At 47.5% G+C, this 57671-nt stretch carries 54 protein-coding genes and 4 tRNA genes (1 of these 58 running past the window's edge); 37 read left to right on the forward strand and 21 right to left on the reverse strand.

Annotation, left to right across the window (positions count from 1 at the left end; all coding sequences use genetic code 11):
- From QNJ26_11620 to QNJ26_11640, 5 genes are all read right to left on the reverse strand, one after another.
- Positions 1-117: GTP-binding protein (locus QNJ26_11620; GenBank protein MDJ0986185.1), on the reverse strand; the 117-nt coding region annotated here is incomplete at its 3' end.
- A 114-nt stretch (positions 118-231) separates the two neighbouring features.
- Positions 232-308, reverse strand: a tRNA-Thr gene (locus QNJ26_11625).
- A 43-nt stretch (positions 309-351) separates the two neighbouring features.
- Positions 352-427: transfer RNA gene (locus QNJ26_11630), tRNA-Gly, on the reverse strand.
- Positions 428-670: 243 nt separating this feature from the next.
- Positions 671-755, reverse strand: a tRNA-Tyr gene (locus QNJ26_11635).
- Positions 756-825: 70 nt separating this feature from the next.
- Positions 826-901 (reverse strand) — tRNA-Thr (locus tag QNJ26_11640).
- 693 nt (positions 902-1594) lie between these two features.
- Between QNJ26_11640 and QNJ26_11645 the strand changes: the two genes are divergently transcribed.
- Together QNJ26_11645 and QNJ26_11650 are read left to right on the forward strand one after the other, a co-directional pair.
- A complete protein-coding gene (locus QNJ26_11645; GenBank protein MDJ0986186.1) occupies positions 1595-3391 on the forward strand; it encodes a LysM peptidoglycan-binding domain-containing protein in 1797 nt (598 codons plus the stop codon).
- Between the two features lie 133 nt (positions 3392-3524).
- The gene (locus QNJ26_11650; protein ID MDJ0986187.1) at positions 3525-4061 is read left to right on the forward strand and encodes an ATP-binding protein; all 537 of its coding nucleotides are present in this window, start codon (positions 3525-3527) and stop codon (positions 4059-4061) included.
- On the opposite strand, the gene QNJ26_11655 is transcribed toward QNJ26_11650, so the two are convergent.
- Both QNJ26_11655 and argJ read right to left on the reverse strand, forming a co-directional pair.
- Positions 4047-4748: a pseudouridine synthase gene (locus QNJ26_11655; protein ID MDJ0986188.1), complete on the reverse strand. Its 702-nt coding sequence runs from the start codon at positions 4746-4748 to the stop codon at positions 4047-4049. The two genes, QNJ26_11650 and QNJ26_11655, sit on opposite strands and share 15 nt — an antisense overlap.
- Positions 4749-5303: 555 nt before the next feature.
- The gene (argJ, locus tag QNJ26_11660) at positions 5304-6476 is read right to left on the reverse strand and encodes a bifunctional glutamate N-acetyltransferase/amino-acid acetyltransferase ArgJ (GenBank protein ID MDJ0986189.1); all 1173 of its coding nucleotides are present in this window, start codon (positions 6474-6476) and stop codon (positions 5304-5306) included.
- A gap of 424 nt (positions 6477-6900) precedes the next feature.
- On the opposite strand from argJ, the gene QNJ26_11665 reads away from it, so the two are divergent.
- The 3 genes from QNJ26_11665 to QNJ26_11675 all read left to right on the forward strand — a co-directional run bounded on the left by QNJ26_11665 (position 6901) and on the right by QNJ26_11675 (position 10138).
- Entirely contained in the window at positions 6901-7812 is a 912-nt protein-coding gene (locus QNJ26_11665) for an AEC family transporter (GenBank protein ID MDJ0986190.1), read from the forward strand.
- Positions 7813-7842: 30 nt separating this feature from the next.
- Positions 7843-8583, forward strand: coding sequence for a tRNA pseudouridine(38-40) synthase TruA (gene truA, locus QNJ26_11670; GenBank protein ID MDJ0986191.1), 741 nt, complete (start codon positions 7843-7845; stop codon positions 8581-8583).
- Between the two features lie 277 nt (positions 8584-8860).
- The gene (locus tag QNJ26_11675; protein ID MDJ0986192.1) at positions 8861-10138 is read left to right on the forward strand and encodes an aminotransferase class I/II-fold pyridoxal phosphate-dependent enzyme; all 1278 of its coding nucleotides are present in this window, start codon (positions 8861-8863) and stop codon (positions 10136-10138) included.
- Between the two features lie 178 nt (positions 10139-10316).
- On the opposite strand, the gene QNJ26_11680 is transcribed toward QNJ26_11675, so the two are convergent.
- Positions 10317-10595, reverse strand: a complete 279-nt coding sequence (locus tag QNJ26_11680; GenBank protein MDJ0986193.1) for a PxxKW family cysteine-rich protein — start codon at positions 10593-10595, stop codon at positions 10317-10319.
- A gap of 491 nt (positions 10596-11086) precedes the next feature.
- On the opposite strand from QNJ26_11680, the gene QNJ26_11685 reads away from it, so the two are divergent.
- Positions 11087-12418, forward strand: coding sequence for an ATP-dependent 6-phosphofructokinase (locus tag QNJ26_11685; GenBank protein ID MDJ0986194.1), 1332 nt, complete (start codon positions 11087-11089; stop codon positions 12416-12418).
- 323 nt (positions 12419-12741) lie between these two features.
- Here QNJ26_11685 and QNJ26_11690 read toward each other — a convergent pair whose 3' ends face one another.
- Together QNJ26_11690 and QNJ26_11695 are read right to left on the reverse strand one after the other, a co-directional pair.
- Positions 12742-14724 carry a penicillin-binding protein activator gene (locus QNJ26_11690; protein MDJ0986195.1) on the reverse strand — a complete coding sequence of 661 codons (1983 nt, stop codon included), beginning with the start codon at positions 14722-14724 and terminating at the stop codon, positions 12742-12744.
- Positions 14725-14907: 183 nt separating this feature from the next.
- Complete coding sequence (locus QNJ26_11695) at positions 14908-16140, reverse strand: HD domain-containing protein (protein MDJ0986196.1); 1233 nt, start codon at positions 16138-16140, stop codon at positions 14908-14910.
- 283 nt (positions 16141-16423) lie between these two features.
- Between QNJ26_11695 and QNJ26_11700 the strand changes: the two genes are divergently transcribed.
- The 6 genes from QNJ26_11700 (at position 16424) to QNJ26_11725 (ending at position 20389) form a co-directional block, all read left to right on the forward strand.
- The gene (locus QNJ26_11700; protein ID MDJ0986197.1) at positions 16424-16972 is read left to right on the forward strand and encodes a DUF4124 domain-containing protein; all 549 of its coding nucleotides are present in this window, start codon (positions 16424-16426) and stop codon (positions 16970-16972) included.
- Between the two features lie 341 nt (positions 16973-17313).
- Positions 17314-17601 (forward strand): antibiotic biosynthesis monooxygenase, encoded by a 288-nt coding sequence (locus QNJ26_11705; protein MDJ0986198.1) that lies wholly within the window; start codon positions 17314-17316, stop codon positions 17599-17601.
- Between the two features lie 34 nt (positions 17602-17635).
- Complete coding sequence (locus tag QNJ26_11710) at positions 17636-17881, forward strand: hypothetical protein (protein ID MDJ0986199.1); 246 nt, start codon at positions 17636-17638, stop codon at positions 17879-17881.
- A 209-nt stretch (positions 17882-18090) separates the two neighbouring features.
- Positions 18091-19368 carry a class II fructose-bisphosphate aldolase gene (locus QNJ26_11715; protein MDJ0986200.1) on the forward strand — a complete coding sequence of 426 codons (1278 nt, stop codon included), beginning with the start codon at positions 18091-18093 and terminating at the stop codon, positions 19366-19368.
- A gap of 247 nt (positions 19369-19615) precedes the next feature.
- Positions 19616-20038 carry a hypothetical protein gene (locus QNJ26_11720; GenBank protein MDJ0986201.1) on the forward strand — a complete coding sequence of 141 codons (423 nt, stop codon included), beginning with the start codon at positions 19616-19618 and terminating at the stop codon, positions 20036-20038.
- 57 nt (positions 20039-20095) lie between these two features.
- The gene (locus QNJ26_11725) at positions 20096-20389 is read left to right on the forward strand and encodes a hypothetical protein (GenBank protein ID MDJ0986202.1); all 294 of its coding nucleotides are present in this window, start codon (positions 20096-20098) and stop codon (positions 20387-20389) included.
- A 153-nt stretch (positions 20390-20542) separates the two neighbouring features.
- Here the strand turns inward: QNJ26_11725 and hisF are convergent, their stop codons facing one another.
- The 4 genes from hisF to QNJ26_11745 form a co-directional block, all read right to left on the reverse strand.
- Complete coding sequence (hisF, locus tag QNJ26_11730; protein MDJ0986203.1) at positions 20543-21322, reverse strand: imidazole glycerol phosphate synthase subunit HisF; 780 nt, start codon at positions 21320-21322, stop codon at positions 20543-20545.
- A gap of 267 nt (positions 21323-21589) precedes the next feature.
- Positions 21590-22216: an imidazole glycerol phosphate synthase subunit HisH gene (hisH, locus tag QNJ26_11735; GenBank protein MDJ0986204.1), complete on the reverse strand. Its 627-nt coding sequence runs from the start codon at positions 22214-22216 to the stop codon at positions 21590-21592.
- A 1-nt stretch (position 22217) separates the two neighbouring features.
- Positions 22218-22949, reverse strand: a complete 732-nt coding sequence (mazG, locus tag QNJ26_11740) for a nucleoside triphosphate pyrophosphohydrolase (protein MDJ0986205.1) — start codon at positions 22947-22949, stop codon at positions 22218-22220.
- Positions 22931-23458, reverse strand: a complete 528-nt coding sequence (locus QNJ26_11745) for a CvpA family protein (protein MDJ0986206.1) — start codon at positions 23456-23458, stop codon at positions 22931-22933. The genes mazG and QNJ26_11745 overlap by 19 nt, the downstream gene beginning before the upstream one ends.
- Before the next feature lie 319 nt (positions 23459-23777).
- Between QNJ26_11745 and QNJ26_11750 the strand changes: the two genes are divergently transcribed.
- From QNJ26_11750 to QNJ26_11785, 8 genes are all read left to right on the forward strand, one after another.
- Positions 23778-24794, forward strand: coding sequence for a PhoH family protein (locus tag QNJ26_11750; protein ID MDJ0986207.1), 1017 nt, complete (start codon positions 23778-23780; stop codon positions 24792-24794).
- Positions 24795-24907: 113 nt separating this feature from the next.
- Positions 24908-27331 carry an HDIG domain-containing protein gene (locus tag QNJ26_11755; GenBank protein ID MDJ0986208.1) on the forward strand — a complete coding sequence of 808 codons (2424 nt, stop codon included), beginning with the start codon at positions 24908-24910 and terminating at the stop codon, positions 27329-27331.
- Positions 27306-27680: an rRNA maturation RNase YbeY gene (gene ybeY, locus QNJ26_11760; GenBank protein ID MDJ0986209.1), complete on the forward strand. Its 375-nt coding sequence runs from the start codon at positions 27306-27308 to the stop codon at positions 27678-27680. Before QNJ26_11755 ends, ybeY begins: the two co-directional genes overlap by 26 nt.
- A gap of 62 nt (positions 27681-27742) precedes the next feature.
- On the forward strand, positions 27743-28462 hold the full coding sequence (locus tag QNJ26_11765; GenBank protein ID MDJ0986210.1) for a pyridoxine 5'-phosphate synthase: 720 nt from the start codon (positions 27743-27745) through the stop codon (positions 28460-28462).
- 87 nt (positions 28463-28549) lie between these two features.
- A complete protein-coding gene (locus tag QNJ26_11770) occupies positions 28550-30100 on the forward strand; it encodes an NAD(P)H-hydrate dehydratase (GenBank protein MDJ0986211.1) in 1551 nt (516 codons plus the stop codon).
- 98 nt (positions 30101-30198) lie between these two features.
- The gene (gene tsaE / locus QNJ26_11775; GenBank protein MDJ0986212.1) at positions 30199-30672 is read left to right on the forward strand and encodes a tRNA (adenosine(37)-N6)-threonylcarbamoyltransferase complex ATPase subunit type 1 TsaE; all 474 of its coding nucleotides are present in this window, start codon (positions 30199-30201) and stop codon (positions 30670-30672) included.
- 169 nt (positions 30673-30841) lie between these two features.
- Positions 30842-32068, forward strand: a complete 1227-nt coding sequence (locus QNJ26_11780; protein MDJ0986213.1) for an aspartate kinase — start codon at positions 30842-30844, stop codon at positions 32066-32068.
- Positions 32069-32774: 706 nt separating this feature from the next.
- Positions 32775-33455 (forward strand): OmpA family protein, encoded by a 681-nt coding sequence (locus tag QNJ26_11785; protein MDJ0986214.1) that lies wholly within the window; start codon positions 32775-32777, stop codon positions 33453-33455.
- Positions 33456-33818: 363 nt separating this feature from the next.
- On the opposite strand, the gene pyrF is transcribed toward QNJ26_11785, so the two are convergent.
- Both pyrF and rfbB read right to left on the reverse strand, forming a co-directional pair.
- Complete coding sequence (gene pyrF, locus QNJ26_11790; protein MDJ0986215.1) at positions 33819-34538, reverse strand: orotidine-5'-phosphate decarboxylase; 720 nt, start codon at positions 34536-34538, stop codon at positions 33819-33821.
- A gap of 150 nt (positions 34539-34688) precedes the next feature.
- Positions 34689-35747 carry a dTDP-glucose 4,6-dehydratase gene (rfbB, locus tag QNJ26_11795; protein MDJ0986216.1) on the reverse strand — a complete coding sequence of 353 codons (1059 nt, stop codon included), beginning with the start codon at positions 35745-35747 and terminating at the stop codon, positions 34689-34691.
- 392 nt (positions 35748-36139) lie between these two features.
- On the opposite strand from rfbB, the gene QNJ26_11800 reads away from it, so the two are divergent.
- The 11 genes from QNJ26_11800 (at position 36140) to QNJ26_11850 (ending at position 47085) form a co-directional block, all read left to right on the forward strand.
- Positions 36140-37501: an HDOD domain-containing protein gene (locus QNJ26_11800; GenBank protein MDJ0986217.1), complete on the forward strand. Its 1362-nt coding sequence runs from the start codon at positions 36140-36142 to the stop codon at positions 37499-37501.
- Positions 37502-37535: 34 nt separating this feature from the next.
- Complete coding sequence (selA, locus tag QNJ26_11805) at positions 37536-38990, forward strand: L-seryl-tRNA(Sec) selenium transferase (GenBank protein ID MDJ0986218.1); 1455 nt, start codon at positions 37536-37538, stop codon at positions 38988-38990.
- A 1-nt stretch (position 38991) separates the two neighbouring features.
- Positions 38992-40353, forward strand: coding sequence for a tetratricopeptide repeat protein (locus tag QNJ26_11810; protein ID MDJ0986219.1), 1362 nt, complete (start codon positions 38992-38994; stop codon positions 40351-40353).
- A gap of 13 nt (positions 40354-40366) precedes the next feature.
- On the forward strand, positions 40367-40939 hold the full coding sequence (locus tag QNJ26_11815; protein ID MDJ0986220.1) for a D-sedoheptulose 7-phosphate isomerase: 573 nt from the start codon (positions 40367-40369) through the stop codon (positions 40937-40939).
- 45 nt (positions 40940-40984) lie between these two features.
- Positions 40985-41935 carry a deoxyhypusine synthase family protein gene (locus QNJ26_11820; GenBank protein MDJ0986221.1) on the forward strand — a complete coding sequence of 317 codons (951 nt, stop codon included), beginning with the start codon at positions 40985-40987 and terminating at the stop codon, positions 41933-41935.
- Between the two features lie 131 nt (positions 41936-42066).
- Positions 42067-42297, forward strand: coding sequence for a zinc ribbon domain-containing protein (locus QNJ26_11825; protein MDJ0986222.1), 231 nt, complete (start codon positions 42067-42069; stop codon positions 42295-42297).
- Between the two features lie 5 nt (positions 42298-42302).
- Positions 42303-43250 (forward strand): hydroxymethylbilane synthase, encoded by a 948-nt coding sequence (gene hemC / locus QNJ26_11830; protein ID MDJ0986223.1) that lies wholly within the window; start codon positions 42303-42305, stop codon positions 43248-43250.
- Positions 43240-44760 (forward strand): uroporphyrinogen-III C-methyltransferase, encoded by a 1521-nt coding sequence (gene cobA / locus QNJ26_11835; protein ID MDJ0986224.1) that lies wholly within the window; start codon positions 43240-43242, stop codon positions 44758-44760. The genes hemC and cobA overlap by 11 nt, the downstream gene beginning before the upstream one ends.
- A 121-nt stretch (positions 44761-44881) precedes the next feature.
- On the forward strand, positions 44882-45943 hold the full coding sequence (locus tag QNJ26_11840; GenBank protein ID MDJ0986225.1) for an NAD(P)H-dependent oxidoreductase: 1062 nt from the start codon (positions 44882-44884) through the stop codon (positions 45941-45943).
- A 50-nt stretch (positions 45944-45993) separates the two neighbouring features.
- Positions 45994-46728 (forward strand): class I SAM-dependent methyltransferase, encoded by a 735-nt coding sequence (locus QNJ26_11845; GenBank protein ID MDJ0986226.1) that lies wholly within the window; start codon positions 45994-45996, stop codon positions 46726-46728.
- Between the two features lie 21 nt (positions 46729-46749).
- Complete coding sequence (locus tag QNJ26_11850; GenBank protein MDJ0986227.1) at positions 46750-47085, forward strand: hypothetical protein; 336 nt, start codon at positions 46750-46752, stop codon at positions 47083-47085.
- A gap of 215 nt (positions 47086-47300) precedes the next feature.
- Here QNJ26_11850 and trxB read toward each other — a convergent pair whose 3' ends face one another.
- Entirely contained in the window at positions 47301-48248 is a 948-nt protein-coding gene (gene trxB / locus QNJ26_11855) for a thioredoxin-disulfide reductase (protein MDJ0986228.1), read from the reverse strand.
- A 458-nt stretch (positions 48249-48706) separates the two neighbouring features.
- On the opposite strand from trxB, the gene QNJ26_11860 reads away from it, so the two are divergent.
- The 6 genes from QNJ26_11860 (at position 48707) to QNJ26_11885 (ending at position 53803) form a co-directional block, all read left to right on the forward strand.
- Complete coding sequence (locus QNJ26_11860; GenBank protein ID MDJ0986229.1) at positions 48707-49867, forward strand: M20/M25/M40 family metallo-hydrolase; 1161 nt, start codon at positions 48707-48709, stop codon at positions 49865-49867.
- Entirely contained in the window at positions 49857-50861 is a 1005-nt protein-coding gene (locus QNJ26_11865) for a glucosyl-3-phosphoglycerate synthase (GenBank protein MDJ0986230.1), read from the forward strand. Before QNJ26_11860 ends, QNJ26_11865 begins: the two co-directional genes overlap by 11 nt.
- Positions 50862-51881: a GTP 3',8-cyclase MoaA gene (moaA, locus tag QNJ26_11870; GenBank protein ID MDJ0986231.1), complete on the forward strand. Its 1020-nt coding sequence runs from the start codon at positions 50862-50864 to the stop codon at positions 51879-51881.
- A gap of 248 nt (positions 51882-52129) precedes the next feature.
- Positions 52130-52612 (forward strand): adenosine-specific kinase, encoded by a 483-nt coding sequence (locus QNJ26_11875; GenBank protein ID MDJ0986232.1) that lies wholly within the window; start codon positions 52130-52132, stop codon positions 52610-52612.
- Between the two features lie 198 nt (positions 52613-52810).
- Positions 52811-53119 (forward strand): PilZ domain-containing protein, encoded by a 309-nt coding sequence (locus QNJ26_11880; GenBank protein MDJ0986233.1) that lies wholly within the window; start codon positions 52811-52813, stop codon positions 53117-53119.
- 381 nt (positions 53120-53500) lie between these two features.
- Complete coding sequence (locus QNJ26_11885) at positions 53501-53803, forward strand: hypothetical protein (protein ID MDJ0986234.1); 303 nt, start codon at positions 53501-53503, stop codon at positions 53801-53803.
- Between the two features lie 128 nt (positions 53804-53931).
- On the opposite strand, the gene QNJ26_11890 is transcribed toward QNJ26_11885, so the two are convergent.
- From QNJ26_11890 to QNJ26_11905, 4 genes are all read right to left on the reverse strand, one after another.
- Positions 53932-55650 (reverse strand): FAD/NAD(P)-binding protein, encoded by a 1719-nt coding sequence (locus tag QNJ26_11890; protein ID MDJ0986235.1) that lies wholly within the window; start codon positions 55648-55650, stop codon positions 53932-53934.
- A gap of 33 nt (positions 55651-55683) precedes the next feature.
- Positions 55684-56472 carry a PhzF family phenazine biosynthesis protein gene (locus tag QNJ26_11895; protein ID MDJ0986236.1) on the reverse strand — a complete coding sequence of 263 codons (789 nt, stop codon included), beginning with the start codon at positions 56470-56472 and terminating at the stop codon, positions 55684-55686.
- Positions 56473-56685: 213 nt separating this feature from the next.
- Complete coding sequence (locus QNJ26_11900; protein ID MDJ0986237.1) at positions 56686-57156, reverse strand: ATPase P; 471 nt, start codon at positions 57154-57156, stop codon at positions 56686-56688.
- Positions 57157-57213: 57 nt separating this feature from the next.
- A protein-coding gene (locus QNJ26_11905) for a PatB family C-S lyase (protein MDJ0986238.1) crosses the window boundary here: on the reverse strand, positions 57214-57671 show its 3' portion. It continues 703 nt past the right edge of the window; the window shows 458 of its 1161 coding nt (coding positions 704-1161); its start codon lies beyond the right edge, outside the window; it ends in the stop codon at positions 57214-57216.

The raw sequence follows: 57671 nt of genomic DNA on the forward strand, positions 1-57671 counted from the left end.
TTTTTGGCCCAAATGCTTGGTGATCGCCGCTGTCAGGGTTGTCTTACCATGATCAATGTGCCCGATGGTCCCCACATTTACATGCGGCTTGGTTCGCTCAAACTTCTCCTTCGACATCTTCTCATCCTCCCATGGTGTTTTGAAACAGTTAAGTTATAAGACATTAAGATATATTCAGACCCATTAAAGGCCGCCCCAAGCAAACACGCCCCAGAATGGCATATGCATTTGTGGAGCCCACGACCGGAATCGAACCGGTGAACCTCTTCCTTACCAAGGAAGCGCTCTACCGACTGAGCTACGTGGGCAACAACTTAACGCTAAATGCTTAGAAACAACCGAATCTTCGTCTGGAGCGGGAGACGAGATTCGAACTCGCGACATCCAGCTTGGAAGGCTGAAGCTCTACCAACTGAGCTACTCCCGCTTACGCACTTGTGCCGCTTATCACACACATGTTCAAAATGGCGGAACTGCGGCATACGGGATTGTCAAAAAAGGCGTGCTTACCCGAATGCTTTTCTTGGCAATCCCCCACAACGAACTGAATTACAAATAGGGAGACTAAACCTGTTCCCACAAGAGAAACCAAATTCATGCAGGAAGTCATGTAGTTCGAATCGATCCCTAAAGTTAAACCGAAATCTCCTACAAACGACTCAGCTAAGGTTGGTGGTGGGGGGAGGATTCGAACCTCCGAAGGCTTCGCCGACAGATTTACAGTCTGTTCCCTTTGACCACTCGGGAACCCCACCCAGAATAATCACATTTTAAACGGTCATGGTTACAGTGTTGCAGAAAAATTTCGAAGTCCATGGTCGTGCCTGGAGCCAGCGAAGGGATTCGAACCCCCGGCCTACTGATTACAAATCAGTTGCTCTACCAGCTGAGCTACGCTGGCCTAACAACTTAACCATCGAGAATAATATAGAAATGAAAATAATCCGACGAGAAGATTTCCTGCAACTAAAACTGTTATTTTTAGTGATTTATGATAAAAATAGCAAACGTGTTTATATTCAATAATAATCTGTTAATAGAAAATATTAGCTAATATAATTATAATTTTCCCATTTTTCTTTTAATTTCTTTTATTTTTGGTATAATTTGTCTTTTTTTACTTGCTTTAAATCACGGATTTTTGATCAGCGAACTTAAGCCATACATATAGGACGAAGCCCTTGATTCGATTTAATCTCCCAATGGCTTAAGGTGGAGGTGAGGGGATCCAGTCTGAAAAATCGCATTTTAGGGTGTTCATTTCGATAAAAATTTGGTAACATCTTAATATATCATAAAAATTACAAAAGGTCGTCTATAGGCGACCTTTTAAGATAGCATTCTACGATGTATTCTAGGGTCTTTCAAGCTTTTTTCCGCTCCGTTTTTAAAAAGGCTGAGTCTGATGTTGGTTGTCTAATTTCCCCGGTTGCATCCGGCATCTATTTCCCAGAGTCCCGTGCCTAGGAGTTAAGTTTTTATAAAAATTGACGATATTGAATATCAATCAATCGATTCGTTTTCCGCATTTCGTTTTACTAACTTAGGAAATGATGGTATAACCCAAAAAAAACTAACAATAGGAATTGAACTGATGAAGAACGGCTTTCGTTTTGTTGCATGCTGGTTATGGATATTCGCTTTAGGCTGCGGTCATTTAATGCAAAACCCATCTTTGTCCCCGGATAGCCAGGATCAAAAAACAGCATCCAGTGCCATCCCGTCCGATAGAAGCGCGCGGTTCAATCAAAACGTCAGCGCATTAAGAACCAACGGTTCAGTTTTAGACGAGCAAGAGCTGGGATCCTACGAGGACGAAGACAAAACTTCGGCTATGGCTAAAAAGAGCGTGGCTGTTTTGGACGAAGCGCTTGAACTGTGTCAGCTTTCGCAGGAGTTCTGGCAAAACGGCGAACTGGAAAATGCGCTTGACGCGCTGGACCAGGCGTACGCTCTGATTCTTACAGCCAATCCGTCCGACCAGACCAAACTCATCCAGCAAAAAGAAGACCTGCGTTTTATGATATCAAAACGCATTCTGGAGATATATGCCTCCCGCAATATTGTTGTAAACGGCAGCTACAATGCCATTCCCCGCATCATGAACAAACACGTCCAGGCCGAAATTGATCGTTTTACAATCGGCCATGAAAGGCAATATTTTATTCAATCTTATCAGCGTTCCGGTCTTTACCGCCAGCACATCTTAGCCGAATTGAAAGAAGCCGGGCTGCCGGAAGAGCTGTCCTGGCTGCCGCTTATTGAAAGCGGTTTTAAAGTAAAAGCGCTTTCACGATCCCGGGCATTAGGTCTGTGGCAATTTATTCCATCTACCGGTTATAAGTTCGGTCTTAAAAGAGACAAATTAATCGATGAGCGCATGGATCCGGAAAAATCGACTCGGGCTGCCATCGATTATCTTAAGGAGCTCCACGCCATTTTCGGTGATTGGACCACCGTTTTGGCTGCATATAACTGCGGTGAAGGAAGGGTTTTAAACGTCATTCGCCGCCAAAATCTCAACTATCTGGACAATTTCTGGGATCTTTATGAAAGACTGCCGCGAGAAACCGCACGCTATGTGCCCCGCTTTTTGGCCACCCTTCATATTCTGGATCAACCGGAAAAGTATGGTATGAATCTGCCGGATCCGGACATGCCGCCCCAGTATGAAACGGTTACGATTTCAAAACAGGTACACCTCAAGGATGTTGCTCGTTCGATCGGTGTGGCCGAAAACGAACTCTATCAGTTGAATCCAGAATTGCGCTATAAAATCTGTCCAGAGGATCAGTACCCCCTTAAAGTGCCTACCTATAAAGGTGAATTTCTATTGGCGAAACTGGATACCATACCGGTCTCTCGCCCCCCACAGCGTGCCTACGTCTATCATCGTGTTCGACCGGGCCAAACGCTTTCGCTTATCGCCAAGCGATACCGCACCAGCGTTAGAAAAATTATGCGAGCCAATAATTTACGAAAGTCCAACTATATCGTTGCCGGCCGATTGCTCAAAATACCGCGCAGCGGTTATCACTATCGTCCGCCCAAAAAGATGGCGTCGATGAGGGGCCGTCGTGTGGTTCATGTGGTTAAAAAGGGCGACTCACTGTGGACCATCGCCAAAAGATATGGTACCACCACTAAGAAGATTCAACAGCTCAATCAACTGACGTCCACCAGCCTGCACAAAGGTCAAAGGTTAACTATATTTGATGGCAAAAAGAAACTGACCAAGACTGAGGGCCTGGAGGTCTATCAAGTTAAATCGGGTGACAGCCCATTTTTAATTGCCAAACGGCATAATATGGCCTTAAACCGGTTTCTTTCTATAAATGAGCTTTGGCCAAGTTCCAAAATTTATCCTGGACAAAAGGTTTACGTCGAATAATCAACAACCGCGACAACCTATCCTGTAAATCATCAACACTAGACTGCCCATTTAGCCTTGTTTTTGTGCGCAGGTGAATTGTTTTTTATGAGGGGTCAAGCCTGCAGTTAAACGGTGATGTGAACGCCTTCTGATGAAGCCTCCCATCCAAACCACCCAATGGTATGTCATCACTGGTGCGCCTTGTTCAGGTAAAACTTCAGTCATCAAGCGCCTGGCGCAATCGGGCTACCCGGTTGTGCACGAAGTTGCGCGGGCCTATATTGATGCGCAATTGTCAGAAGGCAAAACACTGGAGCAGATAAAGGCTGATGAATGGGCCTTTGAACGCCAGATTCTGATGACAAAGGTCAAACTTGAAAGCAAACTGGCGCCCGATGACATCATATTTTTTGATCGCGCGATTCCCGACAGTATTGCCTATTACCAATTGTTGGGACTGGACCCCACAGAACCCTGGCAGAGGAGCCAAGCCGTTCGATACCAAAAAATTTTTCTTTTTGAACGACTCAGCTTCCTGACCGATCCAGTCCGTTCTGAGGATGAAAAGACCGCCGGCCGCTTGAGTGATCTGATTGCCGAGTGTTATCGCGCACTGGGATACGATCTCATCCATGTGCCGCTGCTCAGCATTGAGGAGCGAACTGAATTTGTTCTACAGCACCTTTAACAGGTCATCTCTTTCGGTTTTGTTCAGATGTCGCCATTTACCGGGCGGCAAATTGCCCAGCTCAATGTTCGCGACACGGATACGCTTTAAATTGACGACCTGATTTCCCACTTTTCGCACCATGCGTCGAATCTGTCTATTTTTGCCTTCCTGCAAAATAATAGCGAAGCGTCTGGCCGAAAAACGCTTAACACGGGCCGGAAGTGTGCGGGTGCCCATCATCGGCAACCCACTTTCCAGCTTACGCAGCGCACCGTCAGGCAGCGGCCGGGCGACCGTCACAATATACTCCTTTTCGTGCTTAAAAGACGGATGCGATAAACGGTGATGCAGCTGACCGTCATTGGTCAGCAGTAACAACCCGGTTGAATCTTTGTCCAGCCTTCCGATGGGGTAAACTCTCTCAGATATGTCCAATAAGTCCATTACGATTTTTTCGTCAGGTTGATCGCAGCTAGAGACATAACCTTTGGGTTTATTCAGTGCGATATAGATTGAGGCCGCATCAGCGCGAATGGCCTCGCTATCGACCTCAATCCGGTCTCGGGCCGGGTCAACTTTTACGCCTAGTTCGGTGACGATGTTGCCGTTGACCTTTACCCAGCCGGCCTGAATATACGCCTCTCCCTTGCGCCGCGAGCAGATGCCCGCTTGGGAAAGAAATTTTTGCAATCGTATCTCAGCCATGGTTCACATTATATCCCATTTTTTTCTGCAGAGCTTACAGATATTGAAATTGCAGCATATCAGTCAGCATGGTGAAAATAGCAAGACGCAAAAAAAAAGAAAACGCAGTGATATATATTAGGTAAAAATTTCTTTAAACCGTTAGATTTCGTCTGAGAGTACCGCCAACCAATTAAATTTCAAGCTTAATCAATAACTTAAGGCGAATGAAAATATTTGAATCAGACGAAAATTTTTGGTTTCCATTTAGAAATGAGATAGTTTCTCGCTGAGCAAGGCCGCACAAGCCCGCCCGGCTCGCCTGAGTCCGCCTCAGGCGGACGATGGCAGGCGTGGAATTCCTAAAACTTTTGATTGGCAGCACACACTTTGAAAAATATCAAATTTTTGAACTTTAGGCATTATCGAAGTTAAAATTGTTTTTAAACGGTTAGATTTCGCCTGAGGGCAAGGCGCAATTGAATTCGAATGCGGAGCGTACATTTAGTACGTGACAATTTCGAATTCAATTGTAACACCGCCCTCGGGCGAAAGATGAGGGTTTAAAAGCAATTTTTAGCTGCGGTAGTCAGCGTTGATTTTGACATAGTCGATGGAAAAATCGCAGGTAAACACCGACGCCTTGCCGTTGCCGGCCTTTAAATCAATGGTAATTGTAAACTCCGGTCTTTTGAGGACTTCGCTGGCTTGAGCCTCTGCTTTTTGACCGCACCCCATACCGTTTTGCACCATACATACATCCGCAAAAAAAACATCAATCGCTTTCGTTTGAACCGGCACCCCTGCCCTTCCGACAGCACCCAGGATCCTTCCCCAGTTGGCATCTTCGCCAAACAGCGCTGTTTTAATCAGATTCGAATGTGCGACCGTATCTGCAACTTGACGGGCATCGGCATCGGATTGGGCTCCCTTGACAACTACCTCGACCAGTTTAGTGGCACCTTCACCGTCTTTGACCAGCAGTTTGCCCAACGCCATTAAGACACTATCCAATACCCCCTGAAATATTTTCTTTCCGATGTCCTGTTTTATTTCGGCACCGCATAGACCGTTGGCCAACAATAGCGCCGTATCATTGGTGCTGGTATCGCCATCAATTGTGATGCAGTTCAGAGACCGATTGGTCGCGGCTACGAGCATCTCTTTGAGAAGTGCTGCATCGGCAGCAACATCGGTCATAACAAAACATAACAAGGTGGCCATGTCCGGGCGAATCATGCCTGCCCCTTTGGCAACACCGGTCACTGTAAAGGTTACCCCTTCTATCTGTCCTGTCTGGCTGACGATTTTGGGAACGGTATCGGTGGTCATGATGGCTTCGGCAAAATCGGAAATACCAGCCGGATCAAGCGCTTTAACCAGATCGGGGACCGCCTGTTGAATCCGGTCGACGGCCAAGGGTTCTCCGATAACTCCCGTGGAGGCCACCAAGACCTTCTCTTCTGCGATATTTAACCTATTGGCCGTCCACTGGCCCATGGCGAGGGCATCACGCATTCCTTTTTCCCCCGTACAACAATTGGCGTTTCCGCTGTTGACGATCACTGCCTGACAAACGCCTGATGCTGTGCGTTCCATATCCAGAAGAACCGGAGCGGCTTTCACTTGATTGCGCGTAAATACGCCGGCAACGGTAGCCGGTCTTTCACAAACAATCAGCCCAAGATCTTTCTGACCCTTTTTCTTTAATCCTGAAGTAACTCCCGCAAATTTGAATCCCTGGCACATATGCTCCTCACTGATTGGCAATGAATGATGTGGCTCGATGCAACGCCTATAATATAAGAAAATAAAACAGCTGTCTACAGGGTTATCAACGTGCTTCGGTGATGCCATACTCCGGGATGGCATTTGACAGTAAGGTCCCTTTTCGCTACTTTGCAGACATAACCACCCAAACCCTAAGGTGAACACACAGCGCATCCTGGATGTTTCGCTGTGCTTTAAAGGACCGAAAACGGATGACCGAAAAACACCTGGCTGATTGCCCGCATTGTGCAAACGAGCTTATCATTGAAAGGGCTTGACCGTACGTTTATTTGCGCTGCAGGGGCTGCAGTCGGCGCTTTCCGGTCAAATTTTTCTCCGATTCCCTGGATGAAGAACTTGAATCGGCTCTCGGCAATTTGCCCTGCGACAGGTTATAAGACGGATGGTGGTCAATAATCTTTTTCCGGTATTTGCACTTTTGTTGTCCGGGCATCTGCTCAAACGCGCGGGCATTACCAATGATGCATTTTTAGAGACGGCCGACAAACTCATTTACTTCATTTTTTTCCCGGTATTGCTGTTTTGGAAAATTGGCGCCGCTGCATCGGACCACATCGGCGATCCTGGACTCTACAAAGCGGCGGTTTGTGCGGTGGTCAGTGTTTATGTTCTGAGCAGCCTATATATCAGAATCTTTAAAGTCGGTGCCTTTCAGGCCGGCTCTTTTTCCCAGAGCTGTTATCGCTTCAACACCTATATCGGAATGGCAGTGGTCCTCAGTGCTCTGGGAGAAGATGGCGCCCGGCAGTTTAGTATTTTAATCGGACTTGTCATCCCGCTGATTAACATTCTGGCCGTCAGCACCCTATCCTGGTTTGACAAAAATAGCGTATCGCTGAAAAGGCGGGCGTCGCTGACCGCAAAAGCTTTATTGACCAATCCCTTGATCATTGCCTGCCTTGCCGGCATCGCCTATTGGAAATGGATCGGCGGCTTTCCGATCTTTGTCGACAACACCTTCCGACTGGCCTCTTTTGTTACCCTGCCCCTGGCGCTGCTTTCAATTGGGGGCGCATTAACCCTCAGCGGCATCAAAACGCATTTCAGATTGTCCATGGTGGCCTGTGTGTTCAAATTAGTCATTTTGCCACTGATCGGATATCTTTTTCTAAATGCCTTTGACACGGGTGGCATCTCATATAAGGTCGGCATGATCTATTTTGCATTACCGACATCAACGGCGCTTTACATTTTATCCGCACAGCTGAACAGCGATACACAACTGGCATCTGCGACCATCGCTTTGTCGACCCTATTGTCGTTTTTTTCTTTATCACTGGCGTTGCTCGTCTGATCAGACATGCACGCGCCCAAATGGCTGAGAATGACCAAAAATTTTAAATTAACGATCGAATACGACGGCGGCCGTTATCATGGCTGGCAGCGTCAGAAAAATGATCGCAGTATCCAGGACGAAATTGAAAAAGTCCTGAAAAAGATGACCTCCGCCAATGTGGCATTAGTGGGCTCCGGGCGCACCGATGCCGGCGTGCATGCTTTAGGACAGGTGGCCAATTTTAAATGCGATACGCATTTGGGCCCCGAAACATTCCTCAGCGGGCTAAACAGCTTATTGCCAAATGATATTATTATCACGGATTGCACATTGGTTGGTGCGGACTTTCACGCCCGCTATGATGTCCAAAGCAAAATCTATCATTACAGAATTTTAAACCGATCCGTTCCAGCGGCCATCGGGCGCCAGTATGCATGGTTCATTCGCAAAGCTTTAAACCGCCAAGCAATGCGAGCCGCCATAGATCACATTGTCGGTCGCCATGATTTTAAAGCATTTGAGGGCACCGGCAGTCCCCGAAAAGATACCACCCGCAACGTCTTCTCAGCTGAACTCATCGAGCATCAAGACGAGATATTAATCTTTGCCATCGAGGCCGAGGGGTTTTTACGCTATATGGTTCGCAACTTGGTGGGCACTTTGGTCGATGTGGGGCTGGAAAAAATAACACCTTCCGATTTTAAACAGATCCTGGATACAAAGGATCGCTCACAAGCCGGTGCGACGGCGCCAGCTCGAGGGCTTACACTAATGAGAGTGATCTATTAAACAGCCATCTAAACCACAGATCAGGGCCATTAATTCGCTGGTTGAGCCCGTTGAGTCCGCTGTAGGCGGATTGCGCCCGTTCCACAAGCAAAAAGCCAATTGGTTTCCACCGGCAAACGGGCAAACGGGCTAACAGGCTCAACCTATGTAAATAAAGAATTTTGTTGCCAACTCCATACGAGGGTTGATGCTGCCGAAATACGATGTTATAGAGGCGGCTGACGATTTGAAGGTCAGGTGTTTTGATCATTAACAGCGGACAAAAGGAATCTGGCAAATGACGGACTTTACACAACTAAGTAATCAAGAACGTGGGCGAGTAAAAGAAGCGTTGGAACAGCGTTATCAGGACTTTAAATCCCGCCAGATGGCTCTGGACATGACGCGCGGAAAGCCGTGTCCCGAACAGCTGGACCTGGCATTGGACATGATAAAAGGCGATGCAGGCAAAACATTTCGGACTGAAGATGGCCTGGATTGCCGCAACTATGGCGGACTCGATGGCATTCCCGCGGCCAAAGCGCTATTTTCCGAATATATGGAAGTTAAGCCGCAGGAATTGCTGATTGGCGGCAATTCAAGTCTCAATTTGATGCATGATACGATCCTACGGGCCATGATCAAAGGGGTGACCGACGAAGCGCCGCCCTGGTCGCAGCTGCCAAAAATAAAATTTCTGTGTCCCAGCCCGGGATATGATCGCCATTTTTTTATCTGCGAATACTTAGGGATCGAAATGATTCCGATTCAGATGACAGACAGCGGGCCGGCGATGGATGATATTGAAGAATTTGTCGCCCAGGATGACCGGATCAAAGGAATATGGTGCGTCCCCAAGTACAGCAACCCGACGGGTATCGTTTATTCCGATGATACGGTAGAGCGTCTGGCCCAAATGAAAACCAGTGCTTCAGATTTTCGCATATTTTGGGACAACGCCTACGCCGTTCACCACCTCGTCGATCAGCCGGCGCCCTTGAAAAATATCCTATCTGCCTGCAAACAAGCCGGCAATCCGGACCGTGTCTTTATGTTTGCCTCAACTTCAAAAATCTCTTTTGCTGGCGCCGGTCTGGCAATTATGGCAGGCAGTGAAACGAATCTGGATTGGGTAAAAAACCAGATGGCTTTTCAGACCATCGGCCCGGACAAACTTAATCAGCTTCGCCATGTTCTTTTTTTTAAAAATATGGCCGGTATACTGGCGCACATGCAAAAACATGCCGCGATATTAACACCCAGGTTTGAAGCTGTCCAGAAGGTGCTTGCAACTGAGTTGGACGGAAAACAAATCGCGCGCTGGAGCCGACCGCAAGGGGGATATTTTGTGAGCATTGACACCCTTGACGGCTGTGCGGCTGCGGTCATACAAAAGGCCGCCGATGCCGGTGTCAAACTAACACCCGCCGGCTCGACCTATCCGTACAAAAAGGATCCCCAGGATCGTAATATACGTATCGCACCTACATTTCCGCCATTAGAAGATATTCAGGCTGCCATGGAGCTGGTGGCAATTTGTATTCAGTTGGTCAGCCTTGAAAAAACCCGCAAATGAGATGAATTAACATCCTGAAGCCACCAGCTTTTGAATCGATGGTTTTAGTTGTGGGCTTTGCGGTTTTGGGAGGAAATTACTGGCGCATCGGCAGACAAATGCCAGAAAAAGCGTGATCGCAAAACAAAAACCCCGCCCTAAACGGGGACGGGGTTTTTATGGTAACCAATCGAATCGCTTATCGGCTTCTGCGTTTTGATGCTTTAAGCGGGTTAATTTTTGCTTTGGCTTTGTTGGATTCAACGGTTACGTGGGTGGCCAGGTTGCAATCGCCGTTTTTCCATTTAACGGAAGGATCTGGGCAGGCGCTGCAGTACCAGCCACTGGAAAGCTCGGTACCCCGTTTACAGCCGTTGCATTGTTCGACGGTCTGATGGCAGATGCCGCCATTGTAGGAGCAGCCTTTGGACGTCATAAAAGCACACTCCGTACCTTTTTTTATTGTTGCGCAATCCATTGGAATCACCCCCTTCCAGCGCTAGGTCATCGTGAAAAATATAAGTAGCTAAACTTGAGCAAGATCTATGCCAGATTAAAGCAGCACAAAAAAGGGGGACTATAATGGGCGGCGGGTTGCTTGTCAATAAAAATTTAAAAAATAATGCTATATCGTAAAAAGGGTCGTCAATCGCCGTTCTTGCAGACCTTTCAGCGCTTGCGGTGAATGTTTAACCCCACCGCCAATACCGAATAGGCATGGCATTGGGATCGCATTGACTTTGCAATAAACGCCATTATTTTGGCACCAATCGGTTTTTTTCCTAATATAACCGGCTTTTGGGGGTTTGTTTTCAATCAGAGAAATACCGTATCGGGGCCTGCAAAAACGCGGCTACACAAGGCACTTGGCTTTTTGGCAACTGTTAAGGCTTAAAAACAGACGCACTTGCCGGCAATAGTTGCCGGTTTGATCGATTTATCGAAACCACATCTTCACAAGAGGTGATCATGGAATCAACACCCATAGGGACTGATATACCGAAACTGGGCGAGACCAAAATACCATCACCCGGTCAAAATCGCGCCAAAGGTGGCAGCAACAATATCTCATTTGTTACAGATGATGAGCTTGTGCTGATTGATGTCGATGCCCACAGCTTGATGCAACAGGTTCAAAATGGTCAAACACCCGCTAGCTTTGAAAGGGCCGGTCCCAGGAGTAATATTTTCTTTGATCCGAGCAAACTGCGCTGTGCGCTGGTGACCTGCGGCGGATTGTGTCCCGGTTTAAATGATATTATTCGCTCCATCGTATTGGAACTTCATTGGGGCTATGGTGTCCGCTGCATATATGGTATTCGCTACGGCCTTCAGGGATTTGTCCCGAAATACGGACATAATGTCATCGACCTGACACCGGACGAGGTCAGCAATATTCATGAAAGGGGCGGTTCGGTTCTGGGATCCTCGCGAGGACCGCAGGATGTCGATGAGATCGTGGATTGTCTCGAACGCATGAATGTCGGTATCTTGTTTATGATCGGAGGCGATGGCACGCTGATGGCCGCAACCCGCATCGCAGCCGCCATCCAGCAAAGAAATCTGAAAATTAGCGTCGTCGGTGTCCCCAAAACCATTGATAATGACATCTACCTGGTATCCCGATCGTTCGGATTTGAAACCGCCGTCGATGTGGCCACCCGGGCGATCACAAGCGCCCATAATGAGGCCGCCGGCTACCCGAACGGTATCGGCCTTTTAAAATTAATGGGCCGTCACTCAGGATTTATTGCAGCTACAGCAACACTGGCGCAGCAGGATGTGAATTTTGTGTTGATTCCTGAAGTCGATTTTGATCTGGATGGACCCAATGGATTATTGAGTGCGATAGAAAAGCGGCTGGCAGATAGAGGGCATGCGGTCATTGTTGCAGCTGAAGGTGCCGGGCAGAAATTTTTTGATGATGAAAAGACCGAGCGCGATGCCTCCGGAAATATCAAACTGAAAGATATAGGTCTGTATTTGAAAGAGGCCATCATTTCTTATTTTGAAGCCAAACACACCGGCATCACGATCAAATATATAGACCCCAGTTATATGATCAGAAGCTTACCGGCCAATGCCAACGATCGTGTGTTTTGCAATTTTCTGGGCCGCAACGCCGTACATGCCGGTATGGCGGGTAAAACAAATCTGTTAATCGGTAATTGGAATAACTTCTTCGTGCATGTACCCATGCAGACGGTGGCCGGCAAACGCAAACAGATAAATCCAAGAGGAACGCTATGGCGCAGCACATTGGAGGCTACCGGTCAAGGGTCGCTCAAAAATGCTTCTTGATGGGCCTCAACTGCATTCATTACTGGTGCGGATAATCAAAACGCATTGCTGATGTGCACATCCACCAAAGCTTTAAAGCAACTAAATCGAGCTAAAATGCTCAAAATTAAACGCTGCCATTGAAATGAATGCAGAGCGCAGCGAAACAGCAACTTTAGGCACTTCGAGCCCAGGCCCAGATTTGGACATCAAAAAAACTAAGCGATTTCTTTTCTGTTGATTTCAATTGCGGCGTGACTCAAATGTTATCAAAGGCGGTATAAAGGGGTTAAGCTCAGTTTGGGCCCTAAGGTATTGATAAAGATCGCAAGTCATAAATGTTGTCAACGCACCAACTCGACAAACTCTCTGCCCTTGATCCGTAAAAGGTGCAGCTGCTTTTGTGCCTCTCCGTTTTCATCAAATTGGGTCGGTCCGGTGACACCCATAAATGACGCCATAGTAAATAACTTATTTTTCAGATCACTTTTGAAACGTATGTCGGGTTGGGCCAGCAATTCGAAGAACATCATTGCCGAATCATAAACCACCGCTTCGATAAAACCGGGCTTTTCCTGATAGGTCTCTTCAAAAGCGCTGACAAAATCCTGAACAACAGGTGCTGCGCTGCCGGCAAAAAAGCCGTCTGGCATGATGGCCCCCTGCACATACTGGTTTGCCATTTTGATCAAGACTTCGGAATGCCACAGATTCGTGCCGAGAAGATAAACATCTTTAACATCATAAAAGGCCAGTTGTGGGATGATGAGACCCGCTGTTTTGGGGTAGTCCGGAATAAATACCGCATCGAAATCAACAATGGCTTGCGGCTCTTCTTCATCGTCATTTTGCTCGTTTCTGGTATCTTCGCTATTTTCCGGATTTTGTGCCGCGTCCTGCACCTGTTGATCAACGCCATCGACATTCCTCATTTCAGCGGCTTCTCTTAAATCCTCGGGAATATCATAATAGAGGCCCACCAATTTCTTAATGGGGTCGGCAAAATCCGTATGCTGGGGGTCATAGGATTCGACCCCAACAATTCTACCACCACTGGCAATTAACTCATCCCAAAACAGATTCATGAACGCAATACCATACGGTTCATCCGGATAAAGGATGGCAAATCGGTACAAGCCCAGCGTGGATGTAGTGTAATCAATGATATTATTGACCTGCATTTGCGGTGTAATAAAGTTTCGAAAGACGTAATCCCCAATAGAAGTGACATTATCCTTTTGGGTTAAGGTCATGATGGGAATTTTATTCGCCTGGGATTCAACCGCAGCAATCTCAGCAGTGATAATCGGACCGACTATGGCGGCGACCTGTTCATCAATCAATTCTTGCATTGCCTGGCGTGTCTGCTCCGGGTTGCCGCCGGAATCTTTAACGATAATATTCATTTGCGGGCCGCTGGCTTGAGTGCTAAAACGGTCAAGGGCGAGTTCAATACCCTTTAGGGCTTGGAAACCTATTTTCTGGTACGGGCCGCTGAGGGGCAGCAGACAACCCAGTGTATATCGGTTAAATAATGCACTTTGTTTGATCTGTTCAATCAAATCTTCAGCAAGAGGCGCATTTTCGTGCGCTGGAAACTCGCCTAAAAAGTCTTCCAAAGCCACAAGTGCTTCATCATACTGGTCAACCATGGCATAATTCAGACCCCGCTGAAACATGAGATCTCCGCGCGGAATTGTGCGATCCCCGCTTTCCAGCAGCCGGGTAATTTGATCTGCATCCAGCTGAGCAATCGCGGCTTTAACCTTCTGATCGATGGCATCCTGTTCCAACTCTGTTGCTACACGTGAGGCTTCACCATAATATTGAAAGGCCTCCATGGGTAAACCCAGTGCCATGTATGCGTCACCGACCAGGGCATAGGTACGAAATATGTGAGAATTTGACTCGACACTCCATAAAACCTCGGGTGCCTGTTCGATCACCGACCGATAATCTTCCTGCTGATAAAAAGTTAACAAAATATCGACCTGGGCATCCGCGGTAAAGGGGCTCTGGGGATATTCTGAAATCAAATGCCGATATGCATGGCGCGCCTCAACATAATTGCCCAATTCCGAATTGATCTTACCGATTTTCATCAAAGCTGCAGGCGCTAATGGCCTTTGCGGATACTGGCGCACAAAGGCCTGGTAAGCCTCCAGTGCCGCAGCATAGTCTTCAGCCGCATACAAATCCTCGCCTGTGACAAATAGCTGGTCTTCAGCACCCAACGGAGCCGGTTCGGTGGACACCGGCGGTTTCTGGACGCAGGCACTCAGCGCCCAGCATAACATTATCAAAAATATGATACGGGTTGTCTTCATAAATCGGTTCGGTTTCCTTGTGGTCGTAAGTAAAGGCAAACTTTTATAAATCGCACTGATTAATTTCATGGGTTTCAGGTGTCAGGTGTCAGGTTTCAGGATCGATTGCAGGAGCTGACACCTGAAACCAAGTAATAAGTAAAGAAATGATTCTTATGTTATAGCTGCATTAACAATGCTAACCTAACTATCCTGATACCGCTGCTGAATCGCACGTAAGAAATCCAGACTATCAAAAAAAATGTCAACAAGCTCAGGATCAAAATGCCGCCCGGATTCACTTTGAATCGTTTCCAATACTTTAGATTCGTCCCAGGCGTCTTTATAAACGCGTGCTGATGACAACGCATCGTAAACATCGGCCAAAGCGACAATCCTGCCGTACAACGGAATCTGTTCGCCTTGTTTGCCCATTGGTCGACCGTCTGGGTGTGCATGGCCTTTTTGGGCTTTGCTGGTTTCAACATCCACATGTCCGGGATAACCATTGCCGTCCCAGCGTTCATGATGGTTCAGGGCCACCGCAGCCGCCGCTTCATCAAAGTCTGACTGGCGCTCTGAAAATAGACGGGCACCCAAGACGGTATGCTGTTTCATCTTTGTAAATTCCGCTTCGTCTAAGCGACCGGGTTTTTTTAAAATCAGATCTGAAATGGCAATTTTTCCGACATCATGCAGCATAGCGGCCATTCTGAGAATATCCCGGCAGCGATCAATTTCTCTTTGGTTCAAATTTCGCCTTTTGGCCCAGCGCTCGTAAAGCTCGACGGCATATCCGCCAACGCGATTGACATGCGCGCCGGTCTCTTTGGGATCCCGCATTTCCGCCATGAGGATCATGCGCAACAAAATGGCCCGGGTCATTTGCGCACGTTCCAATGCAACCGCTGCAATGCTGGCAAAGTGCAGCATCATGCGTTCGTCATTTTGTGAGAAAGTGATGACATTTTGGGATGCATCCTCGGCATTGATAATCTGCAGGATACCAATCACATCGTCATGGTGGTTTTTCAGGGGTATCGTCAGCACCGATTGGGTTTGGTACTGTGTTTTTTTATCAAATTCCTTGCTGAAATGATACGGGCGACTCGGATCCAAAGAATAAACGTCTTTTAAGTTGAGAGGTTTACCTGTTGCCGCCACATAGCCGGCTATGCTTTCCTTGTTGATGGGCATGTGGAACGTCGAGTAGATGAGTTTCTCTCCATCAGATAGCCGTTGCTGCAAAGTATTGTTTTGGGTGTAAGTAAAATGAAGCATATCCTTTTCACGGATATAAATGGAACCCGCATCCGCATTGACGAAACGGCGGGCTTCGGTCAGGATATGCTCCATGACGATATCCAGGTCCTGTACACGGCTAAGTTCGATACCCAGGTTTGCCAGGGCGTCCAATTTTTCCTTTTCATTGAGCATGGCGAGACCTTTCTGGAACTGGTTATGCACTTAAACAGTGAAAAAAGTAAACTGATTTTTTAAAGTATATTCTTTTTTGGTCGAAATTTAACATATAAGTGTCAAAATACTCGGGTTTATTGTTGCGGTGCCAGACGAAATTTACTACCCGATGGCAGGGTAAATTATGGATGCCAGGCATCGACCCCTCATCGTGTAATTTGCAATCAAAAGCCGCATATGATAAATTTTTATTATAAACCGACAACCAATAATATGCTACACCGCTAGGGAGAATGATAACATGAAAATCATCAAATATATGATATTAATAATTTTTTTACTGTTTTCGTTCAATGCCTCCGCTGAATTTTACAAATATGAAGACGAAAATGGCAATGTCCGCTTTACCGATGATATTAATGAGGTTCCTGAAGCGCAACGTAACAAAATTCGCAGTTATGTAGAATCACAGAGCAAAGAAGTTCCTGAGCAAAAAGAAGCTCTGGAAAATCAGGCTGAACCCGAAGAAGTCGAACCTGCCGAGCAGCAAGCCAATTTCCCGAATTTATCTGAGGATGAACCTGAAAACCTCGATGATGTCAAAGCCCGACTGGAGCAGATGAAAACTGAAATCGATCAAGAATACGAGACTTTAAAAGAAGAGCAGGCAAAGCTTGAAAAAGAAAAAGAAAAGGCCAAAACCCGCGAAGAAATTATTGAATATAACAAAAAAACCGAGGCGCTGAATGCGCGTGTTAAAGCCTATGTTGAAAAAGGCAAGGCCTACGAAACCGGGGTTGATGAATACAATCAGCGCATCATGGAAATAAATCAGAAAAAAGAAGAATAAAACCAATAACCATCCAAAATTCAACCGCCACGTGTCATTGGTGCGCGCAGTCTGCTCGAACGTTTGCAGGCGGTTGCGAATAAACCGATATCAAAAAATTCTTTAGCGTAAGTCTATAAAAGGCGATTCATCTCTGTTTGCCGCCCATTCTGCATTACCGGAAAGTTATTCCGCGTTACCTTGAAGTCTTCAACTGTGCTCAAAACCTTTCCAACCTTTTCTTTAATTCAGGCGGAATGAAAAATATTATTGGGTATTTAAGCCTTTTTTTTCTTGACAGTACCCCCCATTTATCTTTATTCTTGGCTACCGCGCCATACATAAAATTGAAGGAATATTTTATGGCCGTTAAAATATTCATCAAACGTAACATTCCTGAAGACCAGACAAATGTTTTGTTGCCTCTTTTCAGGCGCTTACGAAATTTGGCGACCAACCAATTTGGGTATATATCCGGCGAAACCTTAAGGAGCTTGGATAATCCCGAAGAATTTCTGGTCATCAGCACATGGCAATCAATTGATAACTGGCGGGAATATGTGGTCTCCCGTGAGAGAATCGAAATCCAAAGTGAAATCGATGCCAGGGTTGGAGAGGCGTCGGTTTACGAGATTTACCAATATGGATAGCTGGGATTACCCTTAACCGGTAAGTGGAAAACTGATGGTCATTACATCCGATGCCAATATAATCGTCTCAGACCAACGTCATTATCCGGTGCGGCCAGCACCGCCAGGAAATACGGTTCTCATGAGAGAAGATGCTGTTCGGCGTCATTACAGCTACGAACAAGCGCCATTGGATAAAATGACCCCTGGTGACCACAGCGGCAACCGATACACAAGCAACCAATTTTTGCAATACGCCGACGATTATCAGTTAGGGCGCTTGATCGATCTCTATGCCTGACGATATCCGATGGTGCAATACCTTCCTTCTTAAGATATTCCGTAAGCACACCCATCTGACCATAGACCTGAAACTTATTTAACATACTATTATTGTTTATATTTTAAAACTCACCAGCACCATGCTTGACAATTTAAATTTCATTGCCAAAATAAAGAAACCAGAGTCAATCGACAAGCAAGATAAACCATCAACGGCAGGAGAATGCCATGACGTCGCAAACGTTTGATGAGGCGCTTAAGGTGGGTCGGCCGCCGAATATTGAAAGGCTTTTCCCAAATTCAAAGGCTTTGATAATCAGCGGAAAATTTATCGACAAAGCCATGCTGGCCAAAGGTAAAGCCATTGCCATGGCAGCCAATGGCAGAAACAGCTTTGTGATCCGCGGCGCCCTGCAAGCTGCCCAGAAAGCCAATGCAGCCCTGATTATCGAAATTGCCAAATCTGAAGGTGGAGCCGCTGCCTATTGCGCTGTTAATTATTGGAATATAGCACGAATTGTAGATGCCGCCTGCAATGAGTTGGCAATTCGAATACCGGTAGCTATCCATGCGGATCATTATGGCATAAAAAACGACGAAGACATCGCTGCAGCCAAAATAGAGATCCCCACCCTTTTCGAAGCCGGCATTACCTCGATTGCCATCGATGCTTCCCATATGGCGGATGATAAAAATCTATTGGCCAGCATCGCGCTCAATCAGTATGTTCCTGTGTGGGCCGGCCTCGAAACCGAAGTTGGTGAAATAAAAGGCAAAGAAGGCCTTTCTACCGTCGAGGAAGCCTTATTTTTGATCCAAGGGTTAAACGCCCATGACATCTTTCCCGACTGGATCGCTCTAAACAACGGCACGACCCATGGCATCGAAGCCAGCGGCCAGGGCATACAGGTGGAGTTAACCGCACGCATTCATCAAGCATTAAGCGCCTATCGTATTTCCGGGGCACAACACGGAACCTCGGGCAATAATTCAGATAGATTGCGACAAATTGCAAACAGCACACAAACCACAAAGGCCAACGTGGCAACTGCCCTGCAGATGATATCCTGGGGTCTGGAGGTCAATGATTATGGCAATGCCATCCTGGATGACGAGGGCAATTTTAAGAAAGTAACAGACGCCGGGGTGACCGAATCAATGTGGTCTGAAATGCAGGCCTACGCCGAGGCTCAGGGATACAAAGGCGGCAATTTTAAGAAACTAAATCTGCCTTTTGAAAATAGGCTGCTCAGCCAGCCACAGGCCGTGCGTGAACGCATGATAAAGAGAGTCGAGGATTTTGCCTACCATATGATCGTCGATGTCTTCAACGCCGAAAATACAGCATCACTAGCCATTGAGGCGGTGCTAGATACCGGGTCTTACACCAGTGCCCCGAAGGTGCAACGTATTGAAGATCCCCAGCAATGGACGCCCGAGTTGATCACAGAAAGGGCGGCTAAAATTGACAGCGATAAAGGCCCGTCCGGCGATTTTGATGACTAGCGCGCAATGTTTCAAATTTAAATGATATGTTAGTGTTTATCCCGCCCTGCTGTGCGCACCACCTATGGCTGGATTTCAGCCAACTGTTTGTTTTCTATCCAAAATTCGAGCCTTTCGGCGCCATTTCACAAGAATTTATATTATAAATATTTTCAATTAGTTATAAGTATGCCTGCCCACCGAAGGTCATTTTTCCCTAAAGTTTAGCAAGGATAAACCGATAAAAAAGACTGGGGGATAGTGTTATATGTTTGTATCCAGTTATCAGATTCATAATGTCTTAAACACGTACAGCAAACAGCTCAGTCAGGACAGGAGCACACAAAAGCAAGTAACGGGAAACAAACGCCAACTGTCCGATAAGATCCACCTGTCGACCGAAGGCAAGCGACGCGCCACGATCGAAAAAGTCGCCAAGGATATTTTGACGAAAATTTCCGATTACGGTGCCAAGGGTCAGGTTGAAGACGATGAGCAGACGCCAGGCGGGGGAAGTGAACAAAAGGCAATCGAATCTGATAGCAAAAAGGAAACAGCGTTTGTTTTTAATGTGATTGATGATTTAAATCAGAAAACAACAACCGCGCTATCCGTAAAAGATACAAACTTTCTGATCAACAAAGTCGAGCAATTTGAGCAAGACGCGGTTGAAAAGGATGCTGCCAGCTAAGATAGCAGCAATTGCATGTGAGTCAGAAGGGCTCATGATAAACAAAAGGAGGACACCATGCTAGATGCTATTGGAGACGCCGCCATGCAACATTCGGTGCGCGCAAACTATGACAGCGAGATGCAAGATCAGGAACTCGCTGTTAAAAAGAGTGCTGAAATCCGTAAGAAAAGACCCGTTGAAAAAACAGAAAACAACGCGAAATCCGAACAAAACTTAAAACAGGAAGAGCAGACACAAAGAAAGAACTCTCTTGAAGACGGCCATATAGTCGTTGAGGAGTATAACGAAGACGGGGAGATTGTGCGCAAGATACCCCCCGGCTATGTGCTGTCGAACGAAATGGCCTAACGCCGCTGTTTGGGCCCTAATGCGCACGGGCAATAGATGTTAAGCCCGCTGCAAAACCTCAAGTGATACCCGACCGCGATGGTGCAACGGGTGTGGGATTCCCGTATGCCCCATCGAAGGGGATATTTATATCCTGCTGATGCCAGCGCTACCCTACCAGGTCTTGCGAATCTTCACGCCGCTGTTTATCAAAAAAGACTTAATTTCTTTAATCGTATAAGTTCCATAGTGGACCATAGAAGCAATCAGGGCAGCATCGGCCCTTGCAAGGGTAAGGACATCCCGCAAGTGTTCCGGTGTGCCGGCGCCCCCGGAGGCGATGACCGGGATATTTACCTTATCAGAAATCAGTTGGGTCAAATTGAGTTCGTAACCAGCCTTGGTGCCGTCGGCATCAATTGAATTGAGGCAGATCTCCCCTGCCCCGAGCTTTTGGGCCTCAATTGCCCAGTTTAACGCATCCAATTTCATGGGTGTTCTGCCGCCATTGATATAGATTTCATAGCCCGAGGGTGTTTCTTTGCTCGCCCCAACATATTTTGCATCCATACCGAGAACAATGCATTGGTTGCCGAATGCTTTGGCCCCTTGGGCAATAATATCCGGATTTTTGACAGCCGCACTGTTGACGCTAACTTTTTCGGCACCTGCCAAAAGGACATTGCGCATATCCGACACGGTTCGAATGCCGCCGCCCACAGAGAAAGGGATAAATATGGTCTCGGCCACCTGGCGGACCACGTCCAGCATAATATTGCGTTTTTCGTATGATGCCGTGATATCATAGAAGACGATCTCATCGGCGCCGGCTTCATAATAGAGTCGGGCCATATCAACCGGATCGCCTATATCGACATTATCTTTAAACTTGATGCCCTTGGTGGTTTTGCCTTCCCGGACGTCCAAGCACGGTATGATTCGCTTACTTAGCACCTTAATATCCTTTAGATTAAATTAGCGTGTTTCAGATTCGTCTCGTCGCATAAGGGCGGTAAGGTCATATTGTTTTCTGAAATGCGCTACGCTGACAAACTGCCATTAAAGGTGGTCGTGGTCTGATATTTGGGATATTTGGCATGCAAGCCTTTGGTATTTGTTCTAATCCCAAATATCGGACCACAGGCAATTTTAGGATCGTAGCGCAAGGAAGAAAATTATATGACCGCTTCAGCTCTTATAATGATCTTCTCATAGGGCGCATTATGGTTTCCACGTACAGAAGTTATCCAAAATCTTCAGCCCCGCTGGGCCGCTTTTTTCAAGATGAAATTGGGTCGCAAATAAATTGTTCAGCCCAATAATAGAGGCAAAGGAAACCCCATATTCGGTCACGGCGTACACGCAGTCCGGATTCTGCGGCTGTGGGTAATAACTGTGCACAAAATAAAATTCATCATCAGCGCTGACACCGGATAACAGCGGATGGGGCTGTTTAATATCCAGTCCGTTCCATCCCATGTGCGGGATTTTCAGCTTTTGACCATCCGCCGTTCGAACATCAGGCGCAAAGCTGCGCACCGTCCCATCAATGATTCCCAGACAAGGCGTGTCATTTTCTTCGCTGTGGGTTAAAATAATCTGCGAACCAATACAAATACCCAGCACCGGTTTTCCGTTAGCCAGTTCTTCTTTGATGACACGATCCAGGCTATAATTTTGCAAACTTTGCATGGCGGCACCAGCAGCACCAACTCCCGGAAAAATGATCCGCTCGGCAGCTTTAATCTCTGCCTCTTCTTTGGTAATGACACAGTCAACGCCGAGGTGTGAAACTGCGCGCTGCACACTGGCCAAATTACCGGCATCATAATCTATAATGGCAATCATCTTAAGTCCTTGAATCCGCCTCAATCATTTCTTGCAAGTGTTTTTCAAACGTCTTTACTGCTGCGGACAGGGCAGTTTCAGGGTGAATATTTAAAAGACGCGCCAAATTCACCAGCGACAACAAATAGCTTCCGATAACTTCTGCAAGGCGGTTTGTATCGTTGATTTCAATGGCCTGTCTTAATTGATTGAAGCCCGATTCCAGCTCGCTCATGAGATGATCACGATTCGTGTGATAAAAACCTTGGCGGGCCGCTCGCTGGCCGATTTGGTAGGCACGCATCAATGCTGGCATGTTTCTAGGGACCGAATCGACAATAGCCGATTTTAGGGACTGTTTTTTTTCGTTTTGTTTTATGGCATACCAATTTTGCCGGATTTGTTCGGTATTCTCAACTTTAGCGGCGCCGAAAACATGGGGGTGGCGCCTGATCATTTTAGCGGTAATATCACGGGCAACGTCATCAATAGTAAAGTCATTCTTTTCCTGATACAAACGCGTTACAAAGACAATATGAAATAACACATCCCCCAGCTCCTCTCTGACCGCTGCTGCATCATCGGACTCGATGGCGTCTGCAAGTTCGTAGATCTCTTCTATTAGATAAACGAGCATGCTTTTGGGCGTCTGTTTTCGATCCCAAGGACATCCGTCCTCAGCCCGCAAAGATTCGACCAGGGCAACCAGAGCATTGACCGAATCCTTGGCTGATTTTATTTTTGAATTTTCCACGCTTTTTTAAATTCGTCGAGTTTAGCAAAAAAATCGTTCTTCATATCATCGGAAACAAGACCCACCATCTGCTCGGATATCCAGATGACATGCGGCGCAAGGATCGATTTTTTGATTAACGGTGTGCCTTTGGAGAGAAAAGTGGTGAGAATGATAAATATAACCGTTATAATTAAAACACCCTTGATTAACCCAAACCCGACACCACAGATACGATCGATCCACCCTAAAAAGGCAATATTCAACAGATACTTGATGACAACCCCCAGGATGCTGATAAGCAAAAGGATTCCGCAAAAAATAATCATAAAACTCAATATGTTAAGATATGATTCCTCTTGAATGATACCGGAGAGCAATTTGGCCACCATCGGAAAATAGGAATATGCGGCATAAAACCCGCCCAGAACGCCGATAATGGAGGACACTTCTTTGACCAGGCCCCTAAACAGGCCGCGAACAATACTATAACCCATTATAAGTATTATGAATACATCAAAAGGACTCATTTAATCACATAAACGCCAAAAGATAAAAGGCCGGCAAACTGTGTGATTTTCCCACATCTGGCCTGATTTTAGGGGATACCTGCTGATGATACGCCTATCCGCCGGTTCAACTAACAGAGCCAATTTGGTGAGTCAAGGTATTTTTAGATCTCCAAAATAGACTCTGATTTGTAATTTGCGCCAGTTCGGTCTACAATTAGAACTTGAAACTAGCTTGCAATCATTTTAGGTTGTGATAGGAATAGGGCCCGCAACTAAAGGGGTTAATTCCGCTTGCAGCTGTTTTTCAGACACCGCTTTAGCGGTCATGATATTGCAGATGAATTCACTTTCAGAAAACAAACAAACAACCGTCGATTTTTCCGATAACCATCTGGCCCAGCAACTGTTTGGCGAGCACAACCACCATCTAAAACGGATTGCTAAGGCAACCGATACGGCTGTGAATGCCAGAGGCAACACGGTATTCATTCAAGGCGAGGCCATCGCTGCGCGTCTGGCCCAAAATGTCCTTGAGCAGCTTTACGAAATATTAAAAGAAGGCTATCCCATTCATGCCAATGATATTGATTACGCTGTCAGGGTGCTCAGCGGTAATGACCGCGCCGATCTGAAAAAAATATTCTTGGATACTGTTTTCATAACGTCCAAAAAAGCGACGATCAGCCCTAAAAGTCCTGCTCAGAAAGATTATATTGATGCCATGCGAAAATATGATATTGTTTTCGGCATCGGTCCGGCCGGCACGGGGAAAACCTATCTGGCGATGGCGATGGCGGTTTCAGCCCTCACAAAGGGTATTGTTGATCGGATCATTTTAACGCGGCCGGCAGTAGAAGCCGGCGAGGAATTAGGCTTTTTACCGGGCGATCTTGCCGAGAAAGTAGATCCCTATCTGAGGCCCTTGTATGACGCCCTGCATGATATGATACGTTTTGAGAAAGTCGCCCATTTAATGCAAAAAGGTGCCATCGAAGTAGCGCCGATTGCCTTCATGCGGGGGCGTACGTTAAATGATTCCTTTATTATTCTCGATGAAGCCCAGAACACAACCCCGGAACAGATGAAAATGTTTTTAACCCGTATCGGCTTTAATTCAAAAGCGGTTATAACCGGAGACATTACCCAGATTGATCTGCCGGCCCAAAGAACATCAGGCTTGATTCAGGCCAAAAATATATTGCAAGGTATCGAAGGCCTCAAATTTGTTTTCTTTTCAAAACTCGATGTTGTCCGGCACAGACTTGTCCAGGACATCATCAATGCTTACGAGCAGCTTGATGCCGATAAAGAAAACGAAAATGCCGCTAACGATATAAACCAAAATTCGCGCTGAAAACGGCGCAAGTGCTCAATTACAAACCTTTGAGCATTTATGGGTTTCCAAACGCAGCAGGCACGGTCTATGGTTTAGCGCAATGCCTGCCGCTGAAAACTGATTGAATACGGATGAATTTCGACAAAAGCAAAGAATCGATCAATAAACTTCTGGACAACAACACCCGAATCCGTTGGGGAGTTATGGTGTTGTTTGTGATTCTATTTATTATCATCTTATATCCAAGCCTCGTCATCACAGAACACCGTTATAAGTTGGGAGATGTGGTTGAACGGGATATCAAGGCATCCCGTGATTTTTTTATTGAAGACCAAGCTGCCACTGAAAAAAACCGTCAGCAGTCCATGGCCGAGGTATTGACCGTTTATGATTTTGACGCCAATATGGCCAAAAGCCTGATGCGCAATGTAGTGCAGGCATTTGATGATTTGAGAGCCGTCATCGAATCCGCCCAAAGCAACCAGCTCCAGGAATTGGGGAACGAATCCAAAGCAGACCAAATCCTGGTGGGTGACACCAAGCCCTCAACGCAGGTATTGATCTGGGAAAAACAGGCCCATTTTGAAGAAACCATCGGTATCCGCGTTAGCAAAGGGGCTTACCAGGCCCTTGCCAATGAGGCCTTTTCCAGCGATGTTGCCGACCTTATCGTAAAAATACTAAATGCCATTTTATCTACGGGCGTTGTTACCAACAAAGAAATTTTGCTAAAGGAACAGGACAAAGGCATTATCCTAAGAGATGTCGCCACAAAAAATGAGAAATTTGTGGCCAATCTAAACCAATTCTACGGCCTCAACCAAGCCAAGGCCATGGTGCGAAGCATCAGTCAGCCCTACCTTCAGGATCTGGACTATACCTTGAAAAACTTGGTCGTTGACTTTGTTCAAGAACTGATTCAACCAAACATCACCCTTAACCGCAGTGAGACCCAGGAACGGCAAAATAAAATAGCGGGCGAAATCAAGCCGGTGCTATATAAAATCAAGGCCGGCGAAATGGTGCTCAGAGAAGGCTCACTGGTGTCTGAATTTGATTTGCGAAAACTTGAAGCATTACAGGCGCAGACCCAGAAGGAACAAATTCTGCTCAGCAGCCTTGGGGCGGCCCTGTTGCTGATGTGTCTTCTGATGACCACCTACATTTTGCATTTAAATCAGCAGGGGTTGATGGTCAACTATCATAATAAAAATTTGCTACTGCTCGCGAGTCTGGCCCTGACCTTTTTTTTCATCTCGGAGGTTTCCGTCTCCTTATCTGAACTGCTAACCCAGAATTCACCTGTCTCCATCCCCCGTTCGTCGACCTATTTTGGTATTCCGCTAACGTCAACCGCCATGATCATCTGCCTGTTTCTAGGGTTGTCCGTAGCGGTCCCCATGGCCCTGGTAATGGCAGTTGGCTTTGGTCTAATTTTTCAGAATAGTTTTGAAATGTTTCTGTATTTTTTGGTCAGCGGTACGATGGCCGCTTACTGGCTGCGAAGCTGCCGTGAAAGAAAAGTGTTTATCATCGCCGGTGCTAAGCTCGGTTTGCTAAACATTGTGCTGGCAACTGCCATCCACTTCTATACCGGAGAATTGTCGACGGCCAAATTGATTTGGGATTGGGTGTTCGCTTTTTTAGGGGGTATCAGCGCCGGTATTGTGACGGCCGGCATTGTCCCATTGGTTGAAATTGCATTCGATTATACGACTGATATTACGCTGCTAGAGCTTGCACATCTGGACCGGCCAATAATGCGCCGCTTGATGATCGAAGCGCCTGGCACATATCACCACTCGGTTATTGTCGGTTCACTGGTGGAAGCTGCTGCTACAGAGATCGGCGCCAACCCAATGTTGGCAAAGGTCTGCGGCTATTATCATGACATCGGTAAAATCAGAAAACCGCTTTACTTTATTGAAAACCAGACCGAAGGAAAAAACCGACACGATAAACTGGCACCGTCCATGTCGGGTCTGATCCTGATTGCCCATATTAAGGACGGCGTTGAAATTGCCAAGGAAAATAAACTGGGGCAATTGATCAGCGATACCATTCGACAACACCATGGCACCAGCATCATTAAATTTTTCTATGAAAAGGCCAAACAGAAAAAGGGTGCCGCGGCTGTCAATATTGATGATTACCGGTATCCGGGCCCCAAGCCACAAACCAAAGAGGCCGGCCTTGTCATGCTGGCGGACGTGGTTGAAGCGGCCACGCGTGCCCTGGACAACCCCACTCCGTCAAGAATTCAGGGGCTGGTTCAAAAATTGATCAACCAGGTTTTCTCAGACGGCCAACTGGATGACTGCGAATTAACCCTCAAAGACCTGCATAATATTGCAAAAAGCTTTAACAAGATATTATACGGCATCCATCATCACCGCATCGAATACAGCGAAGGCCGCGCAGCCGGCAACGGTAATGAAAAAGGGAAATCGAAGAATGGAAGTTCAGATCGAAAACAGGCAAGGCAAACACAGGATCTCAAAGAAGACGATTCTGCAAACAGCAAGGGCCATCTTAAACGCCTTGGGTTATCCTGACGCAGAGCTTTCTATTCTTATCGTTGACGATCAACAGATTGCACGCCTCAATCAACAATACCTCAACAGAGAAGGTCCCACCAATGTAATTGCATTTGCCATGCAAGAGGGGCCGTTTGCAGAGATCTCACCTCACCTTTTGGGCGATGTTGTCATTTCAGTAGAAACTGCGCACCGGCAAGCCCAAAACGCCGGTCTGGAAATGCTGGATTACCTTGACCAGCTTCTCATCCACGGCATATTGCACCTGTTGGGTTACGACCATGAAAATGACAAATCCGAAGCCCACAAGATGGAGCAGAAGGCAAGAGAGGTCTTCGAATTTATTAGATCGCAAGCAGCATCTTAATCAATGAGCCGCATTCAGGTATAGGGATCAAAAATGACCCTGGTAAAGAAGGAGGTTCGTCAATGGCCGGATTAGCCGTTAAAATAGACCTTGTGGCTGCCATGCGGGAGACCCGAAAAAGCGCTTTGCCAGATCCGGTAGTCGCCGCACTTATGGCCGAACTAGCCGGCGCCGATGGCATCGCCATGCACCTGCGGGGCGACCGTCGCGACATTCAGGATAGAGATGTCCGCATTCTGCGCCAAATGATTCAAAGCAAACTGATTCTGGAAATGGCACCCACCACGGAAATGGTTGGTATGGCGCTGGATATCAAACCGGATCATGTGACCTTGGTGCCCGAAAAACGAGTGGAATTCAGTGCTGGTGGCGGTCTGGACCTGGTTATAAACAGAGATGAGATCCGAGAAATCGTTGACACCCTGCAAAACAGCGGCATCCCCGTCGGTATTCTGATAGACCCTGATCCCGAACAACTCAAGCAGGCCCATCGCACCAATGCCAAAATTGTCGAACTTCATACCGGTGCTTATTGTGAGGCCAAAACATCTAAAACACGGCATCAGGAATTTTTAAAAATGGTGGACGCCGTCAAGCTATCCCAAAAACTCAATCTCAATATAAAAGCCGGACATGGCCTCTGTTACAAATCGATTAAAGCATTCAAGGGCCTGGGTAAAATTGATGAGTTCAGCATCGGTCATAGTGTTATCTCACGCGCGATATTAACGGGCATGGAAAAGGCCGTCAAGGAGATGATAGAGCTGATACAAGCCCTTTAGCTTTATGTTGCCCGGTTGAAGTCCGTAATAACATTAACTTTATATACTTCGCTTATCTAGAACCATATCAACCCAATCGGGATTCAAATGATTCTTGTCACCGCAGCTGAAATGCAGGAAATGGATCGTCAAACGATCGAAGTGCATGCGATCCCCGGTCTGGAGCTCATGGAAGCTGCCGGGCAAGGCGCCGCACTCGTTTTGCTTACCCAATTTGCCGATCAAATCGAAGATGGCGTCAGTATCATTTGCGGCAAAGGCAACAATGGCGGTGACGGGTTTGTTATCGCTAGGGAGCTGGCGGCAAGGGAAGTTAAGGTAACGGTTTATCTGCTGGCCAAGACCACTGCCGTCAAAGGTGATGCCGCAACCAATCTCAAACGTCTCGAAGAACTCAAAGTACCTGTTATCGAGGTGTCGGACGAAAATTCTTTTTTGGCACACCAATCCGAGATCGCCCGCTCAGGCTTGCTGGTGGACGCCATTCTGGGGACCGGGTTGACGTCTGATGTCAGAGGCTTTTTTAGGGTCGTTATTGATTTTATCAACCGCACTGGACTACCGGTATTTGCCGTTGATATTCCCTCGGGCCTAAATTCCGATACCGGCCAGCCCTGTGGGATATCCACCCAGACGCAGGCAACAGCCACTTTTGGGCTCGCCAAAATAGGTCATTATACCTATCCAGGTGCCGATTACACCGGAAAGCTCGATATCATCGATATTGGCATACCAGATGCAGTTGTCGAGGCTGTTGCGCCACAGCAGCACCTGCTAGACGCTGAACAACTCAGCACCTATTTTCAGTCGCGCGCGTCAGATACGCACAAGGGCAAGACCGGCCATCTGCTGGTGGTTGCCGGTTCAACCGGAAAAACCGGCGCGGCCGCGATGACCGCCATCTCGGCTATGCGAGCCGGTGCCGGCTTGGTTACGCTGGGAGTGGCCGAAAGCCTCAACCCGGTTGTTGAGCCTCAGGTGTTGGAAGTCATGACAGCCCCCTTACCCCAAAGCCGGCCCGGTATCCTTGGTGACACGGCCTTTAAACAAATCCAGACATTGATCGTCGGCAAATCGTGTATGGCTATCGGGCCGGGTATCGGTCAGGCACCTGAAACCCGAAGACTGGTTGAAAAAATCATGCGTGAAACCAACATTCCATTGGTCATCGATGCCGATGGACTCAACAATATTGCCGGGCAAACCGATTTGTTGAAAAAACTTGACGCACCGGCCGTACTAACCCCCCATCCTGGAGAAATGGCCCGATTGATTGAAAGCACGCCTGCTGCAGTTCAACAGAACCGTCTGGCGTGCGCTCGGGAATTTGCCGTCAAATACGGAGTGCATGTGGTGTTGAAGGGAGCGGCAACTGTCATTGCCCATCCTGATGGTTCTGCGTTTATCAATCCAACCGGCAACCCCGGCATGGCCTCTGGCGGAATGGGTGATGTACTGACAGGGGTTCTGGCCGGATTCATCACCCAGGGTCTTTCTCCGGAAGCAGCTGCCCATGCGGCCGTTTATCTTCACGGGGCCGCAGCCGACACCCTCGCAAATACCAAGGGCCCCATCGGCTATTTGGCCGGTGACGTCATGTATGCCATTCCTGCGGAGATCAAAAAGATACTGGGCTAACCAAACCTAAAGTTATTGGTTATTAGATTTGAGCCCACGACAAAAACGGTCAAACGTTTCAGACGAATAACGAATAACCTATAACGATAAACAGTCCCATGACTGAACAACATATTCAGATATCTACCCGTTCTGCAGCAGACACACAACATCTGGGGCGAACTCTGGGCGCACTGATTCAGCAACCGGTCACCATTGGCTTAAGCGGTGATCTGGGTAGCGGAAAAACCGCCTTGGTGCAGGGACTGGCCAGAGGTCTTGATGTTTCTGACCAGTACTATATTACCAGCCCGACATTCACATTGATCAATGAATACCCCGGTCGTTTTCCGCTGTATCACGTGGATTTATACCGCATTGACGACCCTTTTGAACTGGAGGATATTGGTTTGGACGAAGTTCTGCGGGCAGATGCGGTCATCGCCATCGAATGGGCCGAAAAGCTATCGAAAGGTACGCTGCTGAACTATCTACAGCTACAGTTTAAAATCATAAGCGAGATGACCCGCCGCATTGATCTATTTGCATATGGACATCCGGCTGCTAATTTGCTAAAAGCTCTGGAATTCTAGTTTTAGATGATAAATAATAGCAGCCATGAGTTGGGCGTCTAGCTAGATAAGCGTATTAACATCTACCACGAAGAACACGAAGACCAAAAATTATAGACGAAATTTAATGTTGTCATCATCTTCGTGCTCCTACGTGTTCTTTGTGGTGAAGGGAGAAACCACGAAAAAAATGGCTTTAATTGTTCAAAAGTATGGCGGCACTTCGGTTGCGGACCTGGAACGGATCCAAAATGTGGCCACCCGGGTTGCCAAAACCTATGACCAAGGCAATTCGGTGGTCGTTATCCTTTCAGCTATGGCCGGTATTACCGACAACCTGATTGGTATGGCCAGTGACATTTCCCAAGTACCGGACAAAAGGGAGCTGGATGTGTTGCTGGCCACCGGCGAACAGACCACTTCTGCCCTGCTGGCCATGACGCTCAAATCGATGAATTATCCGGCCCAGTCGTTACTGGGGCATCAGGCCGAAGTCCTGACCGACCAATGCCACGGTAATGCCCGCATTCTTGATATTCGGGCCGAACGTATTCAGGAGCTGCTGGATGACCGTCATATTGTTGTGGTGGCCGGGTTTCAGGGATGCGATCCCAATGGCAACATCACAACCCTGGGGCGCGGCGGGTCAGACACATCCGCTGTGGCCATTGCTGCGGCGCTTAAAGCCGATGTTTGTGAAATCTATACCGACGTGGATGGTGTCTACACAGCCGATCCCAACATTTGCCCGCAAGCCCGCAAGCTGGATGCCATTTCCTATGATGAAATGCTGAACATGGCCAGCCTGGGAGCTAAGGTCTTGCAAATCCGCTCCGTGGGTTTTGCCAAAAAATACAACATCCCGGTGCACGTCAGATCATCGTTCAGCGAGGAGGAGGGAACCATGGTAGTCGATGAAAATTCCGGAATGGAGCGCCTGGTCGTATCCGGCGTCACCCATGATAAAAATCAAGCCCGCATCACTTTAAAAAAAGTCCCAGACATACCAGGAATCGCCGCCAAGATTTTCACCCCGGTGGCTGATGCCGGTATCGTTGTGGATATGATCATTCAAAATACCCGCGCAGGGGGACAAACCGATTTGACGTTCACCGTTCCGCGTCCTGATTTTAAGCAAGCCATGGAAATGCAGACCCAAATTGCCAAAGACATTAAGGCTGAAGATGTATTTGGCGATGAAAAGATTGCCAAGGTCTCCGTTATTGGCGTCGGTATGAAAGATCACTCGGGGGTTGCTTCCAAAATGTTCAATGCCCTGGCCAAAGAAAACATCAACATTATGATGATCAGCACTTCTGAAATCAGAATTTCCTGTATCATTGAAGAAAAATACACCGAACTGGCCGTACGCGTGCTGCACACAGCTTTTGAATTGGATAAAAACGGCCAGTCATAAGCGTTTGCAAGACACGCATGTTCTCCTTGGGCACATAGGGGTGACCCGAAAAAAATAGGCCGGGAAACATGAAGAAATTTAGCACCGAACAGATGCTGTTTGCTATAATGATCGGCGCCCTTGTTCTGGGGATATTTGGGTATCGTTTTTTTCATATGTTCTGAATGGCGTTGACGCAATATTTTTGAAAACATCTTCAATTTAAGGCGGCTGCCGTAGGCTCCGTGTCTGGACAAAGTGGTATCCAAAATTAAACTTGGCAGCCACATTGACTTCTGCTTGGCAAAGTTGTTAAGGTCGACTTCAGCGCAAGGATTCGACCAACCGTAAGGCGTCGCAAGGGTTGACACCGCTCAATGACTTGGAATATCCTTGCGCTACTGACTTTGCCGCAAAGCAACCTGGTCGCACCAATAATAATAAAAGCCAGAATTGGCCCTGTTTTTCTATCTGAAGAACAGGGTTTTTGATTTTGACCAACATCACCAGACTGCCAGATGCTCTGTGCTGGCCTCTAACAATCGACCCTACCCTACCGCATCCAAATGAGCCTTCAAGACAGCCTGCGAAAAATTTGACAAACCTAAAAATTCCTGTTTTGCTTATAAGGGCACCTAAAAATGGTATCCACTTCCATTTTCCCTTTAAAATTTTTAGCACAAATGTGTTTATCCGTTGTTAAAAAACCCGCTAAAGGAGGCTGATCATGTCCAAAAAATTCATGTTTTTCGCATTGAGTTTGAGTATTTTGCTGGTGTTCTCCTGTGTTTCTAAAAATAAATACGTCGAACTTGAAAACCAGGCAAATACCACGCGTGAAAGATTGGAACAAGAAAACAAAAGCCTGTCAAATCAGGTTGCGCAGTTGGAACGGGAGTTGGATAAGGAAAGAACAACGGTTGAGGTTCAAAAAAAAGAAATCTCAGAATTGGATCAAACGCGACAGGAAATTGAAAATAATCTAAAATCACAGATTGCCAGCAAAGACGTCCGCATACAGGAAATCGAAGGTAAATTAATGGTGACTTTTGTCGATAAAATTTTGTTCGATTCAGGCAGTGTCAAAATCAAACCCGAAGGACAGGAAGTCATATTAAGATTGGCCGAATCGTTTAAGGATAAGGCCGACCAGATGATTGTCGTGCAGGGCCACACCGATGACGTCAAAATCGGCGGAGCGCTGCTCGCGAAATTTCCCACCAACTGGGAATTGTCGGCCGCCAGAGCGACAGCGGTTGTGCGTTTTTTACAGGAGCAGGGCGGAATCGAACCCGAAAGGCTCACCGCCAGCGGTTTCAGCTATTACAAACCGGTGGCCTCGAACGAGGATGAAGAGGGGCGCAAACAAAATCGCCGCATTGAAATTATGCTCATTCCGGTGCGCTAAACCATTCAAAAATATCCTAAACGAACGATAAAAAAGCAGGGACCGAAAGAGCCCTGCTTTTTTGATGGGTTGAGCCGGTTGGCCCGTAATGCCGTTTGCTCATTTTTTAAAGCCCAACAGGTGCTCAATGTATCCCGGCATATCTCATAAAAAAGGTCATGTTAATTTCTGAAAGGCGCTATGCTGATATACCGCCCCCATGGTTGATATTGGCCTGGATATTTGGGATTTCGGCACCCAGGCCTTTGGATCTGGTACAAATATCGGTTAAATCCCAAATATCAGGCCACAGGCGGTTTGCCGATCATAGCGCCTTGAAGAAAATGACATGATCTTTAAAAAATTATTTAAAAAGCGTAAAAACTAAAAAGCGCCCTCAATCTCCTCGGCAATGCGTTTCGCTGCTTCTACAGGGTCCTTTGCATCCCGAATCGGTCTGCCAATGACCAGATAGTCCGCTCCGGCGCTGATGGCATCAGCCGGCGTGGTAATCCGGCGTTGATCCTCTTCGGCTGTCACGGTCCAGGCCGGACGAATTCCCGGTGTCACCGCTAAGAACGCATGACCTATTTTATCTTTGATGTAACTGACTTCAAGACCCGAGCAGATGACGCCGGCACAACCGGCGGCATGGGCGATAGCCGCCTTTTCCATGACTGTCTGTTGCATATCGCTGTAATATTCCGGACGATAGCCAGCTGATTTCAAATCCTCGGTTGACACGCTGGTCAAAACGGTAACTCCCAATACCCTCACCTGCCCGCCACTGCCCTTGACTGCTGCGGCCAGCATCCGCTGGCTTTCGCCCACGTGGACCGTGGCAAAGGCAACGCCCAAATCTGCGATCCGCGCCATGGCCCGTTCGACTGTGGCCGGTATATCATGCAATTTTAAATCCAGAAATACCCGGGCTTGAGTTTGTGAATGGATGAAACCGATAATTTCCGGGCCGGCCTGAATAAATAATTCCAGCCCCACCTTGAACAGACCCACGCTTCCGGCCAATAGCTCAATAAAGCTCTTGGCTTCTGCAATTGAGGCCACATCCAGGGGAAATATTATCCGGTCTTTAGCTTGTTTCATTCGTGAGCATTTCTTTTTACAATATGAAGCCGATCACTTTTTGCAGGAGTAATGGAGTACTGGAGTGCTGGAGTAATGGTAAAATGAAGGACACCAAAAAATCAAACAGTACATACAAAACTCCATTACGCCAATACTCCAAGGGATTTTTTACCCTTTCCCATATTGCTGCTTCATCCAGCGCTGATAGTAAGTGCCGCTCTTGATCTGATCCACCCAAGACTGATGATCCAAATACCATTGAATGGTTTTTCGGATACCGCTATCAAAGGTTTCCGCCGGCAGCCAGCCCAGTTCATCTGTCAACTTGCTGAAATCGATGGCGTATCGCAGATCATGACCGGGTCGGTCTTCGACAAAGGTAATCAGATCGCGCCGCGGAAATGCATCAGGTCGCGGGACGAGCTCATCGAGTAGATCGCAGATACGCTCCACCAAATCGATGTTGGCCATTTCGCAGCGTCCCCCGATATTGTACATCTCCCCCCGGGTGCCGGCCTGCATAATCTTCCAAATGGCCTGGCAGTGATCCGTAACGTATAGCCAGTCCCTTACATTTTGCCCTTGGCCGTAAACCGGTAGCGGCTTGCCCTCCAGTGCATTGATGATCATCAGCGGAATCATTTTTTCGGGAAACTGGTAAGGCCCGTAATTATTGGAGCAATTGGAAATCGTCACTGGCAGGCCAAAGGTTTTAAAGTACGCTCTGACGAGATGATCGGAAGAGGCTTTGGAAGCTGAATAAGGGCTGTTGGGCCGATAAGGGGTTTGTTCGGTAAAATGACCTTCCAGGCCCAGTGAGCCATAGACCTCGTCGGTGCTGACATGGTGGAACAGTTTCAGCTGGTGTTGATGGTGACGGGCCAATTCCAGCAGACAAAACGTACCTTCAATATTGGTTTTGATGAAGGCATCCGGCGCTACAATCGAGCGGTCGACATGCGATTCAGCAGCAAAATTACAGATGGCATCCACCGCATAGCGTTCAAATACGGTCTTTAGCGCCTGCTGATCACAAATATCGGCCTGCACAAATACATAGCGATTTGAAAATTGTTTTTGGGCAGCCGCCAGATTATCCAGATTGCCGGCATAGGTCAGTTTATCGACATTGATAATGCGACCATTGAATTCTGGATGTGACAGCATATAATAAATGAAATTTGTTCCAATGAAGCCACAGCCGCCGGTTACCAGTATATTTTGCATTGCATCTCCTAATGTTCTTATGAAACGCTCACAAAAGTTGGGGCTCTCTAATTCTATTAGGGTTTCAGGTGTCGGGCCTTCGCCGCGCCGTAGCGGCTACGTCCGCGCAGGCGGGTGTCAGGGTCTAAAGTACCGCAGTTGGCGGTTCAGGTGTCGGGTTTCAGGTGTCAGGGACGAATAGAAGGACTGACACCAGAACACTGAAACCTGAAACCTTTATCTTACTCACATCTTATATGATTTGCATCATAAAGTAAATTGAGCGACTCGCACATGAGGTGTCTATAATTGTATTGAAACAATTGACTTTATAATGATATATGATAAATTTTGAATATTTACAGATAAATATCAAATACACATGCAGCCGTTCAAGTGAGACGAAGAGCCTGATGCAAGAAAAAAATCGATACCATGTCGCCGCCGGAAGCTACCGTGTGGATGGCCAACAGCCCTTGGTACTGGAAGCCTATCTGGGAACGTGTGTCGGCGTAGCGCTTTATGATGCGGTTGCCGGTGTCGGTGGCTTAATTCATCTGCTGCTTCCGGAACCTGCAACCCCGGACGAAAGCTTTCAACCTGAAAAATATGCATCTACCGGCTTTCCGCCTTTTGTTCACGCTTTGTACAAAGACGGCGCTACGGCTGGGAACCTGAAAGCCTGCATCGCCGGCGGTGCGCTGGTGGGACCGTTAAGTGATACCGACCTTGAAATGGATATTGGCGGGCGCACCACCGAACGGGTCATGCAGTTGATAGCCGCCGAAAATATAACAGTTGATAAATTGGAAACCGGTGGGTTTTTCACCTGCCGGCTTGAGCTGGATTTGGACACAGGCGAATTTTGCATTGAGCCGGCAGGGTTTGACAAGCTTTCAGGCGATGCCGATATTAACATACCTGAGCGCCGGGAAATCTCCGATTCGATAAAAAAATTACAGCCCGTACCGCAAATTGCATTAAAAATAATGCGCATCATCCATTCTGACCAGTATGAAATCAAAACGATAACCGATGAAATCCGAAAGGATCAGGTGATCAGCGCCAGGACACTGCAGCTTTGCAACTCCGTCATGTTTGCCCGTCACAAAAGGATCGAGTCTCTGGATCACGCTCTGGTAATGATGGGTCAACATCTGTTGCTAAAGTTTGTCATTTCGGCCTCCTTGAACAACTTCTTTAATCAGATCGGTTGGGGTTATTCACTGTGCAAGGGCGGCATTTACCATCATGCGATCGGCACAGCGGTCATTGCTGAAAAACTGGCGACTTTGACCGGCCGGGCAGACCCATCAACAGCCTATATGGCGGGACTGCTGCATGATATCGGCAAGGTGGCATTGGATCAATTTATCCACGCCGGCTTTCCGCTCTTTTACCGTGAACTTATTCAGGGTGAAAAAAATTTCTCCGAGGTTGAAAGACAAGTGCTGGGAACCGATCATACCGAGGTCGGCGCAGAGCTCGCACTGAATTGGTCTTTTCCAGAATCTTTGGTGGAAGCCATACGCCATCATCATTATCCCGATAAGGCGACCCAACACAAGCCACTCGTCCATACTGTTTATCTGGCTGATCTTCTCATGAGCAGATTTCATACCGGGCTGGAACTGGAACGATTAAACACCGACGACCTTGCCAGACGGATGGGCGTGATTGGATTGTCGCTTTCTGATTTTCCGCAAATTATTGACCAAATCCCGATAAAGGTGCTGGAATCTTCACCTGAATTGGCATTGATGGCAGACGCATAAAATGCGTAACATGCTCTAAATTCGGAATCACATCATGACAAAAGCAAAATCACAAAAGAAAAAATTGGTGGCCATTGCGCCGGATCAACAGGCGCTGTTGCGCAAGCTACCAGGTGTGGATTACCTGCTAGACCTGGTTTCAAAAGAAGCATTCTTTGAAAGCATTCCACATTCGGTGGTTGTCAATTCAATTCGTGATGTCATCGCTCGCAAACGACAACAAATCCTCGACAAGGATTCTGCGATAGACCAAAACAGCGTGTCAGATAAGCAAATGACAGATGCGGTGGCACAGGCGGTTCGCAAAGCCATGACGCCGAACCTCAAACGCACGATCAATGCAACCGGGATTGTGGTCCATACCAATTTGGGCCGCTCTTTGCTGGCGCCTGAGGTAATTGACAACCTCTTGGCGATTGCCGGCCGTTATTCTAATCTGGAATACGATCTGGCGGCAGGCAAAAGGGGGTCGCGCTACAGCAATGTCGAAGCGTTGATCTGTGAAATCAGCGGGGCAGAGGCAGCTTTAGCCGTTAACAACAATGCCGGTGCGGTTCTTTTGAGCCTGGATACCTTGGCTAGAGATAAAGAAGTGATTGTCTCCCGCGGTGAACTCGTTGAAATCGGTGGGTCCTTCCGGGTGCCGGACGTGATGGCCAAAAGCGGTGCGATTCTCAAAGAAGTCGGAACCACCAACCGCACGCATCTGAAAGATTATGAGACGGCTATCGGACCGCAATCCGGCTTACTGTTAAAAGTCCACACCAGCAACTACAGCGTTGTCGGTTTCACGGCGGAAGTTTCATTGCGAGAGCTGGTTGACCTGGGTGCAGCGCACCAACTGCCGGTCATGGAGGATCTTGGCAGCGGCACGTTTATTGATTTTTCAAAGTACGGCCTGCTCAAAGAGCCCACTGTTCAGGAATCCGTTAATACCGGAACCGATGTGATTGCCTTCAGCGGCGATAAGCTGCTGGGCGGTCCCCAGGCCGGCATTATTGTCGGCAAAAAGAAAGTCATCGATGCCATCAAGCAAAACCCGATGACACGAGCGCTGCGAATTGATAAACTCACACTGGCCGCATTGGAGGGCACCCTGCGACTGTACCGTGACGAAGCAAAGGCTGCACGCAATATACCCACTTTGCAGATGATCATGCTGTCATTGCCTGAAATCCAAGCCCGCGCCCAAGAATTAGCTGAGCGCCTGAAGCGAATCGATGATTCCCGCATGCACATCCACCTACTGGAACGCGCTTCCAAAACCGGAGGCGGTGCGTTGCCGCTTATGGAGCTTCCCAGTTTGTGTATTGGCGTCCAAATCGATGGCGTATCGCCCAACAAGCTGGAAAAAATGATGCGCCAAAACGATCCCCCTATTGTTGGCCGAATTGAAGATGACTTGTTTGTAATGGATCCGCGAACCATCCAGATGGACGAGGTCGCGATAATTGAAACGGCATTTAAAAATCGGATAATGAAAGCCTGATATGCGAAATTACCCAACTGAACTCTATCACAACCGGGAATCCACGCGACACTTTCTGCACGCTAAGGCTGAAGCAGATAACTTGCAAAAAAAGAGAATCCACATTCCTGTCAGCATTCAAAAGGCGATTCAATCCATTTATCCCGGCCTGCTGACAGGGCAAGCGTTTTTAACTCACGCTTTAGAGCAGCTGGCTCAGACCACGCTGTTTGCCGGTCTTATTTTCCAGATCGATGATAACGACACTTCCGCTCCTGAAAAAAGGCCTAAAACCGATCCGGCGGTGGCCCACAAACGAGCAGCCAAATTATTCAACAATTTTTGTCAAAAGCACAATGGCATTTGGGGATTGCTAAACCAGGGATTGTTCGGCGCCTATTTTGATCAGAAAAACAGCGACCGCTGTTTGAAACTGGCACTGCAGTTTCAAGAGACATCAAAAAATAAGGCTGATTTAACCGTCAGCGTTGGTATCGCCGAATACCCAACCCTTAATTATCAACCGGCTGACATCCTCGCCAATGCGCTTAAGGCATTGAATCACGCAGCATTTCTGGGGCCCAACAGCGCTGTGGCTTTTGATTCGGTGAGTCTAAACATCAGCGGAGATCAACTATTCGACCAAGGTGATATCAACGGTTCAATTGAAGAATTTCAACTCGCCCTGAAACTGGATCCGAAAAACATCAATGTTCACAACAGTCTGGGTGTTTGCTACGGCCTGCTCGGAGAATATGAAAAAGCCAAGCTGGAATTTAATTCAGCTGTCAAATTGAATCATAGTGAAGTCATGGCCTGGTACAATATGGGGTTTATCCACATGTTGAACGGCGATCGTCAAAAAGCGCTGGATCTTTTTTTAAAAGCCAATGCCATCAATCAGGATGTGTTTGAAATCACTTTTCAAACCGGCAGGCTGTTGATGGAAATGAAACAGCCTGAAAGCGGCAAAAAATTCCTGCAACGGGCTGCCGCCCTCGAACCGGCGTCCAGTGCGGCATTTCGCTACCTAGGCGAATGTTATACCGAAATTGGCGACACGCACGCCGCTATTACTGCCTTCAAAAAGGCCATTAAATACAATCCCTCTGATGCTGCTTCATTGTCGGCAATGGGCTGTCTGTTTTCCGAGCAGGAGGAGGATCCTAGTATTGCCCTGATGTTTTGTCGCGAAAGCGTGCAACTGTCCCCTGAAAATGGTCTTTTTCGGTACCGTTTAGGCCAGCTTTATCGCAAGCAAAACCGTCTGGATGACGCCTTAGTTGAGTTTAAAAAAGCCGAGCAACTGGGTAAAGACGCATCCGAAGAGATAAGCGAAATCGAAAAGAAAAGTTCACCCAAGGCCACACGTTCAGCGGGTTGAGCAGGATAATACAATGAAAGACATTATTCTACAGCAGCTTGAGGAAAGCCTTGACGTCAAGCGCCAATTTATTGAAGCGCACATGGATAAGATTCAGTTTGCGGCTGAAAAGCTGGTAGACTGCGTGCGGACCAAAAACAAGATTCTCATTTTCGGCAACGGCGGCAGTGCCGCAGACGCACAACATTTGGCCGCCGAATTCGTTAACCGCTATAAAATCGAACGCCCACCTTTGGCAGCCATTGCGCTGACTACCGACACCTCTATTCTGACCAGCGTAGGAAACGATTTTCAGTTTGACGATATCTTTTCAAAGCAAATCCAAGCCCTGGGTAAAAAAAACGATATCGCCTGGGGTATGAGCACCAGTGGAAAGTCGCAAAACGTTATACAGGCCCTCGAGCTGGCCAATGAAAAAGGTTTATTTTCCATTGCTTTCACCGGGCGCGGCGGAACGCTCGCCAACAGTGCCCAACTGGTGTTTACAGCTCCTTCCGATGATACCGCCCGGATCCAGGAAGCCCATATCACGCTAGGTCACATCTTATGCGATCTGGTTGAACGCATGCTTTTTGCACCCAAATGAGAGAGGTTTGACTGTTAAGATAACCTCCGTTGAATGGACACGATTATGCCCAAATCAATAAAACCACTGGACCTCAGACAGGTTAACACCTATTCATTGGCGCAGCGCACCAGCAAGGTGAGCACAAGCAGTTTTGCAAAAACCTGGCAGAAAGGATGCGCTTTTAAAGACTTTTTAAAAAAACTACCCGACATTCTGGCCGCCGGCGATCTTAAATGGGTTATCAACACGCTGGCAACCGCTGCACGCGCTAAAAAAATGGTGATTATGGGAATGGGCGCGCATGTAATCAAGGTGGGACTGAATCCGGTGGTAATTGATCTGATGGAGCGCGGTATTGTGGATTGTGTGGCTCTCAATGGTGCCGGCATTGTGCATGATGTCGAATTGGCCATGGTTGGTCACACGTCTGAAGACGTCGCCGCTGCAATCGATGATGGTTCCTTTGGCATGGCTGAGGATACCGCTATATTTTTGGGGAAAGCGCTGGTTGATATGCAGCCGGACACAGAGGGGCTGGGGCAAGCCGTTGGGCGCGCCATTGATGAAAAAAAATTGCCCTACAACCAGCAGAGCATTCTGGCGACCGGCTATCGGCTGGGGATTCCAGTCACTGTGCATGTCGCCATCGGAACCGATATTGTTCACATGCATCCGCAATGTGACGCCGCCCGAACCGGCGAGGCCTCTCACCGCGATTTCCGCTTATTGTCAGCCATGGTGGCCCGTCTTCAAAAGGGCGTCTATTTGAATGTCGGGTCCGCGGTCATCTTACCGGAAGTTTTTCTAAAGGCCGTCACCCTGGCGCGCAACCTGGGCCACAAACTAAATGAATTCACCACAGTTAATTTGGATTTTATCCAACACTATCGGCCTTTGACCAATGTTGTCCAGCGCCCGACAGCCCGCGGTGGACGAGGTGTCAATTTGGTCGGGCACCATGAAATCATGCTGCCATTGATTGCCGCTGGGGTAATTGAGCAGCTCGAAGCTTGACAGCACTGCGGATTTTATGTTTATTTACGTTTTTCTGACTTGATTTCATTCTGAAACCTTGCTTTTGAAGCCGTGATGATTACTTAATCAGAGAGGCCTGAGACGACTATACTAAATAGCGGGAGAACGCTATGCCGATTTACGAATATCACTGTAATAACTGCGACCAAGATTTTGAGTACCTGGTTTTTGGAAGCGAAAAGCCCGACTGTCCTTCCTGCAAGAGTAAAAAGGTGTCCAAACTGATGTCCCCTTGCGGGTTTATCTCAAAAGGCAGTGGTGGGGAAACCGTATCCAGTTCTGCCGGGGCATCTTCCTGCGGCGGCTGCGCAGCATCGAGTTGCGACGGCTGCGGCCATTGAGTCAGATGAACGATCCAATCAGAATCGGAACCCGTGGCAGTAAACTGGCGCTGTGGCAGGCCAACTGGACCAAATCCTTTCTTGAAAAAAAATTCCCATCAACTCCCATCGAGATAACCATCATAAAAACCCAAGGAGACAAGATTCTGGATGTGCCCCTTGCCAAGGTGGGCGGCAAAGGCCTTTTTGTAAAAGAAATTGAAGAAGCATTGCTGACCGGCCGCATTGATATTGCGGTTCACAGCATGAAAGATATGCCAGCTGACATTCCGGAAGGACTGTGTATCGGGGCGATCCCACAGCGTGAAAACCCGGTGGATGTCTTTATCTCCCGCAATGGCAAACCGTTCAAGGAAATGCCTGCAGGCAGTGTTATCGGCACCAGCAGTTTGCGGCGCGGTGCTCAGCTCAGGCATGCCCGACCGGATATGGTCATCCAGCCCATCCGAGGAAATCTTGATACGCGGCTTAAAAAGCTGGCGTCTGAAAATTTTGACGCCCTGGTCCTTGCAGCAGCGGGGGTCATACGGCTGAATCTGGAACATCAAATTACCGAATACCTGGACGCTACGGTCATGCTGCCAGCAATCGGCCAGGGCGCCTTGTGTGTGGAGGCTCGCACCGATGACCCGGCTGTGGGCCCGATGGTCGCGACCATGGATCATGCACCCACCCGGGCAGTGGTTGCCGGCGAACGCGCTTTTCTCAAGCGGCTCGAAGGCGGTTGCCAGGTACCCATTGCCGGTCACGGAACCATCAGTGATCAGACGTTTACGCTTATCGGGTTGGTAGCAGATGTTGATGGTGCCAAGGTCATCAAAGGGGAAAAAAGCGGGCCGATTGCTTCATCGGAGACCATTGGTATCGATTTGGCTGAAGAGCTGCTTGCCAGGGGAGCGGATCACATCTTGGAACAACTTAAAACCATATCACCCGAGGGCTATGAAAGCTAAAGTATATCTGGTCGGTGCCGGTCCCGGTGATCCGGGTCTGGTCACCGTCAAAGGCAAAGAATGTATCCAAAGGGCAGATGTCATCATCTATGACTACCTGGCTGCCCCTGCCCTGTTAAAACACGCCCGTAAATCCGCCGAGCTGATCTATGTTGGCAAAAAAGGCGGCGACCACACCCTTTCCCAGGATGAGATCAATCATTTGCTCGTCGAAAAAGCCCAATCCGGAGGCGTGATCACCCGACTTAAAGGCGGCGACCCGTTTATCTTCGGCCGCGGTGGTGAAGAGGCTGAAGCGCTTTTGAAAGCCGGCATCGCATTTGAAATCGTTCCCGGCGTTACTTCTGCCATTGCCGCAGCAGCCTACGCCGGTATTCCACTGACCCATCGTCAATTAACCTCGACCCTGGCCTTTGTAACCGGCCATGAGGATCCAACCAAAGCAGAAACGAGCATTAATTGGTCTTCGCTGGCCAAGGGCATCGGCACCCTTGTTTTTTTCATGGGCGTTAAAAATTTGCCCAATATATCAAAGCGTTTAATCGACAACGGCAAATCGCCGGATACGCCGGTTGCCTTGATTCGATGGGGCACGACTTCCCGTCAAAAAACCGTTACCGGAACACTGAGCACAATTGCCGATACGGCCCAGGCAGCTGGTTTGAAGGCACCGGCCATTATAGTGGTTGGTGATGTCGTCACATTGCGTCAATCGCTGAAATGGTTTGAGGAACGACCGCTGATTGGGAAACGTATCGTCGTCACCCGTGCGCGCCAACAGGCCAGTGATCTGGTCAAGCGGCTTGAGGAACTGGGTGCCGAATGCCTTGAGTACCCAACCATTGAAATTAGAGCACCCAAAGATCCCCAGCCTCTCAAGCAGGCAGTCGCGGGCCTATCCACCTATGATTGGATTGTCTTTACCAGCGTCAACGGGGTCAGCTATTTCTTCGAGCAGCTATTTGTCGCCGGTAATGACGTACGGGTATTGGGTCACTTGAAAACAGCGGCCATTGGTCCGGCCACTGCTGCCCGCTTGCTGGAATTTGGATTGACCAGTGATATCGTGCCCGAAACATACCGAGCAGAATCGGTGATAAAAGCATTTAAAAAAGAAAATTTAAAGGGCAAAAAAATACTGCTGCCACGTGCTAAGGAAGCCCGTCCGATTTTACCGCAAGAGCTGACAAAAATGGGCGCTGCCGTCACTGAAATACCGGCCTACGAAACCTTAAAAGCAGCCGAAAATATGGATGATCTCATCCAGCAGCTCAAGGATAAGCGGGTGGATATGATCACTTTTACCAGCTCGTCCACCGTAACAAATTTTAAAGCGCTTTTACCGCCAACAGATTTTAAGGCGCTCATCCAAGATGTCACCATTGCCAGTATCGGACCGATTACCTCCGATACCGCTAAAGAACTGGGTTTTCAAGTCCATATCTCCGCCGAATCCTACACCATCCCCGGTCTGGTAGACGCCATCCTCCAATTTTACCAGAACAATTGACCTGATCGCATTTTCGAAAAGAAGTCTTGACAGCTCGACGCGGATAAGAAATGACAACTGATTGGGGTCTTTTCTCACTCGGCTTATCTCAGCGTAAAGCCGGCTAGACAAGGAGGACAACATGAAAATACTGGCCCTTAACTCCAGCCCCCGCACCGGGGGGCAAAGCCAAACCGAACTGATGCTCAATCATCTTGTCGAAGGTATGCAAGACGCAGGCGCAGAGGTGGAAGTCGTCAATCTGCGTGAAAAAAAAATCAACTATTGCATCGGTTGCTACACCTGCTGGACCAAAACCCCCGGTAAATGTCTGCACAAAGACGACATGACCAAAGAACTGTTCCCCAAGTGGCTTGATTCGGATATAGCGGTTTATGCGACGCCCTTGTATAACTATACCCTCAACGCCGAGATGAAGGCTTTCATGGAGCGCACGATCCCATTTTTAGAACCCTTTATTGAACAACAAGGCAACCGCAGTGCGCACCCCCTGCGCTACACCCCTCCCGATGCGGTTGTGCTGTCGGTGGCGGGCTTTATTGAGATGTCCGTTTTTGATCAGCTTTCACACTATGTCCAATTTTTACTGGACCGCCGCAACCAACTATTGGCTGAAATATATCGCCCAGCGGCAGAAATATTATATCGGGATAAGGACGCAAAAGCAGCGGTACTTGCGGCAACGGTTCAGGCTGGGAGCGAATTGGTTGACTCCCGGCAAGTTTCCGCTGAAACGTTGCAACAGATCCAACAGCCTTTCATTGATTTTCAAACATTTGCCCTGACAAGTAATGTATTCTGGAAGACTTGTGTTGCCGAAGGTGTTACACCCAAAGAATTCCGCGAGAAAAATCTGGTTCCAAGGCCGGATACCATCGAAAGCTTTATGAGGACCTTCCCCATGGGGCTGAATAAGGAAGCCGTCGGTGAAGAGAAGAAAATTTTGCAATTTCATTTTTCAGATGAAGTGACCGATGCTTGCCACTTCATCATTGAAAAAGATAATGTATTTGCTGAACAAGGTCACGCAGAGAATCCCGACATCACCATTGTGACACCTTTTGAATTATGGATGGATATCATGACGCGCAAAGCCGATGGACAGCAAATGTTTATGGAGCAAAAATATACCGTTAGCGGTGACCTGGAATTGATGATTCAATTATTTCAAAAAGAAAGCTGATTCAAATTAATAGACGGCTTTTTATCGCTTTTAGCCAGATGGTGAAAAAAATGGGAAGACCCCTTGAAGAAAAATCATCAGTTAAGGACATCAAGAAAAGATTTGACCGGGATGTCGAACGTTTTTCTAATCTTGAAAACGGAGCCACAACCATAATGGATGCCCCCCTGGCCATGGAGTTAATCAGCCGGGCAGCGGTTGGGTCTACCCGAACTATCCAGCGCGTTTTGGACATCGGCTGCGGCGCGGGTAATAACACCCTAAAGCTGTCTGAATACGTCAGCCCGTTTGATGTTGATCTGGTGGACCTTAGCCACCCTATGCTGGAAAAAGCCCATGAGCGCATCGCAGCCGTCAATCGCGGTAATATCAGAACGTTACAGGGCGATTTTCGTGAAATTGAGCTGCCCGCACACCACTATAATGTCATTCTAGCAGCAGCTGTTTTGCATCATTTACGGGATAAAAAAGATTGGGAGGCTGTATTTAAAAAAATCTTTGGGCTGACGGCTTCGGGCGGCAGCGTCTGGATTACGGACCTGGTGTCCCATGAGACGGAGCCTATCCAGGAACTGATGTGGCAACGGTATGGTGACTATCTTTACTCGCTGGGCGGTGATGACTATCGCGCGAAGGTCTTTGACTATATCGACAAGGAAGATTCACCTCGACCCGTCACCTACCAGTTGGCGCTTCTGCGCAAAGTCGGATTCGACCGTGTCGAGCTTTTGCATAAAAATGCCTGTTTTGCCGCGTTTGGCGCCATCAGGGAAGCACGTTTATAAAATCAGAGTGTTGATATACCCATGGGTCGCCTTAAATCGATATCCTGGTTTATCTTTTGCCTGCTGGGACTTTCCGGTTTCGGGGTCATCGTTGCCGAAGTTCTCAAAAAATGGCATTTCATCAGTGAAGATCTGAGTGTCGTTTGGGTTGTCGCGCCAATCCTAATTCTTTATATTGTTCAACAAGCCACCCAATCATCTTATGTCAGACGCTACTTCAATCTATCTTCGCACTTCGTCAGCCGCTCGAGAACCATCATCAATATCATTTTGGTCATCCTGGGGGTTTTTGCATTGATCAGCCTGCCATTTCTCTGGTACGGCGTTATTGAAGAGCTGGCATCACAAAAACATTAATACCTGTATCTTGCATGAAAATTAATGAATAATTTAAACGCCATTGATGGCGGTGGGTCTAATTATCTGTAATCGCAAGACAAGTTCTCTACGTGTCAAAGGATTTTTTTTCATTATATCTGATAGCTGTTTTGTTGTATGTCTTGAATTTGTTTAACTTACTGTCTTAACATGGCTTTTTATTTTCACATTAATTTTCATGCAAAATCAAATTTTTATAAATTTTCAGCCGCCCGTTTAACTTCAACGTAATAAGCCGCTGCCAACGCTGCGGTGCAGCCGTCAGCTGCCGATAGCACGATTTGGCGCGCGTATTTTTCCCTTACATCACCGACAGCAAACACACCGGGCAGATTGGTTTCACACTTTTCATCGGTACACACATACCCGTCGGGATTGACTTTGGTGCCGGCGGGCACCAGCTGGTTGCTGGGGTCAAACCCGATAAAGATAAAAACCCCATCTGTGGCCAACTTTCGCGTTTCACCGGTCTGGGTGTTCTGCAACGCAACGGCGCTGACTTGATCGGCATGTGAATCAATGGATGTGACAATGGAATCCCAGAGAATCTCAATTTTTTTGTCAGCCATCACACGCTGCTGCAAGATCGAACTGGCCCGTAAGGCATCCCGCCGATGAACCAGATATACCTTGGCAGTAATTTTGGAAAGATACAGCGCTTCTTCTGCGGCCGTGTCACCGCCGCCAACCACCACAACGGTTTTGTTACGAAAAAAGAAACCATCACACACCGCACAGTATGAGACACCCTTGCCGTATAATTCATCTTCGCCCGGAATGTTCAGTTTGCGAGGCTGGCCACCAGCAGCCAAAATCACCGTATGCGATTTAAGGCGCTCGTCGTTATCCAGCGCCATGGTATGCCAATCAAGACCCGGTTCCAAGGCGGTGACTTCCTGGGAAAGGACCTCCAAGTTGTAGGATTTGGCATGGTCCAGAAATTTTTCAGACAGATCAAAGCCGTTAATATTTTTAAATCCGGGATAGTTTTCAATGGCGTCGGTCTGCGTCATCTGTCCGCCAGCAGCGGCTTTTTCAATTAAAACCGTGCGCATCGATGCTCTGAGGGCATATATGGCGGCTGATAGGCCGGCGGGACCGCCACCGATAATAACAAGGTCATAATATTCACGATTTGCCATATTTTTTCCTCCTTGAGTAGGCGCCGGCAGGTCCGATCGACCTTTGCTGTAAGACCAGCGCTAAAAATATCCTGTGCATCGCTATCTTCGATAACATGCTGAAATAATATGTACTCATTCCAATAAAAAGATGGCTGAGCAGTCAGTTAAGATGACCCTATCCCTCTTTGCCATATAACTAAAAATGAATAAAAATTCAAACAATTATAGATATCTATGATTATACACGACCCGCAAAAATTTGGCTGATTGATGATGAGATGTTGACCTTATCTTGGAATTTAGTGTAACTTAAATTGGTTTAACGTTTCGTATATGTATTCAGCACTGGTCATTTGCAAATTTCTTGGATCCCCGAAACGGCCCGCTGATATCATTGGGTTTTGTGCAGCGATCTGCCGGACCGTGATCCAAAATTTGCCCTGCGCTGCAATCAACAAAAAGTGCTAAGGTGCGCCATGGCAAACTTTTTTGAACAATTACCCGACCTTGTCAATAAAATAAAATCTCTGCGCGAAATCATTATCACCAATATCGTGTTGATCGGCCAAACCCCGGCGCCGACATTTCGCGAAAAAAAGCGTAGCAAACTGTTCATGGAGCGCTTGGCCGAATTTCAGGTAGACGAAGTCACCACCGATGGCTATCGCAACCCGATCGGCATTATTCGTGGAACTGATGCCAGCAAGCCACCCATTTTTGTTCTGGCCCATATGGACACGTTTTATGAAAAAAATCGCCCGCTAAATTACACCATCAAAGAAAACACCATCACCGGCCCCGGGCTGTTGGACAACTCGTTGGGTGTCGGTGTGATCACATCTTTACCGGCCATATTTAAACAATTGGATATCTCTTTTGAATCCGATATTGTGCTGGCCGGTACCATCCAATCCATTGGCAAGGGAAATCTGCGCGGCGTCAGACATCTGCTAAAAACATGGCCCACTCCCATCAGGGGCGGCATCTGTGTTGAAGGCATTGAATTGGGACGCCTCAATTATTATTCGGATGGAATGATCCGGGGCGAAATTGGGTGCACTATTTCTGATGAAAGAAATCGACTGAACGAATACACACCCAATGCGATCATCGTTGTAAATGAGGTCATCAACGAGATCATGAACTTGAAGCTTTCCCAAAGGCCCCGGTCAAGAATCGTCATCGGGCGAATCAACGGTGGTGCCAATCACGGCAGACTGGCTCCCGAAGCAAATCTGGGGTTCGAGATACGCAGTGACTCCTATAAAGTCGTTAAAAATCTATTCGGAGAAATTCGAGACATTGTTGAAGGCATTGGTCACAGATATGAAGCCGATATTAATTTGAAAACCATCAGTAACCTGAGGGCTTCGCGCCTGAAGCACAACCACCCGCTGGTGAAACAGGCGGCATCGGTCCTAAACGCTTTGGGCATTAAACCGATTACCAAGCCGACAGAATCTGCGCTGTCTATTTTTCTTTCGCGCAAGATTCCAGCCGTTACGCTGGGCGTCACCAACGGCGAGAACCGCTACAAGGAAAACGCCACAATGGAAATTGAGCCCATGTACCGGGGAATTGCTCAGGTTATCGGCGTATTGAAGGCAATCGACAGTGGGGTGTGCGATGAACATTAAATGGCTTGAGAAAAATACGTTTCATTATTCGGACTTCAAGGATCTGAACAGATTGGTCGACGCAAAGTCCAAAAAGAACCTTAAAATTTCCCTGTGTCTGCCGACGCTTAATGAAGAAAAGACCATTGCCAAAGAAATCATCATCATGAAATCAGAGCTGATGACCCGCTATCCATTGCTGGATGAAATCGTGGTCATCGATTCCGGCTCAAACGATCGAACCTGCGACATTGCCCAGCAATACGGCGCTGATGTTTATCAGGCCTCTGATATCTTACCTCACCTGGAACCTTATAAAGGCAAAGGCGAAAATCTCTGGAAAGCCCTTTTTATTACCAAGGGGGATGTTATCGTTTACCTGGATGCCGACATCAAAAATATTCATCATCGCTTTGCGTATGGTCTGCTGGGCCCATTGCTGCTTAATGACGACATTAAATTTGTAAAAGCATTTTACGATCGGCCGATTTCAATCGGCAAAAAGAAGATGCGCCCCACCGGAGGCGGCCGTGTTACAGAGCTGGTTATCCGCCCGCTGTTTTCGTTATTTTTTCCAGAACTCACCCAATTAATTCAACCGCTTTCAGGAGAATATGCCGGTTTCCGCGAAGTATTTGAACGCATCCCGTTTCCCATCGGCTACGGGGTTGAAACCAGCATGAATATGGATATTTACGAAAAGTGGGGCCTGGATGTCATGGCTCAAGTCGATCTGGATCGTCGCATACATCGTAATCAAGATACCAAAGCCTTAGGGCGGATGGCCTTTGTCATTTTGAAAACCTTTATCAATCGCAAAATCCGCATGGGGCTAATCGATCTAAGAGATGAACTATTTACTGAGATGATTCAATACAACCTTGTTAATGATAAGTATGAACCTGATATTTTCAAAATAGAAGGTCATGAGCGGCCTCCAATCATTGAAATTCCTGAGTACCGTGAAAAATTCGAAGTTGACCCCCAACAGATGAAAGAATTCCAGGAGGCCTAATTGCAATCCGAATTCGACATAATGGCATCAAAACCATCCAAGCTAATTGACAGCTGCAACCGCCATTTGAATTACCTGCGAATATCCATAACCGACCGTTGCAACCTGCAGTGCCGTTATTGCGTGCCACAAGAATTAATTCCCAAACTGTCTCACGCTGATATATTGACCTACGAAGAGATCTTAAGGGTCGTTCGCGTGGCCACCCGTCTGGGTATATCTAAAGTACGCATTACCGGGGGTGAGCCGCTGGTCAGAAAAGGTGTTTATAATTTTTTGCATAAATTGGTTGCCACTGAAGGTCTCAAAGATGTGTCATTGACCACCAATGGCGTTTATTTGAATGAGAACATCGAAAAAATCCAGGCCGCCGGTATATCCAGAATCAATATCAGCCTTGATACACTCAGTCGATCGAAATATCACGATATTACCGGTTTTGATAGATTTGAACGGGTCTGGCAAGGAATCGAAACGGCCCATCGAGCGGGGTTTTACCCGATAAAGCTAAATATAGTCGCCTTGCGGGGCGTCAACGACGATGAGCTTGTTGATATGGCGCGCCTCTCTTTTCAATCTCCGTTTCATGTCCGCTTTATTGAATACATGCCCATCGGCCAGGCCGATTTTAGTCCGGATCCACCGCTACTGGTTCCGGAAATAAAAGATCGTATCAGCGTGCTCGGCAATCTGGAGCCGATACGGGAAATCACCCATGACGGGCCGGCCCAGCGTTATCAATATACAGATGCCAAGGGTGAGGTCGGTTTTATTCCGGCAATTAGCCAGCATTTTTGCGACAGATGCAATCGACTCAGACTGACTGCCAGTGGTCAACTCAGACCTTGCCTGCTGAGTGATCGTCAAGAAAATTTGAAAAAAGTGATCAGAGAAAATGGTTCGGACAATGATTTGGCGCAAATCTTTCTGAATACCGTCATACATAAGCCTTCAAATCATAACTTGGCGCCTCAAAAGTCGGCACATGTCTGTGGGCAAATGCGCGCCATCGGGGGATAACAAAAAAAGCCCGGATCGCAGCAGTGGGAGGCTACATTTACTCACGCACGTGTCATTGGATGCAATCCGGGCTTAAAGCGGTAAGCCTGGAGGAGTTTGTGGTGCTCAGTTAAGATGCCACAACGTATCACAGGCTTATAAAAATGAGCAATTATCAGACCCACGCACGCAGGTCAAGATTTATTTTTACACGCCGGCAATTTTTTGTTTTATGAAAAAAGGACAACATTTTCACGCTGGAGGGTTTTATGGAAATCACTACCGTTAAAATCGAAAATCCGGCAGGACTCAATTTTATCCTGGGCCAGTCTCATTTTATCAAGACCGTTGAAGACATCTATGAAACCATGGTGACCACAGTCCCCATGGCAAAATTTGCTGTGGCCTTCTGCGAAGCATCAGATGTATGCCTGATCCGGCATGCTGCCACAGATGATGCCCTTTTGGAACTGGCACAGCAAAACGCCCTTAATCTATCTGCCGGGCACAGCTTTATTATTTTTATGAAGGATCTTTTCCCCATTAACGTCTTGAATGCGATTAAAAATGTGCCCGAAGTCTGTCGAATCTTTTGCGCCACTGCAAATCCGGTTGAGGTCATTATCGCTGAAACCGAGCTGGGACGCGGAATTTTGGGTGTCATTGATGGATATAAATCTAAAGGCATTGAAAATGAGGCGGATATCGAGGTTCGCAAGGAATTTCTGAGAAAAATCGGCTATAAACAATAACATAAGCCCTTATAAAAATAACCTATTAATATTACTCTATATTTATTTTCAAAACCGATTGCTTTTTTCTTTGACTTCTTTGGGCTTTGGGTTTATTTGTCAGTTGGTCACCATCTCTAAAATGGTGTCGGCCAACACCATTTTACGAAGCGATTGCAAAACGATTGGGATGTCGCATCCAGGTGGAAGGGGGCATGAATGATAGATTCAGAGCAACGCGGCGCGGCGCGTGTAAAGCACACCGCCAATATCCTGCTTGAAAATTTACCGGCAGGAACCCATTATAAAGCTAAAATGTATAACTACAGCCGCGGTGGTATGTATTTCGAGTCCGATTATGCGCCGCTGCCCGGATCTGAAATTTATATTGGCATCGAGCGTTCACCTTATGATGCCAGCCCTGATATCTATCGGGTGCAGGTTCGATGGCGCAGAGAGCTGGCCGCCAAAAATTCCGATTATACATTCGGTGTGGGCGTCAAATATCACTATCCCATCGAGCCCTAGTACCAGGAAAGCCGACACCCGCCGCCCTCATCAAGCAGCACCGGCCATTCATAGTCCATTGGCCGCTTCCCGGCTCCAATCGAATGGATGCTACGCCTCAGATATTAAACCTTGACGCTTTTCTGCCAAATTGAAATCTAGATCTTGATCTCACGCAGCAAAATAGCGAGTTCGATGGCTGCAATTCAGCACGATCACAGCCCTAAAGAGGGTTGTCTTAAGGCAGATAAATTAAATTTATTGTGATATCAATATAATACAATAGATTTTCCTTGTCTTGCTTGACTGCCTGCAATAAAGTGTTACCGTAATTTTACCCGTATACCTTTTAGCTACCGTAAATATCGATAACGTAAGGCATTGGAGACGAAGGGAGCGATCATGGAGGTAAAAGACTACTGCAAAGCAATGTTGGCTGAAGCGTCTGGGTGGAAAGAAAAGCTCGAAGCGATGAAAAAGGTCGCAGACAGTTATGGAACGGAGCAAAGGGAAAAAATACTTCCCCTGATCGGACAGATAGAGCAAGAGGTTACTAATGCACAGTTGCGTGTGCAAAAGCTTGAAACAGAGTGCCCTTCTGACTGGTCACCACTGAAAAATGAACTCGACGATCTTTTCGGCACCATCGGAAGTAGTGTAGACCGCGCCTGGCGCGACCTGGCTCCTGGTGAGGTCGGCGGATAGAAAATTTCAGGAGGAGAGGCATCGACCTCTCCTTCGAAAACATGCAACCCATCTGGTCGCTTTACCTCTAATGTGGCGGCCACATCAATATCGCCAATGGGTCAATTCATAAGTTGATAGCATTTTTGCTAAGATGCTTTCAGATAATCGATCAGGCCTTCCGCAATTGTGGCCGTTGACCGCACGATACCACGCGCCATACTCGCATCAATAATCTGACCTCTTGTCATGGCACCAACAGCGTAAACGGTTTTCGATTGATCGAGCTTATCGCCAGAAACCCGTCGAATGATAAAATGGGAATAAGGATCGATCCAAATGCTACCGGTTTGGTAAACCTGTGGTTTCGATTTCTGTTGATTGGCTGAGGCACCTCGTTTGTCAACAAGTGGGACGTCTTGGATTTCTTCAATTTGAACAATACCCCGACCCAGCAAATTTTTCATGAATGTCGAAGGATCGGTCTGGACGGATTTCGCCTGCCCGCGGGCGTCGACAACATACGTATATGTGTCTCTTTGTTGAATCCCAGCATTATTTGGGTAAAGAAAGTCGTAAACGCCCTTGGTGTCATTTTTTGCAAACTGGTAATCTTTTCCCAGCTTGATGACGTCAACAAGTCCGCACCGCATGAGGGCCAAAATTTTTTCAGCATTTATGGCAGGCTGAGTAGCAGCATGGGTAAAGAAAACCGAGGTATATTCACGATCAAAATGCGCTCTGTCTTCTAAAGATAATCTCAGATAAATTTCTCTGACCATATCAAATGACTGGTAAAGCACCGTTTGCCAGATGAGCTCACCATTCGGCCCATCTCCTTTTCTCGCGTCTTCCAAATATTGCTGTAAGAGATCAGTCGGTGTACGGGTCGGATTTAGAACTGCTTGCCAATCGATACTGTGGCCGTATGCCGCTTTCAGTTCACGGCTTAACAACTCAAAAACGGCCTCGAGCTTGACATATCCCTGGTTTTCAGCAATCAAGCTATCCAGATTCTCGCGCGTCAGAAACGTGTTGCGGTAGGTTCCCATCTTGCCCCTGACCTTTGGCAACAATCCTCTTCTGGAATAAAGCACGAACCGTCTCGGATTAGCTGGCGGCACAAAAACCAGCTGATTAAAATCATCACGAATAAAATGTCCATCAGAGGTGAGCGTTAATACAACCTCGATGGCACTTAAGCTGGTTCCAATAACAGCGATCTTTTCACCGACCGGTATCTTTTGGAGCAAGTTTTCCGCTGGCCAAGGTGAGGGAAAGTATGTCGCTCCTTCCATCTTTTCAAACCAGTGGCCCGTGGCAATTAAGACACGATCAGCGACACATGAGAAAGTTGATCCAGATCCAAGATGCTTAACGGTCAGGTGAATTTTATCGCGTTTCTCCTCAATATCGATCACTTCAGACTGGGAATGAAGCGCAACCGTCAAACCGAGTTTTTGAGCTTTATGATAGGACTCCTGAAATTTAGCTTTCAGATATGCGCCCATTATGGCACGGGGGTAATGGTTGCAAGGGGCTGGGTTGTTGGCTGCATTAGCTAACCACATGGGAGACTCTTTGAATCGATGGTGATGATGGACCACCCATCTCTGAAAATCAGCTGGTTGGTCCAATACAATACCCATGTCTTCGGCACACATGTTCGTAATGTGAAAGGGCATGACGTTGCGATCACAATGCGGAAAGCCGGGTCCAAAGGTATCTTGTTTTTCAAAAATCTGAATTTGAACTTGTGGGAGCTTTGCCAGGATTTGATTATTTTCTTGCCGCACTTTTTCGACAAGTTGAAACAGCATCGTGGTTGCCGTTAACCCACCGCCGATTATGGCAAAATTGAAGCCCATTTAAGCCTTAATCCTGACCTGATATTCTTATATTTAAAAAAGAGTTGCCTGCATAACGGTTACCGCCTGCCCAATGAGGTAGACCCGATCACCGCCAACCCTCACCTTGACAACACCTCCCCGCGCTGAGGCCTGATAGCCGGTGAGCTCATTTAAATTCAGCTTATCGGCCCAATAAGGCCCTAAACAGCAATGCGCCGACCCAGTGACCGGATCTTCGTTAATACCGGCTGCCGGCGCAAAAAACCGCGAAATAAAATCACACGTTTCCTTATCCGAGCGGCTGGTAACGATAAATCCTCGTCCGGAAATCTCATTGAGCATGGAAAAATTCGGCGCCATATTCCGTACGGTATCAGCCGAAGCAAATTCTAGAAGATAATCAAATCGATTTTTACCAACATACAGCGCATCAGCCCCAAAGGCTTTGAAGACCTCTTGCGGGAAATCAGCAGGCTTCTCGGGCTCAGCCGGAAAGTCCATTTCGATCCAGGAATCTTTGCGTACGGCGCTCAGAAGACCGCTTTGGGTATAAAATCGTGCCGGGCTGTCTGCCGGCAAAAAACCTTGCTCCCACAAAATATGGGCGCTGGCCAAAGTGGCATGCCCGCACAATTCAACCTCGACCGCTGGGGTAAACCAGCGAAGGTGATAACCGTCATCCTGTTCTACCAAAAAAGCGGTTTCTGACAAATTCATTTCATTGGCCACCTGCTGCATCCAGGTCTCATCGACGGCTTGCGACAGCACACAAACACCTGCCGGATTGCCAGCAAATGGCGTGTCTGTAAAGGCATCGACTTGAAATATGTCCTGCTTCATTCACCCCTCCTTTTTGCATAAAAATTAATGAGAAATCTAAAATATATTCAATGATAGCATGGTCATTAAACAAGTTCTGTAATATAAATTGCCGATCAAGTATAAAGGATAAATATCATTTTATCTCATAAATTTTCATGCAAAATATGGTAAAAGGTTACATGCGATTTCTAAAACCTTGAACGATTGAACCTTTGAACCCTGAACCTTTTCTTACGAGCGCAGCGTGGCAATCAGCCTCAATGGATGTTGTAACAACTGCAGCGCGGAAACAATATCAGAGCAAACAATATCGGCGGCAGCGACCGTACCAGCCGCGGCCCCCTCCTGCAATATGACGGTAATACCCAGGGCCGCCTCCTTTAGCATGAGGCGATCGTTACGCCCGTTGCCCACACAAACAACATGATCAATTCCCAGCGCCTTGATGTAGTTTAGCTTGCCCATATCCTGGGCATCCGGGGCAAGAATCGAAAGCCGGCAGTCAAGACCTTCTAAATTGTCATGAACGTTGCCGAAAGTATCAGCCGTTAGAACATGCACCTGCAGCGTATCCGCCAGGGACGTCAGGTTTTCGCTGACACCCGCGATTAGCGCCCCATCACAGGCAATCGTCCCGTTATAGTCCAAAACGATATGCTTCAGTTGTAATGTTTTGTGTCCGGGGATATTGATTTCGAGCATCTTTCATTTCCTGATGATGTGATCTTTACAAAAGCGTTTATGGAGATGGCGATACGTTCAGGCGATATGTTTGTCCATGGCTTGTTTCATTCGAGCCAGCGCCTCTTCCAACTGTTGCCGCTGACAGCCAAAATTAAGACGCACAAATCCGGGGCCGCCAAATTCGATGCCGTCCTGAAGACCCACAGCGGCATTTTCAAAAAACCGTGCGGGTGTCGGCAAGTCAGCGTTGCGCACATCGATCCAGGCCAAATAGGTGGCTTCAACCGGCGCCATGGAAAGCGTTGGCATGGCGGCCATAGCCTGCGCTACCGTGTCCCGGTTGCCGCGAAGGTAATCCAGTAGTTGTGTATGCCAGTCAGCGCAGCCCCGATAGGCGGCTTCAGCAGCCGTATAGCCCATAACGTTAACATGCGGGACAATGCCTGCCGTGGCCTTGATAAAGCGTTTACGCAGATCTTTATCAGAGATGACGGCGAAAGCACACCCCAGACCCGGCAAATTATAGGTTTTGC

It is taken from the genome of Desulfobacterales bacterium (assembly GCA_030066985.1).
Classification (GTDB): domain Bacteria; phylum Desulfobacterota; class Desulfobacteria; order Desulfobacterales; family JAHEIW01; genus JAHEIW01.

Coding starts and splice junctions, on each gene's coding strand:
- QNJ26_11645 (MDJ0986186.1), top strand. CDS start 1,595: ATGAAGAACGGCTTTCGTTTTGTTGCATGCTGGTTATGGATATTCGCT.
- QNJ26_11650 (MDJ0986187.1), top strand. CDS start 3,525: ATGAAGCCTCCCATCCAAACCACCCAATGGTATGTCATCACTGGTGCG.
- QNJ26_11655 (MDJ0986188.1), bottom strand. CDS start 4,748: ATGGCTGAGATACGATTGCAAAAATTTCTTTCCCAAGCGGGCATCTGC.
- argJ (MDJ0986189.1), bottom strand. CDS start 6,476: ATGTGCCAGGGATTCAAATTTGCGGGAGTTACTTCAGGATTAAAGAAA.
- QNJ26_11665 (MDJ0986190.1), top strand. CDS start 6,901: ATGGTGGTCAATAATCTTTTTCCGGTATTTGCACTTTTGTTGTCCGGG.
- truA (MDJ0986191.1), top strand. CDS start 7,843: ATGACCAAAAATTTTAAATTAACGATCGAATACGACGGCGGCCGTTAT.
- QNJ26_11675 (MDJ0986192.1), top strand. CDS start 8,861: ATGACGGACTTTACACAACTAAGTAATCAAGAACGTGGGCGAGTAAAA.
- QNJ26_11680 (MDJ0986193.1), bottom strand. CDS start 10,595: ATGGATTGCGCAACAATAAAAAAAGGTACGGAGTGTGCTTTTATGACG.
- QNJ26_11685 (MDJ0986194.1), top strand. CDS start 11,087: ATGGAATCAACACCCATAGGGACTGATATACCGAAACTGGGCGAGACC.
- QNJ26_11690 (MDJ0986195.1), bottom strand. CDS start 14,724: ATGAAGACAACCCGTATCATATTTTTGATAATGTTATGCTGGGCGCTG.
- QNJ26_11695 (MDJ0986196.1), bottom strand. CDS start 16,140: ATGCTCAATGAAAAGGAAAAATTGGACGCCCTGGCAAACCTGGGTATC.
- QNJ26_11700 (MDJ0986197.1), top strand. CDS start 16,424: ATGAAAATCATCAAATATATGATATTAATAATTTTTTTACTGTTTTCG.
- QNJ26_11705 (MDJ0986198.1), top strand. CDS start 17,314: ATGGCCGTTAAAATATTCATCAAACGTAACATTCCTGAAGACCAGACA.
- QNJ26_11710 (MDJ0986199.1), top strand. CDS start 17,636: ATGGTCATTACATCCGATGCCAATATAATCGTCTCAGACCAACGTCAT.
- QNJ26_11715 (MDJ0986200.1), top strand. CDS start 18,091: ATGACGTCGCAAACGTTTGATGAGGCGCTTAAGGTGGGTCGGCCGCCG.
- QNJ26_11720 (MDJ0986201.1), top strand. CDS start 19,616: ATGTTTGTATCCAGTTATCAGATTCATAATGTCTTAAACACGTACAGC.
- QNJ26_11725 (MDJ0986202.1), top strand. CDS start 20,096: ATGCTAGATGCTATTGGAGACGCCGCCATGCAACATTCGGTGCGCGCA.
- hisH (MDJ0986204.1), bottom strand. CDS start 22,216: ATGATTGCCATTATAGATTATGATGCCGGTAATTTGGCCAGTGTGCAG.
- QNJ26_11745 (MDJ0986206.1), bottom strand. CDS start 23,458: ATGAGTCCTTTTGATGTATTCATAATACTTATAATGGGTTATAGTATT.
- QNJ26_11750 (MDJ0986207.1), top strand. CDS start 23,778: ATGAATTCACTTTCAGAAAACAAACAAACAACCGTCGATTTTTCCGAT.
- QNJ26_11755 (MDJ0986208.1), top strand. CDS start 24,908: ATGAATTTCGACAAAAGCAAAGAATCGATCAATAAACTTCTGGACAAC.
- QNJ26_11765 (MDJ0986210.1), top strand. CDS start 27,743: ATGGCCGGATTAGCCGTTAAAATAGACCTTGTGGCTGCCATGCGGGAG.
- QNJ26_11770 (MDJ0986211.1), top strand. CDS start 28,550: ATGATTCTTGTCACCGCAGCTGAAATGCAGGAAATGGATCGTCAAACG.
- tsaE (MDJ0986212.1), top strand. CDS start 30,199: ATGACTGAACAACATATTCAGATATCTACCCGTTCTGCAGCAGACACA.
- QNJ26_11780 (MDJ0986213.1), top strand. CDS start 30,842: ATGGCTTTAATTGTTCAAAAGTATGGCGGCACTTCGGTTGCGGACCTG.
- QNJ26_11785 (MDJ0986214.1), top strand. CDS start 32,775: ATGTCCAAAAAATTCATGTTTTTCGCATTGAGTTTGAGTATTTTGCTG.
- pyrF (MDJ0986215.1), bottom strand. CDS start 34,538: ATGAAACAAGCTAAAGACCGGATAATATTTCCCCTGGATGTGGCCTCA.
- rfbB (MDJ0986216.1), bottom strand. CDS start 35,747: ATGCAAAATATACTGGTAACCGGCGGCTGTGGCTTCATTGGAACAAAT.
- QNJ26_11800 (MDJ0986217.1), top strand. CDS start 36,140: ATGCAAGAAAAAAATCGATACCATGTCGCCGCCGGAAGCTACCGTGTG.
- selA (MDJ0986218.1), top strand. CDS start 37,536: ATGACAAAAGCAAAATCACAAAAGAAAAAATTGGTGGCCATTGCGCCG.
- QNJ26_11810 (MDJ0986219.1), top strand. CDS start 38,992: ATGCGAAATTACCCAACTGAACTCTATCACAACCGGGAATCCACGCGA.
- QNJ26_11815 (MDJ0986220.1), top strand. CDS start 40,367: ATGAAAGACATTATTCTACAGCAGCTTGAGGAAAGCCTTGACGTCAAG.
- QNJ26_11820 (MDJ0986221.1), top strand. CDS start 40,985: ATGCCCAAATCAATAAAACCACTGGACCTCAGACAGGTTAACACCTAT.
- QNJ26_11825 (MDJ0986222.1), top strand. CDS start 42,067: ATGCCGATTTACGAATATCACTGTAATAACTGCGACCAAGATTTTGAG.
- hemC (MDJ0986223.1), top strand. CDS start 42,303: ATGAACGATCCAATCAGAATCGGAACCCGTGGCAGTAAACTGGCGCTG.
- cobA (MDJ0986224.1), top strand. CDS start 43,240: ATGAAAGCTAAAGTATATCTGGTCGGTGCCGGTCCCGGTGATCCGGGT.
- QNJ26_11840 (MDJ0986225.1), top strand. CDS start 44,882: ATGAAAATACTGGCCCTTAACTCCAGCCCCCGCACCGGGGGGCAAAGC.
- QNJ26_11845 (MDJ0986226.1), top strand. CDS start 45,994: ATGGGAAGACCCCTTGAAGAAAAATCATCAGTTAAGGACATCAAGAAA.
- QNJ26_11850 (MDJ0986227.1), top strand. CDS start 46,750: ATGGGTCGCCTTAAATCGATATCCTGGTTTATCTTTTGCCTGCTGGGA.
- trxB (MDJ0986228.1), bottom strand. CDS start 48,248: ATGGCAAATCGTGAATATTATGACCTTGTTATTATCGGTGGCGGTCCC.
- QNJ26_11860 (MDJ0986229.1), top strand. CDS start 48,707: ATGGCAAACTTTTTTGAACAATTACCCGACCTTGTCAATAAAATAAAA.
- QNJ26_11865 (MDJ0986230.1), top strand. CDS start 49,857: ATGAACATTAAATGGCTTGAGAAAAATACGTTTCATTATTCGGACTTC.
- QNJ26_11875 (MDJ0986232.1), top strand. CDS start 52,130: ATGGAAATCACTACCGTTAAAATCGAAAATCCGGCAGGACTCAATTTT.
- QNJ26_11880 (MDJ0986233.1), top strand. CDS start 52,811: ATGATAGATTCAGAGCAACGCGGCGCGGCGCGTGTAAAGCACACCGCC.
- QNJ26_11885 (MDJ0986234.1), top strand. CDS start 53,501: ATGGAGGTAAAAGACTACTGCAAAGCAATGTTGGCTGAAGCGTCTGGG.
- QNJ26_11890 (MDJ0986235.1), bottom strand. CDS start 55,650: ATGGGCTTCAATTTTGCCATAATCGGCGGTGGGTTAACGGCAACCACG.
- QNJ26_11895 (MDJ0986236.1), bottom strand. CDS start 56,472: ATGAAGCAGGACATATTTCAAGTCGATGCCTTTACAGACACGCCATTT.
- QNJ26_11900 (MDJ0986237.1), bottom strand. CDS start 57,156: ATGCTCGAAATCAATATCCCCGGACACAAAACATTACAACTGAAGCAT.